Source organism: Rhodococcus sp. 14C212 (genome assembly GCF_011058195.1).
Classification (GTDB): domain Bacteria; phylum Actinomycetota; class Actinomycetes; order Mycobacteriales; family Mycobacteriaceae; genus Rhodococcus; species Rhodococcus aetherivorans.
In genome coordinates this window covers 1-57,671 of sequence record NZ_JAALEH010000033.1, presented here as the reverse complement: position 1 = coordinate 57,671, position 57,671 = coordinate 1, and the positions used below count along the sequence as shown (strand labels likewise).

The 57,671-nt window shown below is 71.9% G+C and carries 46 protein-coding genes (1 of these 46 running past the window's edge); 34 read left to right on the top strand and 12 right to left on the bottom strand.

Features of this window, described 5'->3' with window-relative positions; genetic code table 11:
* The 4 genes in view from mftD to G6038_RS16095 are tightly spaced (at most 37 nt apart) and all read left to right on the top strand, a layout consistent with a single transcriptional unit that may run on beyond the window.
* Window positions 1–449: the final stretch of a pre-mycofactocin synthase MftD gene (mftD, locus tag G6038_RS16110; RefSeq protein ID WP_165038839.1), read on the top strand. 727 nt of this gene lie to the left of the window's left edge; only the last 449 of its 1,176 coding nucleotides appear in the window; the start codon falls outside the window, past its left edge; its stop codon occupies window positions 447–449.
* A 16-nt stretch (window positions 450–465) separates the two neighbouring features.
* Window positions 466–2,364 carry a mycofactocin system FadH/OYE family oxidoreductase 1 gene (locus G6038_RS16105; protein ID WP_165038838.1) on the top strand — a complete coding sequence of 633 codons (1,899 nt, stop codon included), beginning with the start codon at window positions 466–468 and terminating at the stop codon, window positions 2,362–2,364.
* A gap of 37 nt (window positions 2,365–2,401) precedes the next feature.
* Window positions 2,402–3,214 (top strand): mycofactocin-coupled SDR family oxidoreductase, encoded by an 813-nt coding sequence (locus G6038_RS16100; protein WP_165038837.1) that lies wholly within the window; start codon window positions 2,402–2,404, stop codon window positions 3,212–3,214.
* On the top strand, window positions 3,211–5,181 hold the full coding sequence (locus G6038_RS16095; protein ID WP_165038836.1) for a mycofactocin system FadH/OYE family oxidoreductase 2: 1,971 nt from the start codon (window positions 3,211–3,213) through the stop codon (window positions 5,179–5,181). Before G6038_RS16100 ends, G6038_RS16095 begins: the two co-directional genes overlap by 4 nt.
* 59 nt (window positions 5,182–5,240) lie before the next feature.
* Here the strand turns inward: G6038_RS16095 and G6038_RS16090 are convergent, their stop codons facing one another.
* A complete protein-coding gene (locus G6038_RS16090; RefSeq protein ID WP_346772833.1) occupies window positions 5,241–5,648 on the bottom strand; it encodes a hypothetical protein in 408 nt (135 codons plus the stop codon).
* Window positions 5,649–5,723: 75 nt separating this feature from the next.
* Window positions 5,724–6,455: a hypothetical protein gene (locus G6038_RS16085; RefSeq protein WP_165038835.1), complete on the bottom strand. Its 732-nt coding sequence runs from the start codon at window positions 6,453–6,455 to the stop codon at window positions 5,724–5,726.
* A 135-nt stretch (window positions 6,456–6,590) separates the two neighbouring features.
* Here G6038_RS16085 and G6038_RS16080 point away from each other — a divergent pair, with 135 nt between their 5' ends.
* Window positions 6,591–8,159: an HD domain-containing phosphohydrolase gene (locus tag G6038_RS16080; RefSeq protein ID WP_165038834.1), complete on the top strand. Its 1,569-nt coding sequence runs from the start codon at window positions 6,591–6,593 to the stop codon at window positions 8,157–8,159.
* Window positions 8,160–8,279: 120 nt separating this feature from the next.
* On the opposite strand, the gene G6038_RS16075 is transcribed toward G6038_RS16080, so the two are convergent.
* The 3 genes from G6038_RS16075 to G6038_RS16065 are packed head-to-tail and all read right to left on the bottom strand — an operon-like array spanning window position 8,280 to window position 10,340.
* Window positions 8,280–9,296, bottom strand: coding sequence for a DUF1648 domain-containing protein (locus G6038_RS16075; RefSeq protein ID WP_165038833.1), 1,017 nt, complete (start codon window positions 9,294–9,296; stop codon window positions 8,280–8,282).
* Window positions 9,293–9,646, bottom strand: coding sequence for a GntR family transcriptional regulator (locus tag G6038_RS16070; protein WP_165038832.1), 354 nt, complete (start codon window positions 9,644–9,646; stop codon window positions 9,293–9,295). Before G6038_RS16070 ends, G6038_RS16075 begins: the two co-directional genes overlap by 4 nt.
* A 40-nt stretch (window positions 9,647–9,686) precedes the next feature.
* Complete coding sequence (locus G6038_RS16065) at window positions 9,687–10,340, bottom strand: TetR/AcrR family transcriptional regulator (RefSeq protein ID WP_240918523.1); 654 nt, start codon at window positions 10,338–10,340, stop codon at window positions 9,687–9,689.
* Between the two features lie 116 nt (window positions 10,341–10,456).
* Between G6038_RS16065 and G6038_RS16060 the strand changes: the two genes are divergently transcribed.
* Window positions 10,457–11,281, top strand: coding sequence for an alpha/beta hydrolase (locus tag G6038_RS16060; RefSeq protein WP_165038830.1), 825 nt, complete (start codon window positions 10,457–10,459; stop codon window positions 11,279–11,281).
* A gap of 16 nt (window positions 11,282–11,297) precedes the next feature.
* On the opposite strand, the gene G6038_RS16055 is transcribed toward G6038_RS16060, so the two are convergent.
* Window positions 11,298–12,296 carry a GNAT family N-acetyltransferase gene (locus G6038_RS16055; protein ID WP_165038829.1) on the bottom strand — a complete coding sequence of 333 codons (999 nt, stop codon included), beginning with the start codon at window positions 12,294–12,296 and terminating at the stop codon, window positions 11,298–11,300.
* Between the two features lie 41 nt (window positions 12,297–12,337).
* Between G6038_RS16055 and G6038_RS16050 the strand changes: the two genes are divergently transcribed.
* Together G6038_RS16050 and G6038_RS16045 are read left to right on the top strand one after the other, a co-directional pair.
* Entirely contained in the window at window positions 12,338–13,135 is a 798-nt protein-coding gene (locus tag G6038_RS16050) for a hypothetical protein (RefSeq protein WP_165038828.1), read from the top strand.
* Between the two features lie 97 nt (window positions 13,136–13,232).
* Window positions 13,233–13,661, top strand: a complete 429-nt coding sequence (locus G6038_RS16045) for a hypothetical protein (protein WP_165038827.1) — start codon at window positions 13,233–13,235, stop codon at window positions 13,659–13,661.
* 162 nt (window positions 13,662–13,823) lie between these two features.
* Here G6038_RS16045 and G6038_RS16040 read toward each other — a convergent pair whose 3' ends face one another.
* The 3 genes from G6038_RS16040 to G6038_RS16030 form a co-directional block, all read right to left on the bottom strand.
* A complete protein-coding gene (locus G6038_RS16040; RefSeq protein ID WP_165038826.1) occupies window positions 13,824–15,095 on the bottom strand; it encodes an RNA polymerase sigma factor in 1,272 nt (423 codons plus the stop codon).
* Window positions 15,092–15,436, bottom strand: a complete 345-nt coding sequence (locus G6038_RS16035; protein WP_165038825.1) for a YciI family protein — start codon at window positions 15,434–15,436, stop codon at window positions 15,092–15,094. The genes G6038_RS16040 and G6038_RS16035 overlap by 4 nt, the downstream gene beginning before the upstream one ends.
* Before the next feature lie 149 nt (window positions 15,437–15,585).
* Entirely contained in the window at window positions 15,586–16,692 is a 1,107-nt protein-coding gene (locus tag G6038_RS16030; protein ID WP_165038824.1) for a crosslink repair DNA glycosylase YcaQ family protein, read from the bottom strand.
* A 270-nt stretch (window positions 16,693–16,962) separates the two neighbouring features.
* Here G6038_RS16030 and G6038_RS16025 point away from each other — a divergent pair, with 270 nt between their 5' ends.
* Window positions 16,963–17,961 carry an endonuclease/exonuclease/phosphatase family protein gene (locus tag G6038_RS16025; RefSeq protein ID WP_165038823.1) on the top strand — a complete coding sequence of 333 codons (999 nt, stop codon included), beginning with the start codon at window positions 16,963–16,965 and terminating at the stop codon, window positions 17,959–17,961.
* Window positions 17,962–17,966: 5 nt separating this feature from the next.
* On the opposite strand, the gene G6038_RS16020 is transcribed toward G6038_RS16025, so the two are convergent.
* Window positions 17,967–18,509, bottom strand: a complete 543-nt coding sequence (locus G6038_RS16020) for a dihydrofolate reductase family protein (RefSeq protein WP_165038822.1) — start codon at window positions 18,507–18,509, stop codon at window positions 17,967–17,969.
* A 284-nt stretch (window positions 18,510–18,793) separates the two neighbouring features.
* Here G6038_RS16020 and mftE point away from each other — a divergent pair, with 284 nt between their 5' ends.
* From mftE to G6038_RS15970, 10 genes are all read left to right on the top strand, one after another.
* Window positions 18,794–19,480 carry a mycofactocin biosynthesis peptidyl-dipeptidase MftE gene (gene mftE, locus G6038_RS16015; RefSeq protein ID WP_165038844.1) on the top strand — a complete coding sequence of 229 codons (687 nt, stop codon included), beginning with the start codon at window positions 18,794–18,796 and terminating at the stop codon, window positions 19,478–19,480.
* Entirely contained in the window at window positions 19,477–20,865 is a 1,389-nt protein-coding gene (gene mftF, locus G6038_RS16010) for a mycofactocin biosynthesis glycosyltransferase MftF (protein WP_165038821.1), read from the top strand. Before mftE ends, mftF begins: the two co-directional genes overlap by 4 nt.
* Window positions 20,866–20,882: 17 nt before the next feature.
* Window positions 20,883–22,370, top strand: coding sequence for a mycofactocin system GMC family oxidoreductase MftG (mftG, locus tag G6038_RS16005; protein WP_165038820.1), 1,488 nt, complete (start codon window positions 20,883–20,885; stop codon window positions 22,368–22,370).
* A gap of 49 nt (window positions 22,371–22,419) precedes the next feature.
* Window positions 22,420–23,721 carry a helix-turn-helix domain-containing protein gene (locus G6038_RS16000; protein ID WP_165038819.1) on the top strand — a complete coding sequence of 434 codons (1,302 nt, stop codon included), beginning with the start codon at window positions 22,420–22,422 and terminating at the stop codon, window positions 23,719–23,721.
* A 101-nt stretch (window positions 23,722–23,822) separates the two neighbouring features.
* Window positions 23,823–25,346 (top strand): aldehyde dehydrogenase, encoded by a 1,524-nt coding sequence (adh, locus tag G6038_RS15995; RefSeq protein ID WP_165038818.1) that lies wholly within the window; start codon window positions 23,823–23,825, stop codon window positions 25,344–25,346.
* A 165-nt stretch (window positions 25,347–25,511) separates the two neighbouring features.
* Window positions 25,512–26,048 (top strand): DUF779 domain-containing protein, encoded by a 537-nt coding sequence (locus tag G6038_RS15990; protein WP_165038817.1) that lies wholly within the window; start codon window positions 25,512–25,514, stop codon window positions 26,046–26,048.
* 116 nt (window positions 26,049–26,164) lie between these two features.
* Window positions 26,165–27,625, top strand: coding sequence for an ethanolamine permease (eat, locus tag G6038_RS15985; RefSeq protein WP_165038816.1), 1,461 nt, complete (start codon window positions 26,165–26,167; stop codon window positions 27,623–27,625).
* Window positions 27,622–29,037 carry an ethanolamine ammonia-lyase subunit EutB gene (locus G6038_RS15980; RefSeq protein ID WP_165038815.1) on the top strand — a complete coding sequence of 472 codons (1,416 nt, stop codon included), beginning with the start codon at window positions 27,622–27,624 and terminating at the stop codon, window positions 29,035–29,037. The genes eat and G6038_RS15980 overlap by 4 nt, the downstream gene beginning before the upstream one ends.
* A complete protein-coding gene (gene eutC / locus G6038_RS15975; RefSeq protein WP_165038814.1) occupies window positions 29,034–29,798 on the top strand; it encodes an ethanolamine ammonia-lyase subunit EutC in 765 nt (254 codons plus the stop codon). Before G6038_RS15980 ends, eutC begins: the two co-directional genes overlap by 4 nt.
* Before the next feature lie 122 nt (window positions 29,799–29,920).
* Window positions 29,921–30,469 carry a hypothetical protein gene (locus G6038_RS15970; RefSeq protein WP_165038813.1) on the top strand — a complete coding sequence of 183 codons (549 nt, stop codon included), beginning with the start codon at window positions 29,921–29,923 and terminating at the stop codon, window positions 30,467–30,469.
* A 13-nt stretch (window positions 30,470–30,482) separates the two neighbouring features.
* Here the strand turns inward: G6038_RS15970 and G6038_RS15965 are convergent, their stop codons facing one another.
* Window positions 30,483–30,911 (bottom strand): protein-tyrosine phosphatase family protein, encoded by a 429-nt coding sequence (locus tag G6038_RS15965; protein ID WP_165038812.1) that lies wholly within the window; start codon window positions 30,909–30,911, stop codon window positions 30,483–30,485.
* A 294-nt stretch (window positions 30,912–31,205) separates the two neighbouring features.
* Between G6038_RS15965 and G6038_RS15960 the strand changes: the two genes are divergently transcribed.
* The 6 genes from G6038_RS15960 to G6038_RS15935 all read left to right on the top strand — a co-directional run bounded on the left by G6038_RS15960 (window position 31,206) and on the right by G6038_RS15935 (window position 39,169).
* A complete protein-coding gene (locus G6038_RS15960) occupies window positions 31,206–32,537 on the top strand; it encodes an MFS transporter (protein ID WP_165038843.1) in 1,332 nt (443 codons plus the stop codon).
* A 160-nt stretch (window positions 32,538–32,697) separates the two neighbouring features.
* Complete coding sequence (locus tag G6038_RS15955) at window positions 32,698–34,356, top strand: AMP-binding protein (RefSeq protein WP_165038811.1); 1,659 nt, start codon at window positions 32,698–32,700, stop codon at window positions 34,354–34,356.
* Window positions 34,353–35,999, top strand: coding sequence for a helix-turn-helix domain-containing protein (locus G6038_RS15950; RefSeq protein WP_165038810.1), 1,647 nt, complete (start codon window positions 34,353–34,355; stop codon window positions 35,997–35,999). Before G6038_RS15955 ends, G6038_RS15950 begins: the two co-directional genes overlap by 4 nt.
* Window positions 36,000–36,099: 100 nt before the next feature.
* The gene (locus G6038_RS15945; protein WP_165038809.1) at window positions 36,100–37,599 is read left to right on the top strand and encodes an aldehyde dehydrogenase family protein; all 1,500 of its coding nucleotides are present in this window, start codon (window positions 36,100–36,102) and stop codon (window positions 37,597–37,599) included.
* 33 nt (window positions 37,600–37,632) lie between these two features.
* On the top strand, window positions 37,633–38,745 hold the full coding sequence (locus tag G6038_RS15940; protein WP_100057576.1) for an NDMA-dependent alcohol dehydrogenase: 1,113 nt from the start codon (window positions 37,633–37,635) through the stop codon (window positions 38,743–38,745).
* A 157-nt stretch (window positions 38,746–38,902) separates the two neighbouring features.
* Window positions 38,903–39,169 carry a GlsB/YeaQ/YmgE family stress response membrane protein gene (locus tag G6038_RS15935; protein WP_165038808.1) on the top strand — a complete coding sequence of 89 codons (267 nt, stop codon included), beginning with the start codon at window positions 38,903–38,905 and terminating at the stop codon, window positions 39,167–39,169.
* 53 nt (window positions 39,170–39,222) lie between these two features.
* Here the strand turns inward: G6038_RS15935 and G6038_RS15930 are convergent, their stop codons facing one another.
* On the bottom strand, window positions 39,223–39,861 hold the full coding sequence (locus G6038_RS15930) for a TetR/AcrR family transcriptional regulator (RefSeq protein ID WP_165038807.1): 639 nt from the start codon (window positions 39,859–39,861) through the stop codon (window positions 39,223–39,225).
* Window positions 39,862–39,975: 114 nt separating this feature from the next.
* Here G6038_RS15930 and G6038_RS15925 point away from each other — a divergent pair, with 114 nt between their 5' ends.
* From G6038_RS15925 to G6038_RS15885, 9 genes are all read left to right on the top strand, one after another.
* Complete coding sequence (locus G6038_RS15925; protein ID WP_165038806.1) at window positions 39,976–41,583, top strand: carboxyl transferase domain-containing protein; 1,608 nt, start codon at window positions 39,976–39,978, stop codon at window positions 41,581–41,583.
* An 11-nt stretch (window positions 41,584–41,594) separates the two neighbouring features.
* Window positions 41,595–43,643: an acetyl/propionyl/methylcrotonyl-CoA carboxylase subunit alpha gene (locus G6038_RS15920; RefSeq protein ID WP_206024821.1), complete on the top strand. Its 2,049-nt coding sequence runs from the start codon at window positions 41,595–41,597 to the stop codon at window positions 43,641–43,643.
* Window positions 43,644–43,655: 12 nt separating this feature from the next.
* Window positions 43,656–44,816, top strand: a complete 1,161-nt coding sequence (locus tag G6038_RS15915) for an acyl-CoA dehydrogenase family protein (protein ID WP_165038805.1) — start codon at window positions 43,656–43,658, stop codon at window positions 44,814–44,816.
* Entirely contained in the window at window positions 44,813–45,307 is a 495-nt protein-coding gene (locus tag G6038_RS15910) for a MaoC family dehydratase (RefSeq protein WP_165038804.1), read from the top strand. The genes G6038_RS15915 and G6038_RS15910 overlap by 4 nt, the downstream gene beginning before the upstream one ends.
* Window positions 45,308–45,316: 9 nt before the next feature.
* Complete coding sequence (locus G6038_RS15905) at window positions 45,317–46,195, top strand: CoA ester lyase (protein WP_240918522.1); 879 nt, start codon at window positions 45,317–45,319, stop codon at window positions 46,193–46,195.
* A 139-nt stretch (window positions 46,196–46,334) separates the two neighbouring features.
* Window positions 46,335–47,177 (top strand): CoA ester lyase, encoded by an 843-nt coding sequence (locus G6038_RS15900; protein ID WP_165038803.1) that lies wholly within the window; start codon window positions 46,335–46,337, stop codon window positions 47,175–47,177.
* Window positions 47,174–49,138, top strand: a complete 1,965-nt coding sequence (locus G6038_RS15895) for an acetoacetate--CoA ligase (RefSeq protein ID WP_165038802.1) — start codon at window positions 47,174–47,176, stop codon at window positions 49,136–49,138. The genes G6038_RS15900 and G6038_RS15895 overlap by 4 nt, the downstream gene beginning before the upstream one ends.
* A gap of 77 nt (window positions 49,139–49,215) precedes the next feature.
* Window positions 49,216–49,563, top strand: coding sequence for a hypothetical protein (locus tag G6038_RS15890; protein ID WP_165038801.1), 348 nt, complete (start codon window positions 49,216–49,218; stop codon window positions 49,561–49,563).
* A gap of 289 nt (window positions 49,564–49,852) precedes the next feature.
* On the top strand, window positions 49,853–57,671 hold a 7,819-nt coding region (locus G6038_RS15885; protein ID WP_165038800.1), incomplete at its 3' end, for a non-ribosomal peptide synthetase.

The window sequence follows — 57,671 nt, the reverse complement described above, 5'->3', positions numbered from 1 at the left end:
TGCGGGAACAGTGGGGCGACGGGCCGTTCATGCTCAAGGGCGTCATGCGGGTCGACGACGCCAAGCGCGCCGTCGACGCGGGCGTCACCGCGATCTCGGTGTCCAACCACGGCGGCAACAACCTCGACGGCACGCCGGCCCCGATCCGGGCGCTGCCGGCGATCGCCGACGCGGTCGGCAAGGACATCGAGGTACTGCTCGACGGCGGCATCCGCCGCGGCAGCGACGTCGTCAAGGCCCTCGCCCTCGGCGCCAAGGCCGTGATGATCGGCCGCGCCTACCTGTGGGGCCTGGCCGCGAACGGGCAGGCGGGCGTGGAGAACGTCCTCGACATCTTCGCCGGCGGCATCGGGTCCGCGCTCATCGGCCTCGGCAAGACGTCGATCCACGAGCTGACCCCCGACGACGTCGTCGTCCCGCCGGGCTTCCGCCGCGACCTCGGAATCTGAGCGGTCCCACCTGCCGATGGGCACCCTCACCGAACCGATCACCCTGGCCGGACGCCACGCGCCGACCAGGGTGATCTTCGGGCCGCACGAAACCAATCTCGGTGTGGGAAGGACCTTTTCGTCCGAACACGTGGCGTACTACGAGCGCCGCGCGCGCGGTGGCGCGGGGGTGCTCGTGACCGAGGTCGCCTCCGTGCACCCGCACGACCAGCCCTACGAGCGGGCACCCCTGGCCGCGGAGTGCGGCCCCGGATGGGCCGCCGTCGTCGCCGCGTGCCGGCCGCACGGCACCCTGGTGCTGGCCGGCCTCGGCCACGCCGGGCTGCAGGGCTCGAGCGCGTGGACCCAGGCACCGCTGTGGGCCCCGTCGCGGGTGGCGGACCCCGCGGTCCGGGAACTGCCCATGGAGCTCGGCGACGACGAGATCGAAGCGCTGATCGAGGGATTCCGTGCCGCCGCCGCGGTCGCGGTCGCCGCCGATGCCGACGGGATCGAACTGGACGCCGGGCCGACCGCGCTGCTGCGCCAATTCCTCTCGGGCCTGACCAACCGGCGCACCGACCGCTACGGCGCCGACCGGTCGTTGCTGTTGCGGCGGGTGGTCGCGGCCGTGCGCGCCGAACTCGGTCCCGGTCGGATCCTGGCGCTGCGCCTGAGCTGCGACGAGGAGGCACCCTGGGCCGGCATCACCCCGGAGCACGCCGCCGGTCACGCCCGCGAGCTCGCGCCGGACCTGGATCTGCTCACCGTCGTGCGAGGCGGCCTCTACGCTCCCGGCGCGTACCGGCCCGACGCGCACACGCCGGCCGGGTTCAACGCCGGACTGTGCCGCGCCGTCCGCGACGCGGTGGCGGGCGCCGTCCCCGTCGTCCTGCAGGGCAGCGTCGTCGACCCCGCCGCCGCGCAGCGCGCCCTCGCCGAGGGGGTGGGCGATCTCGTCGAGATGACCCGCGCGCAGATCGCCGACCCGGACCTCGTCACCGCCGTGCGCGAGGGCCGCTCGCCCCGGCCGTGCGTGCGGTGCAATCAGGCCTGCCTGGTGCGCGATTTCCGCAATCCCCGGGTCGGCTGCATCGGCAACGCGGAGGCCGGGCACGAGACGCGCGCACCGCAGCCTCCGGCCGCCACCGCGCGGGACGTCCTCGTCGTCGGTGGGGGACCGGCCGGGCTCGAAGCCGCCCGGGTCCTCGCCGAGCGCGGTCACCGGGTCCGCCTCGTCGAGCGCGCCGGACGCGTCGGCGGGATGCTGCGCACCGCTGCGGTGGGCACGGGACGCGACACGCTCTCCGCGCTCGTCGACTGGCTCGAGGCCCGCTGCCGCACGCTCGGCGTGCGGATCGATACCCGCCGTGCCGTCACCGCCGGCGAGCTCGAGGACGCCGTGGCCGCGGGGGAGGCCGTCGTGCTCGCCACCGGCAGCCGGGACCGGCCGCCCGAGTACCCGGCCGAGGAGGGCCACTACGTCACCGCGGCCGGCCTGCTGGCCGGTGGCCCGATCCCCGTGCGGCCGGTCGTGGTGTGGGATCCCGTGGGCGGTCCCGTGGCGGTGGGTATCGCGGAACAGCTTGCCGCCCAGGGCTATACCGTCTCGTACGCCACGACCGACCCGATCGCCGGGTCGCGGCTCGCGCCGTCGGGCGACCTGGTCGCGGCGAACACCCGGCTGCAGCGGGCCGGGGTCACCCGGCACCTCGGGGTCACGGTGCGACGAGTCGGCGCACACGCGGTCGAACTCGAGCACCGGCTGACCGGGCGGCGCACCGACGTCGCCGGCGCGCTGCTCGTCGACTGCGCCCCGGGTCTGCCGGAGGACACCCTGTACCGGACCGGGCTGGCGCGGATCGGCGACTGCCTCGCGCCGCGAAGTGTCCACCAGGCGGTACGGGAGGGGCACACGCTCGGATCCGAACTGTAACCTGTTGCAGACTGCTACGGATCGGGAGGATCGACGAATGGGCGAGTTCGACGGCAAGGTCGTGTTCATCACCGGCATTGCGCGCGGTCAGGGACGCAACCACGCGATCCGGTTCGCGCGGGAGGGTGCGTCGATCATCGGCGTCGACATCGCCGGTCCCGTCTCGGAGTACAACTCCTACGCGCCGGTCACCGAAGCCGACTTCCACGAGACCGTCCAGCTCGTCGAGGCCGAGGGTGCGAAGATCCACGCGCGCATCGCCGACGTGCGCGACAGCGCCGCCCTGAAGTCCGTCGTCGACGAAGGCGTCGCCCAGTTCGGCCGCCTCGACGTCGTCGTCGCCAACGCGGGCATCTGCAACTGGAACCGCTTCTGGGAGATGCCCGACGAGCAGTTCGAGGAACTGATCGACATCAACCTCACCGGCGTCTTCAAGACCCTCAAGGCGGCCACACCCGCCATGATCGAGGCCGGCAACGGAGGGTCGATCATCGTCGTGAGTTCCGTCGCCGGGCTGAAGGCCATGCCCGGCCAGGCCAACTACGCCGCCGCGAAGTTCGGCCTCGTCGGCCTGACCCAGAGCGCCGCCAAGGAACTCGGCGAATACCGCATCCGGGTCAACTCCATCCACCCGTACGGCGTGAACACTCCGATGGGCACCGACCGGGGCGCGCTGACGCTGTTCGAGAAGTACCCGCACTGGCTGCCGAGCTTCGCCCCGATCCTCACCGAGAAGCCGATCGCCGACGTCGACGACATCACCGAGGCCGTGCTGTATCTCGCGAGCGACCGCGCCCGGACCGTCACCGGCAGCCAGATGGCCCTCGACCAGGGGAACTCGAAGGTGTGAGCGCACCCTGCTCCGCCGGACCGCACCCACGGCTGGCCGCCCCGCTGCGGCTCGGCCCGGTCACGCTGCGCAATCGGGTGGTGTTCTCCGCGCACCTGACCAACTTCGCCGAGGCCGGGCTGCCCACCGCGCAGCACGCCGCGTACTACGCGGCGCGGGCCGGCGGTGGAGCCGGGCTGATCGTCTCGGAGGAGCACACCGTGCACCCGACGGACCGGCCCTACGAGAAGCTGATCCGCGGGTACGACCCCGCGGTGGTGCCCGGGTACCGGCGGATCACCGACGCCGTGCACGCCCGCGGCGGGCGAATCTTCGCCCAGCTCAACCACAACGGCGCCCAGGGCTGCGGCATGTACACCGGCCTGCCGCTGTGGGCGCCCAGCGCCGTGCCCGACCCGCTGTTCCGGGAGGTGCCCAAGGCGCTCGAGGAGCACGAGATCCGTGAACTCGTCGACGGGTACGCCCGCGTCGCCGAGCACTGCCGTGCCGGCGGATTCGACGGGGTCGAACTGCAGTGCTCGCAGGCGTCGATCGTGCGGCAGTTCCTGTCCCCGGGCACCAACCTGCGCACCGACCGGTACGGCGGACCCCTCGGGAACCGGGCGCGGTTCCTGCTCGAGGTCGTCGGGTCGCTGCGCGCGGCGGTCGGGTCCGACCTGGTCGTGGGGGTCCGCCTCAGCGGGCACGACGGCACCGACGGCGGGATCACCCTCGACGACGCCGTCGCCGTCGCCGCCATGATCGAAGACAGCGGGCACGTCGACTACCTGAACACCTCGATCGGGGTGGCCACCGAGACCCTGCACCTGATCGAGGCGTCCATGGCCACGCCCCACGGCTACGCGTTGTTCGTGCCCGACGCGATCCGGCGGCGGGTGCGGCTGCCGGTCGTCGGCGTCGGACGCTTCACCACCCCCGCCCAGGCCGAGGCGGCCCTCGCCGAGGGGCGCTGCGACCTCGTCGGCGTCGTCCGTGGGCAGATCGCCGATCCCGACTTCGCCGCCAAGGCCCTCGCCGGCGACGACGAGGCCGTGCGTCCGTGCCTGGCCTGCAACCAGGAGTGCATCGGGCGGGTAGGGCTCGGCCGGTGGATCGGTTGCGTGGAGAACCCCCGCGCCGGCCGCGAGGCGCAGCTGCTACCCGATCCGGTGGTCCCCGGCCGGCGCGTGCTGGTCGTCGGCGGCGGCCCGGCCGGCCTGCGCGCCGCCGCGACCGCCGCGCAGCGCGGGCACCGGGTCACCCTGTGCGAGCGCACACCCGCCCTGGGTGGTCAGATCCGCACGGCCGCCACCGCTCCGGGCCGCGGCGAACTCGCCGGCATGGTGGACAGCCTCGAGGTCGAATGCCGCCGCGCGGGCGTCGAGATGCGTATGGGCGTGCACGTCGACGCCGCCTTCGTGCGGGAGCACCGACCGGACGCGGTCGTCGTCGCCACCGGGGCGCGCCCGCGGCGCCCGGACTGGGCCGGCGACACCGCGCTCGTCGTCGACGTCCGCGACGTGCTCGACGGCCGCGTGTCCCCGCGGGGCGACGTCCTCGTCGTCGACGACCTCGGCTTCCACCAGGCGACGTCGGTGGCCGCACTCCTCGCCGGCCGCGGCGCCGCGGTCACGGTCTGCACGGCCGGGATGATCGTCGGACAGGACCTCGGCCTGACCCTCGACATGGAGGGCTGGACCCGCAGGGCGCACGCCGAGGGCATCGGGCAGCTCACCGACACGCTCGTCACCGCCGTCACCGAGACCGGCGGCAGGCTCGACGTCGCGCTGTGGCACCACCCGACCGCCGTCGCGCACACCCGCACGGTGGACGCGGTGGTCGTGGCCACCCATCAGGACCCCGTGGACGAGCTTTGGGTAGCGCTGCGCGACAGTGCCTTCCACGTCGTGCGGATCGGCGACGCGGTCACGCCCCGGCGGGCGCACGCCGCGATCGTCGAGGGGGAGCGGGCGGCGGTGGGGCTGTAGCCCGGTGCGTCCTTCGGGCGGCAGGAGCAACCCGAAGGACGCACCGGCCGCGCAGCGGCCTATCGGCTCGCGCGCTTGGTGGTGTCGGCCCACGACTCCACCGCCGCGTACCCGTCGCCCACACCCTGGGTGAATGCGACCAGCGCCCCGTACATCCGGGAGCCCTCCACCGCCAGTTCCGTCTTCGCCACCCAGGCCGCGGCGCGGGCCATGACGTGGGCCGAGATGTCGGCACCGTCCTGGGTGCCGCGCGTGGCGTGCAGGAACGACTCGTCGGCGATCTGAAAGGTCTGCACCACGGCGCGCCAGTAGTACTCCGCATCCATCGCCGCGCGGACCTCGTAGTAGTCCGTGGCGTTCTGCCGCGCCACCGCCTCCTGCAGCGTCGTCGCCGCCGCGGAGATACTGCGCAGCGGAACGTACACGGGGTCCTCGGACGCCCCCCTCGTGGTTCGTCTACCCGTCACCGGCACGATGCTTTCAGACAATGGCACCCCCTCGATGGTCCACAAGATCATCGCACGCGCAAGTGCCGGCGCCGGTCAGCGGGTGAGCGCACCGCCCGGGCACGCCGGCGCGTGCCGCCGCGGATCGAACGGCTCGAACCAGGCATCGACGGTCGCGAACAGGGCGCGCTGGGGAATCCGGAAATCGCCGAGCCGCTCCTGTTCGGGCAGCGGCCCGTCGGCGCCGAGGTCGACTCCGCCCACCGTCGCGGCGAGGGTGTGGGCGGACCACAACCGGCGCGGTGCGGCGCGGAACCACTGTCCGTTCGGCACGTCGCCGGTGAGCCGGATCCGGCCGGCGCCCAGGACCGGGCCGGCGACGCGCGCCACGGCGGCCAGGACCGCGGGGTTGTGCCGCGCCCCGTCCGGCAGCAGCCGGCCGGCCACGGTTGCCACGACGGTGGCCGGCGACGAAGCCACCCGTACGTCCCAGACGACGTCGTCACCCGCCGTGATGTGCAACCGGGACGGGTCGGTCCACTCGGCGGCGACGTCGGTGCGCACCGTCCGGGTGAGGGCGACGCCGAGGTAGCGCGCGCATCCGTGCTCCGGCGCCACATCGCTGTAGACGGTCCAGCGGCCGTGCGGGTCGCGGTGCCAGACCGCGGTGAAGGCGGGGCCCACCGACCCGGCGGTGAACCGGCGCAGCGCCAGACAGTGCCCGCTGGCGAACGGCGCACCGATCACCGCGTACCCGGTGAACCGCTCGCCGGCGACCCGGGGCAGGGCGCGGGGCTCCTCGGCGGCTGCCTGCGGTGTGGTCTTCATGTCGTCCTCCTCGGCATACGAATTCGGTCCTTCCGATCGTGCGCCGCGTCGTGTCCGGAAGCATGGGGCCGATGCCTCATCTTCGGCATCCGCCGGAGGGGCGCCCCGGCTCCGGCAGCGGAGGACAATGGGGCCGTGCAGCGCAGGAGCGAGTCGTCTCCGGGCCCGCGGGACGGGCCGCGGCGCGCCGAGCTGCTCGCAGCGCTGTCCCTGGCGATCGATCTGGGCCTGGGGCAGCCGATGGAGCACATGCTGCGGTCCGCCGTGCTGGCCGGCCGGATCGCCGAGCGCATGGGCCTGGACGCACAGCAGCAGGCCGTCGTCTACTACACGAACCTCGTCGCCTGGATCGGATGCCACGCGGACTCGCACGAGTTGGCGCAGCTGTTCGGCGACGACATCGCCCTCCGCGCCGACACCTACCGGGTCGACATGACGGGGCTGCCGTTCCTGCGGATGCTGACGAGCCACGTCGGGCGCGGGCTCGACGGCCCGCGTCGCATGGTCCAGGTCGCCGCGTTCCTGCTGACCGCCCGCCGCCGCATGGCCGAACTGATCGGTTCGCACTGCGCCTCGGCGGGGACGCTGTCCGACCGGGTGGGGCTCGACCGCCAGGTCGGTGCGGCCCTGGCCTACGCGTTCGAACGGTGGGACGGCGCCGGGCTGCCCGCGGGTGTCCGCGGCGACGACATCCCGCTCGAGATGCACATCGTGCACCTTGCGGAGGTCTCCGAGGTCCATCTGCGGGCCGGCGGACCGGGGCGGGCCGTCGAGGTCGCGCGGGCGCGCAGCGGGACCCAGTTCTGTCCGCGGGTGGCGCGGGCGTTCCAGGAGGCAGCGGGCGAGCTCACCGACGGCCTGCTCGAGCAGGACGCGTGGGGGGCGGCGCTGGATCGGGCCCCTGACCGCGCGCGCGTCCTCGCCGGTGACGAACTCGACGCGCTGCTGCGTGCGATGGCGGACTTCGTCGACCTCAAAGTTCCCTGCCTCCTCGGGCATTCGCGGGCGGTGGCCGACCTGACCGCGGCCGCGGGCCGCCTGCGCGGCCTGCCGGCGACGGACGTCGAGGTGCTCTACCGGGCCGGGCTCGTGCACGGTCTCGGCCGGATGGGGGTGTCCAACCGGATCTGGGAGAAGCCCGGTCCGCTCACCGCCGCCGAATGGGAGCGGGTCCGGCTGTACCCCTACCTGACCGGGCGGATCCTCAGCCGCGTCACCGGCATGACGGACGTCGTCGCCGTCGCGACGACGCACCGCGAACGCCTCGACGGCTCCGGATATCCCAACGGCGTGCACGGCCGCGACCTGAGTGTCGCCGATCGCCTTCTCGCCGCCGCGGAGTCGTACCAGCGCTTCGGGGAACCCCGGCCGCATCGCGGTGCGCTCACCCCCGAACACGCGGCGGACCGCCTGCGGCAGGAGGCCCGCCGCGGCCGCCTCGACGCCGAGGCGGTCGAGGCGGTGCTGACGGCGGCCGGGCACCGGCGGGTGCGGCGCGCGCCCTGGCCGGCCGGGCTGACCGCCCGCGAGGTGGAGGTGCTGCGGCTCGTCGCCCGGGGCCGGTCCAACCGGCAGATCGCCGACGAGCTGTGCATCGCGGAAAAGACGGCCCGCAACCACGTCGAGCGCGTCTACGCCAAGCTCGGCGTGGACAACCGCACGCGGGCCGGCCTGGCCGCCGTCGATCTCGGACTGGCCTGGTGACCCGCAGGCACGCCGGGGGCGGCGGGGAGCGCCGCACCGCGGCCGGACCGGTCGTCGTCGAACCCGGTTCGCTCGCCGGGGTTCTCCAGGCCCGCCCGGGCATCCTGCACCTGCCGACGTTCAGCGGGCCGGGTCGGTCCTCGCGTCGCCCGTCCGTTCGACGAGACGGTTGACGAGCCCGGCGGCGGTCGCGGCGTCGTCGACCACGACCAGGGTGCGCGCGCCGTCGCGCCGGTGCAGCACCAGAGCGGGGCCGCCGCGCAGGACGAACCCTCGGGCACCGCGCAGCGGGCCCAGTACCGCCATGCGGTATCCGTAGCCACCGAAGTGCCTCAGCGGTGCCACATCGGTGACGGAGGCGGAGGCGATGGTGCCGAGCGGGGTGTGCAGGTGCGGCCACCCGAACAGGCCCGCGACAGTCACCCCGCGGACGTCGACGGTGACGCGGATCGAGCAGGTCAGCGCGACCAGCACGGCGAGCAGCACGGCCAGGCCCAGCAGGATCCACAGGCCTGTGAGCACGCCGAGGGCGGCGACGATACCGACCGCCGCGACGAGCACGATCGTCGTGACGTTGCCGGTGGCCACCGATCGGGTCCACACGACGAGTTCGTCTGCGCCGAGGGGGATTCGCGGGGCATCGGCGGCCGGGGCAGCGGCAGGTCCGCGCGACCACCGGGGCACCGCCGCGGCGGCGCCGGCCCCGAGGGCGACGCCGATGCCGAGTGCTGCGAGGAGAGCCGTTCCCGGCGGCGAGGCGGCGGCGGCGTCCGCGAGTCCCCGCTGAGAGCCGGTCGCCAGCACGGTCAGGGCGGTCACGAAAGCGACCGTCCCCGTGACGGTGGCGGCGACCGCGCGGGTGAGGGCGGGGTCGGTGTCGGCGGCCCGGGCGAGACCGAAACCGAGGGCGGCGAACAGGACGCCGAACGCCAGCAAGAGTGCGATCGTTGCTGGGAGGCCGGCGAATCCGTCTGCGGTGCCGTCGAGGTTCCAATGTGTTGCGATCGGATCCGGTAGCTGCGCATGCCAGCTCCGGAGCACGAGTGCGCCCGCAGCGGCGACGGCCAGGGGGGCGGCCGTGGAGCCGAGGAGGATGCGGCCGGTGGGACGCCGGACGGTGCCGGGATCGTCTGTCATGTGAACTCCGTTCGGATCAGGTCGACGAGGTCGTCGGCGCTCAGGCCGACGCGCTTGGCGTGCGCGACGACCTGAGCGACGGCGGAATGTAAAGCGGCATGACCGGTTTCGGCGCGATCGGTGACGACCGCGCCGCGCCCGCGGCGCAGCTCCACCAGGCCTTCGTTGCGCAGTTGCTGGTATCCCCGCAGGACGGTGTGGACGTTGAGGCCGAGCGATGCGGCCAGGTCGCGCGCGCCGGGGAGGCGCTCGCCCGCCCGGACCTCGCCCCGGGCGACCGCGCCGCGCACGGCCGCGGCCAGCTGCACGAACAACGGGTCCGGCGAGTTCGGGTCCAGTCTGATGAGCACGGGACAAGCATATTGTTCTATTTGAAATAGAACAAGTCGGTTATCGACGGTGCCCGGCCGGCGGGGTCACTGCCGACCCGGCGGCGATGGGGAAGGCGGATCCTGTCCCCGGGTCGCCGGCCTGCCAGCCCCGGTGGAGCACGTCGACGGCCTCGTGCAACAGGACGTCGCGGTCGCCGGGAACCGATGCGGGGATCTGGTGCAGTGTGGTCAGCCGGGCGATGCCGTAGACGGTGCCCCACGTGGCGGCGCACCGCCGCAGCACCTCGGCCTCCTCGACACCCTCGGGCTGGCAGGCCGCCACGGTGCCACGCAGCAGGCGCCAGTAGTCGGCGGCCGCCTGTTGCAGGCGCGGGTGATCGGCCTTGTCGACCGTGGGCCCGTAGGCCAGGTCGTGTACGTGCGGGCGCTCCCGGACGAACCGCACGTACGCGTCGGTGAGCGCGTGCAGCCGGCGCCGTGGATCGGATCCGGCCGCCTCGACGGCCGCGGCCGCCTCCGTCACGGCGCCCTGCAGCCCGGCGCCCGCCACGGCCGCGAGGAATCGGCGCTTGTTCCCGAAGTGCACGTAGGGCGCCTGGTGGCTCACGTCCAGTTGCTGCGCCACCCGGCGGAGGCTGAGGTGTTCGGCCGGCTGCTCCCGCAGCTGTTCGAGCGCGGCGCGGAGCAGCCGTTCGTCGAGCGTGTCGGTCATCCGTCCACCAGCTCCTCCCGGCGGTGCGCGACTCCGCCCATTGACAGTGTCAACCTCCCGCGGGACCATAGCAATTGACAGTGTCAACCCGAGTCGCACCGAAGGTGGTGGCGGTCATGACACGGATGCAGAAGATCTCGACCGAGGTGGGTCCACTCGCCGTCCGCGTGCACGGGGAGGGCCCGCCCGCGGTGCTCTGGCACAGCCTGTTCGTCGACGAAAGATCCTGGAGCAGAGTCGAAGACGCGCTGGGAGCCGACCGGCGCCTCGTCGTGGTCACCGGGCCCGGGCACGGGGCGAGCGGTGACCCCGGCCGGCACTACACCACCGGGGAATGCGCCGCGGCGGCCGTCGCCGTGCTCGACGCCCTCGGCATCGACGAACCCGTCGACTGGGTCGGTAACGCCTGGGGCGGCCACGTCGGCATCGTCTTCGCGACCGACACGGCGTCGAGGTGCCGGACGCTGGTGACGCTGGGGACGCCCGTCCAGGCGCTGAACCGGGCGGAGCGCGCCCGCACGCTGTTCCTCCTCGCCGCCTACCGTACGCTCGGCGCCGCCGGGTTCATCCGGTCCGGCGTGACGAACGTATTGCTCTCCGCCGCAATGAGGGAGCGCGATCCGGAGGCGGTCGCACTCGTCGAGGACTGTTTCGTCCACGCGGACCGGGCCGCGCTGCGCAACGCCGTCGTCTCCATCTCGCTGCACCGGCCCGACCTCACCGATCGGCTCCCACGGCTGTCGGTCCCGACCCTGTTCGTCACCGGCAGCGAGCACAAGGGCTGGACGCCCGAGCAGGCGCGCGCGGCGAGCCTGCTGCTCCCCGACGGGTCCTGCGCCGTCGTCGACGGCGCCGCGTACCTCGTCCCGCTCGAGGCGCCGGCCGAGACGACGGACCTGGTGCGGCGATTCTGGGCCGCCGCGGTACCGCGCCGCACGTGAGAGACCGTGCAGAACTTCAGAGTTCGCGTCGCATGGCCGCGCGGGGCCACCGGTCGAGGCCCCCGGCGGCCTCGTCGCGCCGGATCTGCCGCAGCCCCGGGCCGAGTTCGTCGTCGCGCAGGTACCGGAAGCCGAGCCGCCGGTAGTACGGCCCGTTCCACGGGACGTCGGCGAAGGTGGTCAGCGTCAGCGCGGGCAGTTCGCGGACACGCGCCCAGTCGGCGAGGTGGTCGATCAGGGCCCGGCCGAGCCCGCGGCGCGCGTGGTCCGGATGCACCGACACCTGCTCGATGTGGGCGGTGCCGTCGACGACGTCGGCGAGCAGGTAGGCCACCGGGCGGTCGTGGCCGTCGAGGCACACCCAGGCCCGCCCGCCGGTCACAAACTCGTGCAGCTCCGCGCGCGTGGGCGGCGGGTCGTCGGCGACGGCGTCCATTCCGAGGTCCGCGAACGCGCGGCCGGCCGCGCGCTCGATGTCCTGAAGAACCGGCAGCTCCGCCGCGTGCGCGGGACGGACGCGGGGCGCGTCGTCGCCGGGCAGCGCGAGGTCCTTGAAGAAGTACAGCGACGATGCGGAGTACGCGTACTTGCCGAACCGTTCGGGCAGCGGCTCGTATCCGGCCGCGGCGTACATGGCGAGAGCCTCGGGCTGCTCGGTGCCGGTCTCGAGCACCATCCGTCGCCGGCCCGCCTCGACGGCGGTGCGTTCGAGTTCGGCCAGGATCCGTCGGGCCACGCCCCGGCGGCGGGCGCCTTCCCGCACGTACATGCGCTTGATCTCGGCGTCGCCGTCGCGCAGCCCCGGGTGCGCCGAGTCGCGGGCCCGCCAGCCACCGATCCCCGCCGGCAAGCCGCCGTCGTGGGCGAGCAGGAAGACGCCGTGCGGCGGGGTGAACTCCTCCGGATGCAACGAGGTGTGGTCCGGTCCTCCGTAGCGACGGACGTACTCGAGCTGCACCTCGTCGATCAGGGACTGCACCTCGGCGTCGTCGATGGGACGCGGTTCGATCTGCACGGCCGGAGGGTACCGCGCGTTCGCGGCGCCATACTGGAAAGGTGGGTGCTGCCGCCGGAACGGACTGTGGTGATTTCGCGGCCGCCCCCTGGCTCTATCCCGGGACGGCCGCGCCGGGCAGTGGCCTGCTCCGAGAGGACGGCTATCACCGGGCACGCCCCCGGCCGGGAGCCGGCCTCGGCGCGGCACGGCTGGACGGACGCGACGACTCGACGCTCGACGAGGCGCTGCGCCGGGCCGGCGTCGCCGGCGTCGGCGACCGGCACCTCGTCGTCGCGGTGGGCTCCAACGCATGTCCGGCGGTCGTGCGGCGCAAGTTCACGGCCGGAAACGTCGACACCACCGTGCCGTTCCTGCGCGCGACGGTCGTGGGCATCGCCGTCGGGCACAGCGCCCACGTCAGCGTGGCCGGCTTCGTCGCGGCGACCGCGTTCCGGCGGCCGGGGACCCGCACCGCGGTGTTCGCGTCGCTGTTCGATCGGGACCAGCTCGCGTGCCTCGACGCGACGGAGCCGAACTACACGCGACGCACCGTGACCGCCGACGAGTGCCGGCTGGAGATCGACGGCGGGCAGCGGCCGGCGTCCTTCGGCGTGTACGTCTCGAAGTGGGGCGCCCTCGCACCGCCGGGGGCGCCGCCGCTGCCGCTGCAGTCCCAGGAGGCGCTGTTCGCGGCGCTCCTGCGCCACTGTGCCGGGTTCGCGGCGCTCGTCGGCCGGCGCCCGCACGAGTACCGGTCCGCCATGAAAGCACTTGCGGGTGAAGCGGACCTGCGCGTCGCCCTGCGACGGTCGTTCGCCGCGTCGGGCTGGGCCGCCCGCAGCGGCTTCGACGACTAGCGGCAGGAGCAACGACTTCTACGACAGCCGCGTCGACAACGGTGCGAACCCGGCGTTGACTGGAGAGATACATACTCCCCTGGCCATGGAGGCCGTCATGATCGTCATCTTCGGACTCGTCATTCTGCTCGCCGCCGTGATCATCGGTGTGGCCGGGGTGTTGGGCAACACCGGCGCCGCCCATGCACTGACCGACGACAGCTTCGTCGTGTTCGGGTACCACGTCACCGGTTCGACCGGGGCACTGTTCCTCTACGGCATCGTCGTCGGTGCGGTCGGAGCGGTCGGGCTCAGTCTCCTGCTCGCCGGTGCGCAGCGGACCTCGCGTCGAGGTCGGCTCGCTCGCCGCGAACTGAAAGAATCCCGCCTCGAGACCACCGCCGCAAGGCACGAGTACGACCGGCCCTCCGCACCGCAGCCCGGCAGCGCCGCGCCGCCGCCGCCCGGGGGCTCGCCGTCCAGCTCACCCGATTGGCGCCATCCGTTCGGCAATCGATCCGGTGGGTCGACCGCCGCCCCACACTGACCGTCCTCCCCGATCCCCGAAGCGATCGGGGTCCGACCGTCGGCACCAGCGCCGATTCGATGCGCGGGCTTGGGTGTTCGGCCGGCAGCGGGCCCGGGTCACTGCACCGGCGGTGCCGGTGCGGGCGGTGTCGGCGCCCGAATGGACGCGGGTTCGTCCCGGTCACGACCGGCCCGTCTCGTCCAGCCGCCGGCGCAGGTGCTCCCGTTCGGGTTCGGTTCCGGCCTGCTCGAGAGCCCGCCGGTAGGCGACGGCGGCCTCGTCGTCGCGGCCGAGCCGGTGCAGCAGTTCGCCGCGTGCGGTGGAATACGGGTGGTATCCGCGCAGCCGGGGCTCGTCCGCGAGCGCGTCGAGCAGCGCCAGGCCGGCCTCGGGGCCGTCGCGCATCGCCACCGCCACGGCGCGGTTCACCGCGACGACCGGCGACGGTGCCAGGGCGGACAGGACGTCGTAGAGCGCGACGATCTGCGGCCAGTCGGTGGCGGCGACGCCGGGGGCCTCGTCGTGCAGCGCCGCGATCGCGGCCTGCACGCCGTACGGGCCCGGCGGGCCGCCGGTCAGCGCCACGGGCACGAGGGCGGTGCCCTCGGCGATCAGGGCGCGGTCCCACCGTGCGCGATCCTGATCCGCGAGCAGAACGATCTCGCCGTCCGGGCCGGTCCGGGCGTCGCGTCGCGCATGGGTCAGCAGCATCAGGGCGAGCAGCCCGGTCACCTCCCGCTCGCCGGGCAGCAGTCGGCGCAGGATCCGGACCAGCCGGATCGCCTCCTCGGCGAGGTCGGGGCGCTGCAGGTCCGGTCCCGAGCTGGCCGCGTATCCCTCGGTGAAGACCGAGTAGAGCACCTGCAGCACGCCCGGCAGCCGCTCCGGCAGCTCGTCCGGGTCCGGCACCCGGAACGGGATGCGGGCCTGCCGGATCTTCTTCTTCGCCCGCACGATCCGCTGGGCCATCGTCGCGGTCGGGACGAGAAAGGCGCGCGCCACCTCGGGTGTCTCGAGCCCGGCCAGGCACCGCAGGGTCAGCGCCACCCGGTCCTCGGCCGGCAGCGCCGGGTGGGCACAGGTGAAGAACAACTGCAGGCGTTCGTCGGGCAGGTCGCTGCCGGTGTCCGGGGTGGGGGAGGGGGCGGCCCGTTCCGAATCCACCTGCAGAACGGCGAGCCGGGCGGCGTACACCTGATCCCGTCGGAGCCGGTCCACGGCCTTGCGCCGCGCCGTCGTCAGCAGCCAGGCCCCCGGCTTGGCCGGGACGCCCTGGACGGGCCAGTGCACCAGCGCCGCCTCGATCGCCTCGGCGGCGACGTCCTCGGCCAGATCGAGGTCGCCGAAGCGGTGGACGAGCGCGGCGAGCAGCCGGCCGCGCTCCTCCCGGAACACCGCTTCCACGGCGACGTCGACCCGGGCGCCGGCGCCCGGCCCGTCCGTCGCGGTCACTGCCCGAAGTCGGCGATCGGCCGCACCACCACGGATCCGCCGCCGCGCGCCCCGGGACAGCGGGCCGCCCAGTCCAGCGCGACGTCGAGGTCGGGCACGTCGACGACGTAGAAGCCTCCGAGGACCTCCCGCGTCTCGGCGAACGGCCCGTCGGTGGTGACGGCACGTGCCCCGTCGGGGCCGACCCGCACGGTCGTCGCGGTGGTCAGGTCCGCGAGCGACTCCGAGGCGACGACGATTCCGGCCTCCTGGATCTCCTTGTCGTAGACCATCCACTCCTCGACGCTGCACTGGTCGCCCGCGTCGGCCGATGCGGCGTTGATCAGCATCATGTACTTCATGGTGAGCACCTCTCGTTGGGTGAGTGTCCTGCGCGGCAGGGTTGCCGTACGACATGACGACGAACGGGACACGGTCGGATCGACAGGGATACCGGTTCATTCTCGGCGGCGCCTCCGACATAGGGCCGCGGTCGCATGTCGGAGGGTCGTCAATCGGCATACCCGACGGTCGCGCCGGCGCGCTTCCGGGCGTGGGACAGTCGCTGCGCCTCGGCCTCGAGTTCGTCCCGCGTCCGCACGGACAGCGGTTCGAACGGCTCGACCGACACCGCGAGCGTGTCCCGGGGCGCGGCCCTCGCCCGCCAGATCCCTCGTATCTCCCCGTCGACGAGGACGACACCGGGGCTGCCGATCGGGCGCCAGATCGCCTTCCGGCGCGCTCGGTCCGGCACCAGGAACTCCCTGTCCCGGGCCTGCAGCCACGGATCGCCGGGCGGCAGCAGACGGGTCGCTCGCACGTCGGCGGCTCCGTCGAGGTCAGGGACCGCCGAGGCCGGCACCAGGCCCTTCCCGGCCGGGCCGTTCACCGGAACCAGATCGTCGGGCAGGACCGCGCGAATCGTTGCGATGTCGGTGCCCAGGAAGGCTGCCAGCCCGGCCGGTGTGACCGGCGCCAGCACGTCGGCGTACCGGTGCAGGGCGGCTGCGGTGCCCTCGGCGCGCTCGGGCACCGCATCCGGTCCGATCCCTGCGGGCAGGACGTCGAGGTGGGTGCTGCGGCCCTGCGGGCAGACCCGCACGCGCGCCGCGAGGCCGACCTGCTGGAACAGCGCACCGGAGATATGTCGGGATCGGCACGAGGGGCAGTCGTAGGTGAGGTCGGCGGGAACCGCCGCGCTGACCGCCGCACTCAGCTCTCCCTTGGTCATCGGGCCGGTGAGCGCGGCGTGCACGGCCTCGGCCGCCTCGGTGAATGCGCGCAGGCCGCGCTGGGCGCCCTCGCGGATCTGCCCTGTCCCGATACGTGTGGTGGCGTCGGTGTCGTTCACCGGCCAGAGGGCCGCGGCGAGAAACGCGAGATCGCCGGGCCGGTGCAGGTGCGGCGCCCCGCGCCACGACCACACGAGTACGAGCGAATCCTGTTCTGTCGCGGCATCGTCCGATCGTGCGGCGAGCGCGTCGCGGGCCGACCCGTACGGGGTGTCCTGCACCCCGAGCGCGAGCACCCGGTCCCGTCCGGCCGCGGTCCGATCGAGACCCTGCGCCGCGGCACGGAAGGCGAGGATCCGACGTCGGTCGAGTGCCGTGACAGCCATCTCGGTACCCCGATTCCCTCGTCGCTGTGGTGAACTCTGCCGGCGTCCGCGGGCGCAACGCCTCCACACCGAGGATGCCGGTCCGCGCGACCGGCTGTGCGATGCGGCGTCCGGGCGGACCCGAACGCTGGAGCTGGGTTCCGGGACCGGTGTCCGCGGATCCGGAGCGGTTCCGGCGTGTCCGTACCTCCCGGTACCGGCCGTCGTGCCGGACAATGCGGAGGCGCTTCGGACACGTCGGCGGCGTGCTCCCGACACGAGGAGGAATCCATGAGCCCGGTGCGACCGGCTACCGTCGTCGCGATCGCCGCGACCGTGCTCGGGCTCACCGCGCTGGTGGCCTTCGCGGCCGACGCGGAGAGCAACGCCGTGATCGCCTGGGCGTCGCTGGGGCCGTACCTGCTGCTCGGGACGGTGGCGGGTGCGATCGCCGCCGCGCTCGCCCGGAGACCGGTATTGCTGGCGTCGACGCTCGTCGTCGTCGCGGCCGGCGCCTGGACCCTGGGACCGCTGTATGTGCCGGGCGTCCGGGGTGACGAGCCGGACGCCGCATCCGGTCCCACGATCCGCGTGATGCAGGCCAACCTCATGGTCGGGAAGGCCGACCCCGATGCGCTGGTCCGGACGGTGCGCGAGCGGCAGGTCGACGTCCTCACCGTTCAGGAGCTGACCGGCGACGCGGTGGCCGCGCTGCAGGTCGCGGGCCTCGGCGACGTGCTTGCGCACCGCTTCCTGGCCCCGACGCCGACCGGCGGTGCGGGCGCCGGGATCTACAGCAGGTTTCCCGTCTCGGCCGGCCGGAAGCTCGACGGGTTCGGGCCGACGAACCTGACCGCGACTCTGGACACCGGTCCCGGGCGCCCGCTGATCCTGTACGCGGTGCATCCCGCGCCGCCGTACCTGACACCCGCTCCGGCCTGGGCGGCCGAGCTGGAACGACTGGACGCGGAGCTCGAGTCGGTGGCCGGCACGGCGCCGGTCGTGGTCAGCGGGGACTTCAACGCGACGTACTCGCACACCCGCTTCCGCGACCTCCTCGACGCCGGGTACGTGCACGCCGCGGACCGGGTCGGTGGCGGGCTCGTGCCGACGTATCCGGCGGACCGCCGCTACCCGGCCCTCGTCGGGATCGATCACATCCTCACGCGGGGTGCCACGGCGACCTCCCTCGACCGGATCGAGCTCCCCGGCTCCGATCATCACGGTCTCGTCGCCGGGATCCGGCTCCCTCGGCCGTCCGGCGAGGAGGGTTCCGGAGAAGGCGGATAGCGTTCTCACCGCACGACCCGCAGCCGGATGTCGGTCGCAACGGGCCCCTGGGTGGTGACGAGGCGTTCCAGCGCGAGCGGGGTTCCGCCCGGGCGGTCGAACAGCCGGACGCCGTCGCCGAGCAGGACCGGCGCGATGCAGACGAAGATCTCGTCGAGCAGGCCGGCCTCGAGGCACTGCCGGGCGACGTCGGCGCCGAGCACGTTGACGTACTTCCCGCCCGCGGCCGTGGTGGCTGCGGCCACGCCCGCGTGGAGGTCACCGACGAACGTCACGCCCGGAACCGGTTCGGCCGGAGGGTGGTGGGTGAGCACGAACTGCGGACCGCTCCAGCCGCCATCGAACGCCTCGCCCTCGGCGGGTGTGCCCTTGTGCGGGTCGTCGCCGCGGAAGGTGCGATTGCCGACGAGGAGCGCACCGATCTCGCCGACCAGTTCGTCGATCGCCGGATCGGGTCCGAGGTACGGCACCATCCACGACATGTCGCCGCCCGGACCGGCGATGAACCCGTCCACCGACATGGTCGCCGAGTACAGCAGCTTGCTCATGGCCCACCTTCCGCTCGCGACGTCCCGATTCTGTCCGTACCGACCGCCGAACGGACGAAAACTCGTCGCGAGGCAGTCAGGTGCTGTCCACGCCGGCCCGCGACGCGATCGGCCTGCTGACCGGTCCGTACGCCGAGCGCATCGAGCGGTGCCAGGAACGCCTCGCCGGCCCGGACGAACGGGCCGCTCGGCGCGCCCACCGGCAGCGGGTGCCGGCCCGGGTCGAGCACGCTCCCGCCACCGCCGGCGGCCACCCGGACGGTGCCCCCCCTACCATCGGACCGGTGACCCGCGAACTCGCCACCGCCTACTGGCCCGACCTCGAACCGGGCCGCGCGACGGTCGCCGTTCCTGTCGGCGCGCTCGAGCAGCACGGGCCGCACCTTCCGCTCGACACCGACACCCGTATCGCCCGCGCGTTGACGGCCGCCCTGCCCGGTGTGCTCGTCGCGCCGGCCCTCGAGTACGGGTCCAGCGGCGAGCACGAGGGCTTCCCCGGCACCGTCTCGCTCGGCGCGGAGGCGATGGAGACCGTCCTCGTCGAATACGGTCGTTCGGTGTGCCGGTGGGCCGCGCGCCTGTTGTTCGTCAACTGGCACGGCGGAAATGTGCACCCGCTGACCAGGGCGGTGTCCCTGCTGCGCTACGAGGGCCGCGACGCGGCGTGGCTGCCGTTCGTCGTGCCCGGCGGCGACGCCCACGCCGGTGTCACCGAGACCAGCCTGCTGCTGCACCTCGATCCGCGCGTGGTGGACACCGCCCGCGCCGAGAAGGGCAACACCGGCACACTCACCGACCTGATGCCCCGGATGCGCGAGGGCGGTATCGTCGCCGTGTCCGCGAACGGCGTGCTGGGGGATCCGACGCCCGCGAGCGCGGCGCAGGGGGCACGATGGTTCGCCGAACTCGTCGATCGAGCAACGGCACAGGTAACCCGGTGGGAGCCGGATGGGAAAGGAAGACTCCGTTGACGAGCACGGCCCGACTGCCCGACGGATTCGGCGTCCGTATCGACCCGCGGGTGCGCGCCTACTCCGACGGCCGCGTGCTCATCGGGGGCTCGCCCACCCGCATGCTCAAGCTCGCTCCGGCGGCCGCGGCGATGATCGGCGACGGCTACGTGAAGGTCGTCGACTCGCAGACCGCCGTCGTGGCGCGGCGGCTGCTCGACTCCGGTGTCGGAAACCCCCGTCCCACGGCCCTGCCTGCCACGTCCGACGTCACCGTCGTGATTCCCGTCAAGAACAACACCGCCGGACTCGGGCGGTTGCTGGCCGCCGTCGAGGGACTGACGGTGATCGTCGTCGACGACGGCTCCGACGTCCCGGTGCCCGCCCCGGCCAGGGCGTCGGTCCGGGTGCTGCGGCACGAGCGATCCCGCGGTCCGGCCGCGGCACGCAATACCGGATTGCGCTCCGCCACAACGCCGTTCGTCGCATTCCTCGACTCGGACGTGGTGCCGCGGAAGGGATGGCTCGAGGTGATGCTCGGGCACTTCTCCGACCCTGCGGTGGCCCTGGTGGCCCCGCGCGTCGTCGCGCTCGAGCCCGACAAGGGCGCCCTGGGGCGCTACGAACACGCGCGCTCGTCGCTCGATCTCGGTCGCCGCGAGGCCGCCGTCAAGTCCGGCAGCCCGGTCTCGTACGTACCGAGCGCCGCGATCATCGTCCGCCGCGACGTGCTCACCGCGACCGGCGGCTTCGACGAGACCATGCACGTCGCCGAGGACGTGGACCTGTGCTGGCGACTGCAGGAGGCCGGCTGGCGGCTGCGCTACGAACCGGTGGCGCACGTGGCCCACGACCACCGCGTCGGATTCCGGAAGTGGTTCACCCGCAAGGCCTTCTACGGCACAGGTGCGGCGCCCCTCGCGAGCCGGCACCCCGGCTCGGTACCCACCATGTCGATGTCGGGGTCGATGCTGTTCGCGTGCGTGGCCGCCGCGAGCCGCACCCGCCTCGGCGTCGTCGGTTCGGTCGCGTCGCTGTCGGTGACGATGCTCCGGCTGCGGCGGATGTTCGCCGAACTCGACCAGCCGACCCGCATCGCGGCGGTGCTCACCGCGCAGGGGTTCGCCGGCGGGATGTGGCAGGTCGCCTCCGCGCTGTGCCGGCACTACTGGCCGGTCACGCTCGTCGCCGCCGTGGTCTCGCCGAGGGTGCGTCGCGCGGTCCTCGGCTTCGCCGTCGCCGAGGGGTTGTGGGACTGGTACGGCCACCGGGAGGAGGGCGGCCTCGACCCGCTGCGCTACGTGTTCTACAAGCGCTTCGACGATATCGCCTACGGCGCCGGCCTGTGGTGGGGCGCGGTCGTCGCCCGGGATCCGGCGGCGCTCGCGCCCCGCATCCGGGGCTGAGCCGGGCCTCCGCAGCCGTGGCCGATCCGGTGCACGCCGACGTGGTCGTGGTCGGCGGCGGCAGCTGCGGCTGCGTGCTGGCCGCGCGGCTCAGCGAGGACCCCGACCGGACGGTCCTGCTGCTCGAGGCCGGCCCCGGCTATCGCACGACCGCGGACACCCCGCCCGCGGTGCTCGACGCGACCGTCCTGCCGGTCGGTCCGGACAGCCCGTGGACCTGTGCCTACCCGGCCCGGCTGACCGAACGGCGTGCCTCCGTCGTGACCCGCGGCCGGTTGCTGGGCGGCTCCGGCGCAGTGAACGGCGCGTACTTCGTGCGGGCCCGCCCGCACGACTTCGAGGCCTGGCCGCCGTCCTGGTCGTTCGATCGGGTGTTGCCGCACTTCCGCGCCACCGAGACCGACGCCGACGCGGCGGACGCCGCGGAGACCGGGGTGAGCCGGCGATGGCACGGCGCGGCCGGTCCCGTGCCCGTCGCCCGTACACCCCGGGAGCGGCTGCACCCGGTCGGTGCCGCGTTCCACGACGCGGCGCTCGCCGCCGGACATCGCCGGGTGGACGACCTCAACGCGCCCGGACCGGACGGGGTGGGCCCCGTCCCGCTCAACATCCGCGCCGGGATGCGCGTCGGTCCCGCCCACGCGTACCTGTTGCCGGCGCTGGCCCGGCCGAACCTGACAGTGCGCACGGGAACGCGCGTGCGGCGGGTCGTGCTCTCGGGCGCGCGCGCAGTCGGCGTCGAGACCGAGGACGGCGCGACCGTCGGTGCCGGCCACGTCGTGCTCGCCGCCGGTGCGATCGGCTCCCCGCAGCTGCTCATGCTCTCCGGCATCGGCGACGGCGCCGAGCTCACCCGCCACGGCATCACCCCCCGGATCGAGATCCCCGGCGTGGGCAGGGGTTACACCGACCATCCGGAGATCGCCGTCCCCTACCGTTATCGCGCGCCGCTGCCCGGGCCCGCCCCCGTCCTGGAGGTCGTCCTGCACGCCGGCAACCTCGAGCTGCGCCCCTACACCGCACCGTTCGCCGCGTCCGTCCCCGGTAGCGGCGTCGCCGACCCGGTCCTGGGGGTGGTGCTCACGAGGCCCCGCAGCCGCGGCACGATCCGGCTCGACCCGGCCGACCCGTTCCGGCCGCCGCTGCTGGACTACCGCTACCTCGACGACCCGGCCGACCGTGCCGACCTGCGCGAGGGGGTGGCGCGCGCCGCGCACCTGCTCGCGGCCATGCCGGACGTCGTCGATCGCACCGGCCTCGACCCGGACGCGTTCGACCCCGGCGACGCGTGGCTCGAGCGGCACCTCGGGACGTCGCTGCACCTGTCCGGAAGCTGCCGGATGGGCGGCGACGACGCGGCCGTCGTCGACGAGCGGTGCCGGGTGCACGCCGCCGAGGGGCTGAGCGTCGTGGACACGTCCGTGTTCCCGCAGGTGCCCAGCCGTGGGCCGCACGCGACGGCCGTGATGCTGGCCGAACGGGTGGGCACCCGGGCGTGCTTGTGACTCGGGTTACAGTTGTCCGGAGGAGGAACCGGCAGATGAGCAGCAGCGCATGACCGACGAACGATCCGGCTCGGCCAACCCCTGGGTGGCGCTGCGGCCGGGCGACGACCCGTCGCAGCTGGCGCAACGTGCGTCCTCGGCGCACAGTTCGTTCCTCGACGCGGCCGACACGTCGGTCGTACCTGCCTCCGTCCGCTCGGTGGTCCGCGAATCCTGGCTACGCAGCCGCAGGAACGGCATCAGTCCCGACGCCGTCGAACAGCCGAGCCTGCTCACGGGCCTGGACCTCGAGCGGTACCGGGCCGGGCACCCGATGGCGCTGATCCGCCCCGTCGTGCGCAAGCTGCTGGTGGAGGACGCCGCCGACAGCGGGCTGCTCGTCGCGATCAGCGACGAACAGGGCCGGCTGCTCTGGGTCGAGGGTGATCACGCCGCCCGTGACCGGGCGCTGTCGATGAGCTTCGTCGAGGGTGCCGACTGGAGCGAGGAGCGGGTGGGCACCAACGCGCCCGGCACCGCTCTCGCTGTCGACCACTCCGTCCAGATCGTCGCCGCCGAGCACTTCAACCGCACCGTGCACGAATGGAGCTGCTCGGCCGCGCCGGTGCACGACCCGAGCACCGGCCGGATCCTCGGCGCCATCGACATCACCGGCGGGCTCCGCGTGGCCGCGCCGGAGGTGTTGCAGCTCGTGCGGGCCACGGTCGCCGCCGCCGAGTCGGAACTGCGGCTGCACCTGCTCAGCTCGCCCCGGCTGTTGTCGGCTGCACGGACGAGTCTCGACACGTTCGGGTCCGGCCGGCCCACTCTGCACCGCGACGGCGAACGGATCCCTCTGTCCCAGCGCCACGCCGAGATCCTGCTGCTGCTCGCCGAACATCCCGAGGGTCTGAGCTCGGACCGGCTTGCGGTGCTGCTCGACGAGGCCGAGCTCGACTCCGTCACCATCCGTGCCGAGATGTCGCGCCTGCGAAAGGTTTTCGGACCCGAGGGGCTCGGCTCGCGCCCATACCGGCTCCTGGGTGAACTCGTCACCGACGTCGCGGAGGTCCGCGGCGCACTCGATCGCGGCGATGTGGCGACGGCGGTGCGTCTGTATGCCGGACCGGTGCTGCCCGGATCGGCCGCGCCCGGCATCGAGGAGATCCGGGACGAGCTGCGCGCCCGGGTGCAGGCCGCGCTGCTCCGGGCCGGCGACGCCCAGTTGCTCGCGCGGTGGACCGCGTCGGTGCACGGGCGCGACGACATCGCCGCGTGGGAGGCGTACCTGACCACCCTCGATCCGCGTTCGACGCTGTTCGCCCAGGTCAAGGCCCGGATCGGGCTGCTGGACCGCCAGCTCGGGATCTGAGGCTCGGACCTACGCAACGTAGTTGCAACCCACCGGTTCGTAGTGTTCCGGATCACACGCCCCGCATGGGGAGTGCCAGACCATCCGAGGAGTGAACACCGATGACCGTGTACGCCCGTCCCGGCTCGCCCGACGCCCTGATGTCCTTCCAGTCCCGCTACGACAACTGGATCGGCGGCCAGTGGGTACCGCCTGTGAAGGGTCAGTACTTCGAGAACGTCACCCCGGTCACCGGTCAGCCGTTCACCGAGGTGGCCCGGTCCACCGAGGAAGACATCGAGCTGGCCCTCGACGCCGCCCACGCCGCCGCGCCGGCCTGGGGCAAGACGTCCGTCGCCGAGCGTTCCATCCTGCTCAACAAGATCGCCGACCGTATCGAGGAGAACCTCGAGTCGATCGCCCTCGCCGAGACCTGGGACAACGGCAAGCCGATCCGCGAGACCCTCAATGCCGACATCCCGCTCGCGATCGACCACTTCCGCTACTTCGCGGGCGCGATCCGTGCGCAGGAGGGCTCGATCTCCGAGATCGACGCCGAGACCGTCGCCTACCACTTCCACGAGCCGCTCGGCGTCGTCGGCCAGATCATCCCGTGGAACTTCCCGATCCTGATGGCCGTGTGGAAGCTCGCCCCCGCACTGGCCGCCGGCAACGCCGTCGTCCTCAAGCCGGCCGAGCAGACGCCCGCGTCGATCCTGCACCTGATCTCCGTCATCGGCGACCTGCTGCCCCCGGGCGTGGTGAACATCGTCAACGGCTTCGGCGTCGAGGCCGGCAAGCCGCTGGCCTCGAGCCCGCGCATCCGCAAGATCGCGTTCACCGGCGAGACCACCACCGGCCGCCTGATCATGCAGTACGCCTCGCAGAACCTGATCCCCGTCACCCTCGAGCTCGGCGGCAAGAGCCCGAACATCTTCTTCTCCGACGTGCTCTCGTCCAACGACGACTACCAGGACAAGGCGCTCGAGGGCTTCACCATGTTCGCCCTCAACCAGGGCGAGGTGTGCACCTGCCCGTCGCGCGCCCTGATCCAGCAGGACATCTTCGACGACTTCCTGTCGCTGGCCGCGGTGCGGACGAAGGCCGTGCGCCAGGGCGACCCGCTCGACACCGACACGATGATCGGTGCCCAGGCGTCGAACGACCAGCTCGAGAAGATCCTGTCCTACATCGAGATCGGCAAGAGCGAAGGCGCGCAGGTGATCACCGGCGGCGAGCGCGCCGATCTCGGTGGCGACCTGTCCGGCGGCTTCTACGTCCAGCCGACGGTGTTCAGCGGCCACAACAAGATGCGCATCTTCCAGGAGGAGATCTTCGGACCGGTGGTGTCCGTGACGTCCTTCCAGGACTTCGACGACGCCATCTCCATCGCCAACGACACCCTCTACGGCCTCGGCGCCGGCGTCTGGTCCCGTGACGGCGGGGTCGCCTACCGGGCCGGTCGCGCCATCCAGGCCGGCCGGGTGTGGACCAACACCTACCACCAGTACCCGGCGCACGCGGCGTTCGGTGGCTACAAGCAGTCCGGCATCGGCCGCGAGAACCACCACATGATGCTCGACCACTACCAGCAGACGAAGAACCTCCTGGTGTCCTACGCGCCGAAGGCCCAGGGCTTCTTCTGATCCGAAGACCCGGCGCCTGTCACGTCATCCCCCCTGCGACGTGGCAGGCGCCGTTCCCATTCCGCCCTGCCCCGAGTCGAGCGAATGTATCGCCCACTCGATCAGTCGAGGTGAGCGATACATTCGCTCGGGGGAGGCGCACGCCGACAACCGGAAAGGCACCGCATGTCCGTCCCGCTCCGCCTCGTCGCCACCGCCGATGCGGTTGCTCTCCTGCGCCGTCTCGCCGAGCGGCACGGGCCGCTGATGATGCACCAGTCCGGCGGCTGCTGCGACGGGTCGGCACCGATGTGCTACCCGGACGGCGACTTCGTCGTCGGCGACCTGGACGTGCTGCTGGGGGTGCTGGACCTGCGTCTGCAGGTGGGGGCGACGGCCGGTGACCTGCCCGCGGGCGCCGACGCCGTCCCGGTGTGGATCTCGGGGTCCCAGTTCGAGGCGTGGAAGCACACGCAGCTCGTTCTCGACGTGGTGCCCGGCCGCGGCTCCGGGTTCAGCCTCGAATCACCCGAGGGGCTGCGCTTCCTCAGCCGCGGCCGCGCCTTCGCCGCCGAGGAGAACGACGCTCTCGCCCGCGACACACCGCTGCTCGGCAAGCGGTGGGCCGCCGGCGCCCGTCCGGAGCCGGCCGCCGAGCCGACCGTCGTGGCCGAGGCCGCCGACGCGTGCCCGGTGCCGACGCCCCGGGGCGCCTCCTCGTAACACTTCCGTGACCGCGTACTGACGCGGTGTGTACCTGCCGCTCGTACCGTGAGTACGCGCGGTGTCCTCGACGTGCCCGCTCGACACGTCGCCATCCTCCGTCGAGAAGAGAGATCATGTCGTTGACCGACCCGCCCAGGACCGGGGCCGGGACCCCGGCCCACCACGACGGCGCGGACTTCCACGCCGAGAGTCGTGCGTATCTCGAAAAGCGCACTCTGAGAAAGGGTTCGGCAGGCTGGGTGCTGCTCGCGGGCCTCGGCGTCAGCTACGTGATCTCCGGTGACTATGCCGGCTGGAACAACGGCCTGGCCGAGGGGGGATTCGGTGGACTGCTCGTCGCCTCGGTGGTCATCGCGGCCATGTACTTCGCGATGGTGCTCGGCATGGCCGAGCTGTCCTCCGCGCTGCCCGCCGCCGGCGGCGGCTACACCTTCGCGCGCCGCGCCCTCGGACCGTGGGGTGGATTCGCCACTGGCACAGCAATTCTCATCGAGTACTCGATCGCCCCGGCCGCGATCGCCACGTTCATCGGCGGGTACGTCGAGTCGCTGAACCTGTTCGGCATCACCGACGGATGGTGGATCTATCTCGCCGTGTACGCGGTGTTCATCGGCATCCACCTCACCGGCGCCGGCGAAGCCCTCAAGGCGATGTTCGTGATCACCGCGATCGCGCTCGTCGGGCTCGTGGTGTTCGCCGTCTCCGCCGTCGGGCTGTTCGAGACCGCGAACCTGACCGACATCGCCGTCGACGAGACCGCCGCCGGAGCGTCGTCGTTCCTTCCCTTCGGTCTGTTCGGCATCTGGGCGGCCGTGCCGTTCGCGATCTGGTTCTTCCTCGCCGTCGAGGGGGTGCCGCTGGCCGCCGAGGAGGCGACCGAGCCGGAGAAGAACGTGCCCAAGGGCATCATCGTGTCCATGCTGGTGCTGCTCGTCACCGGTGCGACCGTGCTGTTCCTGGCCACCGGCGCCCTCGGCGCCGAGGCCCTGTCCACCTCCGGCAACCCGCTCGTCGAGGCGCTCGGCGACAGCGGCGCCGCGAAGGTGGTCAACTACATCGGTCTCGCCGGTCTGATCGCGAGCTTCTTCTCGATCATGTACGCGTACTCGCGGCAGACGTTCGCGCTCTCCCGTGCCGGCTACCTCCCCACGAGCCTGTCGCTGACCAACAAGCGCAAGGCACCCGTGCTGGCGCTGATCGTCCCCGGCGTGATCGGGTTCGCGCTCTCGCTCACCGGCGAGGGAGCGATGCTGCTCAACATGGCGGTCTTCGGCGCCGCGGTGAGCTATGTGCTGATGATGGTCAGCCACATCGTGCTGCGCCGGCGCGAACCGCACATGCCGCGGCCCTACCGCACCCCCGGCGGCGTCGTCACCACCTCCTTCGCGCTGGTCGTCGCCGCGGCCGCCGTCGTGGCCACCTTCCTGGTCGATCCCGTCGCCGCGCTGTGGACCCTCGGTGCCTTCGCCGCGTTCATGGCCTACTTCGGGCTCTACAGCCGGCACCGGCTGGTGGCGAACTCGCCCGACGAGGAGTTCGCCGCGCTCGCCGAGGCGGAGGCCGAGCTGAAGTGAGCGTCTACACCCAGCATCTCGCCGGCACCACCTACACCTTCGACGGCCTCGTCGACCTGCTCGCCAAGGCCACCCCGCGCCGCTCCGGCGACGAACTCGCCGGGTGCGCGGCCGAATCCGACGCCGAGCGCGCGGCCGCGCAGTGGGTGCTCGCCGACGTGCCGCTCGACGTGTTCCTCGCCGAGCCGGTGGTGCCGTACGAGACCGACGAGGTCACCCGGCTGATCCTCGACGATCACGACCGCGACGCCTACCGGGCCGTGCAGCACCTGACGGTCGGGGGACTGCGCGACCTGCTTCTCGACACCGTCACGAGAACCGATGCGGCCGCGGCGTTCGCCGCCGTGTCGCCCGGCCTGACCCCCGAAATGGTCGCCGCCGTCAGCAAGCTCATGCGCAACCAGGATCTGATCGCGGTGGCCCGCGCGATCGAGGTCACCTCGGCGTTCCGCACCACCGTCGGACTGCCCGGCCGGCTCGGCACCCGGCTGCAGCCCAACCACCCCACCGACGATCCACGCGGCATCGCCGCCGCGACCCTCGACGGGCTGCTGATGGGCTGCGGCGACGCCGTCATCGGCATCAACCCGGCCACGGACTCGCCACAGGCCACCGCCGACCTGCTGAACCTGCTCGACGAGATGCGGCTGCGCTTCGACATCCCGGTGCAGTCGTGCGTCCTGTCCCACGTGACGACCACGCTCGGCCTCATCGAGGCAGGTGCCCCGGTGGACCTGGTGTTCCAGTCCATTGCCGGCACCGAGGGGGCGAACGCCGGCTTCGGCGTGAACCTGGCTCTGCTGCGGGAGGCGAACGAGGCCGGTCGCGCCCTGGGGCGTGGCACCGTCGGCGACAACGTCATGTACCTCGAGACGGGGCAGGGCTCGGCGCTGTCGGCGGGCGCCCACCTCGGCACGGGCGGACGCCCCGTCGACCAGCAGACCCTCGAGACCCGCGCGTACGCCGTCGCCCGGGCGCTCGACCCGCTGCTGATCAACACGGTGGTCGGGTTCATCGGCCCGGAATATCTCTACGACGGCAAGCAGATCGTCCGGGCGGGACTCGAGGACCACTTCTGCGGCAAGCTGCTGGGCCTGCCGATGGGCGTGGACGTCTGCTACACCAACCACGCCGAGGCCGACCAGGACGACATGGACACCCTCCTGACCCTGCTCGGGGTGGCCGGCGCCGCGTTCGTCATCGCGGTGCCCGGAGCCGACGACGTCATGCTCGGCTACCAGAGCCTGTCGTTCCACGACGCGCTGTACGTGCGTCGCGCGCTCGGCCTGCGGGCCGCCCCCGAGTTCGAGCGGTGGCTCTCCGGCCTCGGCATGGTGGACGGAGCCGGGCACATCCTGCCGGTGGACGCGGCGGCCTCCCCGCTGCGCGCCCTCGCGGGAGGTGCGGCGTGAGCGGGTCCGTCGACCGTGATTTCTGGGCGCCGCTGCGGTCGGCGACCCAGGCCCGCATCGGGCTCGGCCGGGCCGGCGACGGCCTGCCGACCGCTCGGGTGCTCGAGTTCCGGGCCGCGCACGCCGCGGCCCGCGACGCGGTGCACCAGCCCCTCGACGTACCGGCGCTGGCCACCGACGTCGAACGCCTCGGACTCGGCGCGCCGATCGTCGTCACGAGCCGGGTGAGCGATCGCGGCGAGTACCTGCGCCGCCCGGACCTGGGCCGCCTGCCCGAGGATCTGTCCGCGGTCCCCGGCACCGGCGCCGACGTCGGGGTGGTCCTCGCCGACGGGCTCTCGCCGCGGGCCCTGGCGGAGCACGGTGTCGCGCTGCTCGAGGCCGTCGTGGCGGCGCTGCCGCGACACCTGTCCGTGGCGCCGCCGGTGATCGCGACGTCGGCGCGGGTCGCGCTGGGCGACCACATCGGCGCCGCCCTGGGGGTGCGCACGCTGCTGGTCCTGATCGGGGAGCGGCCCGGGTTGTCGGTCGCCGACAGCCTCGGGGTGTACCTGACCCACGAGCCGCGGCCCGGTCGTGCCGACGCCGAGCGGAACTGCGTGTCCAACATCCACCCGCCGGAGGGGCTCGGGTATGCCGCGGCCGCGCGCGTCGTCGCGGGGCTGGTCGACGGTGCGCGCCGGCTCGGGCGTTCCGGTGTGGACCTGAAGGACACCACGCGGACGGACCGGCTCGATTCCGCGACGGTGGGAGAGTTGTAGGGGGCGAGAGTGCGACGTACCCGCGTGGGCGGTTGACATCGCGACCGGAAGCGCCAAATCATGTACTCCGCCCGACCGGGTGACACGTACCGCCCGCGACCGGGCGACGAGGAGAAGACACGATGGCGTTCGCTGGCAATGTCGACGAGCTGGCTCTGCTGCAGACGGTGCGGTTGAAGGAGACCGTCACCGCCGAGGTGATCGCGGCGCATCTGGGGGTGTCCGTCGCGTCCGGGCGGGCGGCGTACGACGCGCTCGTCACTCAGGGCAAGGCGAAGGAGACCGGCAACGGCATCTCCCTGACCGACGCGGGTGCCGCGGAACTGACCGATCAGCTCGACGCGGAGCGCGTCTCGATCGACGAGGATTCTCTCGCGGAGCTGTTCGAGCAGTTCGGGCCGCTCGACGAAGAGCTCACCGCGCTGCTCGCCGAGCCGGAGTCCGACAACTTCCTCGACGAACTGATCGAGCTGGATCGCAAGGCGCAGAATCTCTTCGACGACGTGTCGGCGTTCGTTCCGCGCCTGTCGCGGTATCAGGACCTGTTCGCCGAGGCGCTCGGGAAGATCAAGTCCGGCGCCCTGGCGTGGGCTACGGCGCCGAACATCGACTCGTACAGGACCGTGTGGAGCGAGATGCGCGCCGAACTCGCCGGCGCCGCCGGCCGCTGACCGGCGCCGCCGGTCAGCGGAACGCGGCGACGAAGCGCCGCTGCCAAGGCGTTTCCACCGATCGGCGCGAATAGTGCTCGCGCACATAGGCAACGGCCTCGCCGGCCGGTACGCCGTCGAGAATCGCGAGGCAGGCCAGGGCGGTGCCCGTGCGCCCCTGGCCGCCGCCGCAGGCGACCTCGACGCGGTCGGTCACGCACCGCTGCCACGCCTCGTGCAGTATCCGGCGAGCAGCGCCGGTGTCGGAGGGGAGTCGGAAGTCGGGCCACCGGATCCACCGGGCCTCCCACGGGACCGGCGGCGGCGTCCGGCCCGCGAGGTACACCCCGAGGGCGGGCTGCGGTCCGGCCGGGAGGGGACGTCGCATGCCCCGGCCCCGGACGTACCGGCCCGACGGCAGTGCCAGGATCCCCGGGGCGCTCGGGTCCCAGGTCGTCGCCATGAACGGAGCGTAGACGGCGCGAAAGCTGTTCGGTCACCGGGTGTCCCGGGATCGGCACGGTTCCCGCGCGGACGACCACGCGTGGTGCGGGTGCGCGGTGTCCCACGACGATCAAGTCCTTCGTTCGGCGAACTACGTGATACGGCTCACAGCCACCCCCCTTTCGGGGGTAGTGGGGGAGTGAGGCGGATCACTACCTTTCCTTCCATCCCGCGGCGCAGGCCCGCCGCGGCTCGGACGGAAATACGGAGGACAGACGTGACCACAGTGTCGACACCGGGGGCCGAACCCCCCGTGGTACCGGCGGGGCAGAAGCCCGCCGCGCCGACCGCCCCCGCACCGGGCGGACCCGGCATCCGACGCGTCGCCATCGCCAGCTGCATCGGCACCACCATCGAGTTCTACGACTTCTTCATCTACGGAACCGCCGCAGCCCTGGTCTTCCCGACGGTGTTCTTCCCGGCGCTCGGCGCCACCGCCGGCACGGTCGCCTCGTTCGCGACCTTCGCCGTCGCCTTCATCGCCCGCCCGGTCGGCGCCATGCTGTTCGGGCACTTCGGCGACCGCATCGGCCGCAAGAAGACCCTCGTCTCCACGTTGCTGCTGATGGGCATCTCGACCCTGCTCATCGGGCTGCTGCCGGGGGCCGAGACGATCGGCGTCGCCGCCCCGATCATCCTCGTGCTGCTGCGCTTCGCGCAGGGCTTCGCCGTCGGCGGGGAGTGGGCCGGCGCGACGCTGCTCACCGCCGAGTACGCACCACCGGGCAAACGCGGCCTGTACGCGATGTTCCCGCAGCTCGGCCCCGCCATCGCCTTCGCCCTGTCGAGCGCCACCTTCCTGTTCACCGGCCTGGCCCTCGGCGACACCAACGAGGCCTTCCTCAACTACGGCTGGCGCATCCCGTTCCTGTTCAGCATCGTTCTCGTGGCCATCGGTCTCTACATGCGCCTCGCCATCGAGGAGACCCCCGTGTTCCGGGCCGAGAGCGAGGCCCGTGCCGCCGCCCCGGCCGAGAAGCGCACCCTGCCGTTCCTCGACGCCCTGCGCTACCAGACCAAGGAGATCCTCCTCTCGGCCGGCGCACTGGCGATCATGTTCGCCTTCTTCTACATGGGCACCGCGTACCTGACCAGCTACGCGACCAAGACCCTCGGCTTCTCCCGGCCGTTCGTCCTCACCGTCGGCATCGTCGCCTCGTTCGTCTTCGGCGCCGCGATCGTGCTCTCCGCGCTCTACTCCGACCGGGTCGGCCGCCGGCGCGTCATCATGATCTCCTGCGGCTTCTCCGTCGTGTGGGCGCTGGCGCTGTTCCCGCTGCTCGATACCGGATCGCCGGTCGCGTTCGTCGTCGGCATGATGGTCACCCTGGCCATCTTCGGCATCGCCTACGGACCGTGTGGCGCGCTGCTGCCGGAGATGTTCCACACCCGGTACCGGTACACCGGTGCGGGACTCGGCTACAACCTCGCCGGCGTCCTGGGCGGTGCGATTCCGCCCATGCTGGCCGCGCCCCTCGCGGCGTCCTACGGCGGCGTCGCCATCGGCATCATGCTCTCCGTGCTCGGCGTGCTGAGCTTCGTGTGCACCAAGGCTCTCGTCGAGACCCGCGACCGAGCGCTCTGACCCATCGGCGCCCTCCCCGACACCCCGGGGAGGGCGCCTCGTGCTGCCACCGCCAACTGTCCAGAATTCGAACACCTGCGGCGCCGGATCGACGAGCATGGTGGACGAGTCCTCGAGATCCCCTCGCTCGCCCCGGGCCGCGCACACTGCAGGAGCACCCATGACCGGCTTCACCACACCCGAACTGCCCAGCTACACCTCGGGGGCGTGGAACACCCCGCTGCTGGGGGACACGATCGGCGACAACTTCGACCGCACCGTCGCCTGCCACGGCGACCGCGACGCGCTCGTCGACCGCGCCGCCGGCCGGCGCTGGACCTACACCGAACTGGCCGCGGAGGTCGACGCCCTCGCGCTCGGTCTGCTGCGCGCAGGCATCGGCAAGGGCGACCGGGTGGGCATCTGGGCGCCGAACCGCGCGGAGTGGGTGTTCGTCCAGTACGCGACCGCCAAGATCGGCGCGATCCTGGTCAACATCAACCCCGCCTACCGCTCGCACGAACTGCAGTACGTGCTCACCCAGGCCGGGATCCGGATGCTGATATCCGCGCCGAATTTCAAGACGTCCGACTACGCCGCGATGATCGCCGAGGTGCGCGGCGACTGCCCGGACCTCGAGCACGTGGTGCTGCTCGGATACCCCGAATGGGACGAACTCGCCGAGTCCGGACGCGCCGCACTCGCCGACGACCGCACCCCGCTCGACGCCGCCCAGCGCGACCTGTCGGCCGACGATCCGATCAACATCCAGTACACCTCCGGCACCACCGGATTCCCCAAGGGCGCCACCCTCAGCCACCACAACATCCTCAACAACGGATTCTTCGTCGGCGAGCTGTGCCACTACACCGAGAACGACAAGGTGTGCATCCCGGTGCCCTTCTACCACTGCTTCGGCATGGTCATGGGCAACCTGGCCTGCACCAGCCACGGCGCGACGATGGTCATCCCGGGACCCGCCTTCGACCCGGCCCAGACCCTGGCCGCCGTCGCCGAGGAGCGCTGCACCTCCCTGTACGGGGTGCCGACGATGTTCATCGCCGAACTCGCCGACCCCGCATTCGAGACCCACGACCTGTCGAGCCTGCGGACCGGCATCATGGCCGGCTCCCCGTGCCCGGTCGAGGTGATGAAGCAGGTCATCGAGCGGATGGGCATGACCGAGGTCTCCATCTGCTACGGCATGACCGAGACCTCGCCGGTGTCCCTGCAGACCCGCAGCGACGACACCATCGACCAGCGCGTGTCCACCGTCGGCCGCGTCGGCCCGCACCTCGAGGTCAAGATCGTCGACCCGGCCACGGGCCTGACCGTGCCGCGCGGCGAACCGGGCGAGCTGTGCACCCGCGGCTACTCGGTGATGCTCGGCTACTGGAACCAGCCCGACAAGACCGCCGAGGCCATCGACAAGGCCCGGTGGATGCACACCGGCGACATCGGCGTCATGGACGCCGACGGGTACGTCTCGGTCACCGGCCGCATCAAGGACATGGTCATCCGTGGTGGCGAGAACATCTACCCGCGGGAGATCGAGGAATTCCTCTACACCCACCCGGACATCCTCGACGCCCAGGTCGTCGGCGTGCCCGACGAGAAGTACGGGGAGGAACTCATGGTGTGGATCCGGCTGCGGGAGGGGGCGGCGCCGCTCGACGCGCAGTCGCTGCGCGAGTACTGCACGGGTAAGCTCGCGCACTACAAGATTCCCCGCTACGTGCATCTCGTCGACGAGTTCCCGATGACGGTCACCGGCAAGATTCGCAAGATCGAGATGCGCGAGCTGTCCACGGCCCTGCTCGGGGAGGCCGAGCGGGGGTGAACGGTCTGCGGCCGGAGATTGCGCTGTCCTGGAAACGCTCGCAGCTGAGCGGGATAGACCCGGGACGGCTCCCCGAGCCGACCCTGCTGGGCCCCTCGGACGCGGCCGGGCGGCTGCTCGAAGCCGCCCGGCCGGTGCTCGACGAGCTGCGCACGCAGCTCGCCGGCACCGGCTGCTGCATCCTCCTCGTGGACCGGGACTGCCGGATCGTGGCCCGGCTGTTCGACGCGGCACCCATGCAGCACGCCATGGAGGAGATCGGCGTGGTCCCCGGCGCGACCCTGAGCGAGGACACCTACGGCACCAACGCTCTCGGCACCCCGTTCGAGGTGCGGCAGAGCCTGGTGGTGCACGGCGAGGAGCACTACCTCGAGTTCCTCAAGGACTTCAGCTGCTACGGGCACCCGCTCGTGCATCCCGTCACCCGCCGCATCGAAGGCATCCTCGACATCACTGCCGCCGGCAAGACCGCCAATCCGCTGTTCGTGCCGTTTCTCGCCCGCGCGGCCCGCGACATCGAGGCGCGGTTGCTCGAGGGGGCCCGCGAATCGGACCGGCGGGTGGTCGACGCGTTCCAGCGGGCCGCGCAGCAGCGCGGCGTCGCGGTCGCAGCCATGGGCGAGGACATCATGCTCACCAACAAGGCCGCCGTGGAACTGCTCGTGCCCGCCGACCACGCGGCGCTGCGCGCGATCGCGGTCGACCTGCCGGCGGGGGAGTCCCGCACGATGGACTTCGCGCTGTCCGCGGGCGGGCACACCCGGTTGCGGATCGACCGCATCCCGGGCATCGGTAGCGGGGCGCTGTTCCTGCTCGACGCCACCGGCGCGCGGGAACCCGTGCCCCGCAGCGACGTCGCGCAGGACGCGACGACGCGGCTGCGGCAGCGGCTCGGACGGCTGCGCGAGCGCACCGGTGGCGTGGCGATCCTCGGTGAGCCCGGGAGTGGGCGAACCTGGGCCGCAAAGGAACTCGTCCGCGACACCGTCGCCTTCCTCGATGCCGCCCGGATCGTGGGCGAGGGTGAACGCGAGTGGTCGGCCGGGCTGCTGTCGGTCGCCGCCGCTGCGGCGGACGGCGGCGTCGTGGTCGTCGAACACGTGCACTTGGCGTCGGATCCGGTGCTGGCGCTGCTCTCGTCGATGCTCTCCGACCCGGCCGCGGCCCGCCTCGTGCTCACCGCGGACCCCCTGGACGACGTCCGCCCGCCGGTGCGAGAACTGTTGGCGCGCTGCCCCGGTCAGGTCCGGGTACCCGCGCTGCGGCAACGGATCCGGGAACTCGGCGACCTGGCCTCCGCGCTGGCCCGGGAACTCGACCGGCCGGACCTGCGCCTGGGTCCCAGTGCCCTGACGGCGCTGTCGGAACGCTCCTGGCCCGGCAACCTCGCCGAGTTGCGGGCGGTGCTGGCCGCCATCCCGGAGCGGGAGTCGCCGCTGCCGGTGCGGGTGGAGGATCTTCCGGTCGAGTACCGCGCGACGAGCCGGGTCTCACGCCTGGGCGGGCGCGAGCGCGCCGAGCGGGAGGCCATCATCGAGGCGCTGCGCGAGAGCGGCGGCAACAAGGTGCACGCCGCGGCGCGGCTCGGTATCAGCCGCACCACGCTCTACAGCAGGATCCGCGCACTCGGCATCGCCGGCTGACCGTTGTATGCGTATGTGCGCACTGTCCAATCCTTGAACAGTTCCCGCAGGCCTGCCCGAAGCAGTATGACCCGTGTCACACTACTTCAGGAGGTTGGGCATGACAGCTGTTGCCGAGCACACCGTCGCTCCGCGGGTCCGGGAGTTTCTCTCCGGGACCAGGCAGCTCTACATCGGCGGCGAATGGGTCGACGCCGCCTCGGGCCGCGTCTTCGCGACCTACGATCCCGCGACCGGGGGCAAGCTCACCGACGTCGCCCACGGCGCTGCCGAGGACGTCGACCGGGCCGTGCGGGCCGCCCGCAAGGCGTTCGACGAGGGCCCCTGGCCGACGATGAAGGCCGCCGAGCGCGAGCGCATGATCTGGCGGGTCGGTGATCTGCTCACCGAACGCGCCGAGGAGTTCGGCCAGCTCGAGGCCCTCGACAACGGCAAGTCCGCCGTGATCGCCGCCGCCGTGGACACGGCATGGTCGGCGGACATCTTCCGCTACTACGCCGGGTGGGCCACCAAGATCGAGGGCAGCACGGTCAACGTCACGATGCCGTTCGTGCCCGGCGGGGAGTTCCACGCCTACACGCTGCGCGAGCCGGTGGGCGTGTGCGGGCTCATCGTGCCCTGGAACTTCCCGCTGCTGATGGCCGCGTTCAAGCTCGCGCCGGCCCTGGCCGCCGGGAACACGGTCATCCTCAAGCCCGCAGAGCAGACGCCGCTCACGGCGCTGCTGCTCGCCGAGATCTTCGAAGAGGCCGGCTTCCCGCCCGGCGTGGTGAACATCGTGCCCGGCTTCGGCGACGCCGGCGCCGCGCTCGCCGCCCACGACGACGTCGACAAGATCGCCTTCACCGGGTCCACCGAGGTGGGCAAGAAGGTCGTCGACGCCGCCAAGAGGAATCTGAAGAAGGTCTCTCTCGAACTCGGCGGCAAGAGCCCGAACATCGTCTTCGCCGACGCGGACTTCGACGCGGCCGTGCAGGGCTCGCTCGATGCGTGGCTGTTCAACCACGGTCAGTGCTGCGTCGCCGGCACCCGGTTGTTCGTCGAGCGTCCCATCTTCGAGAAGTTCACCGAGGCCGTCGCGGAGGCGGCGAGCAGGGTGAAGATCGGCCCCGGTCTCGATCCGGCCACCCAGCTCGGCCCGCTGGTCTCCCAGGAGCAGCTGGACCGGGTGACCGGCTACCTGCGTCAGGGCCTGACCGACGGGGCGCGCGCCCTCACCGGCGGAAAGCGCTGGGGCGACAAGGGCTTCTTCGTCGAACCGACCGTGCTGGTCGACGTGCAGCCCGACTTCAGCGTGGTGCGCGAGGAGATCTTCGGCCCCGTCGTCGCCGCCATGCCGTTCGACGCCGACGAGGGCATCACCGCCGCGGCCAACGACTCGATCTACGGGCTGGCCGCCGGCATCTGGACCCGGGACCTGTCGAAGGCGCACCGCACCGCGCGGCGGCTCAAGGCCGGTTCGGTGTGGATCAACCAGTACAACGGCTTCGACACCGCGATGCCGTTCGGCGGGTTCAAGCAGTCCGGGTGGGGACGCGAGCTCGGCGCGGGAGCGCTGGACCTCTACACCCAGACCAAGGCCGTGAACATCGCCCTCTGACCCAGTCACCCGCCACACCCAAGGAGAACAACGATGAAGACCAAAGCCGCAGTCCTGCTCGAGACCGGCAAGCCGTTCGAGATCATGGAACTCGACCTCGACGGCCCGGGCCCCGGTGAGGTGCTGATCAAGTACACCGCGGCGGGCCTGTGCCACTCGGACCTGCACCTGACCGACGGGGACCTGCCCCCGCGCTTCCCGATCGTCGGCGGCCACGAGGGTTCCGGCATCATCGAGGAGGTCGGGCCCGGCGTCACCAAGGTCAAGCCCGGGGACCACGTCGTGTGCAGCTTCATCCCGAACTGCGGGACCTGCCGGTACTGCTCGACGGGCCGGCAGAACCTGTGCGACATGGGGGCCACCATCCTCGAGGGCTGCATGCCGGACGGCTCGTTCCGGTTCCATTCGGGAAGCACCGACTTCGGCGCGATGTGCATGCTCGGCACGTTCGCCGAGCGCGCCACCATCTCGCAGCACTCGGTGGTCAAGGTCGACGACTGGCTCCCGCTCGAGACCGCCGTGCTCGTCGGCTGCGGTGTGCCGTCCGGTTGGGGCACCGCGGTGTACGCCGGGGACGTCCGCGCCGGCGACATCGTCGTGATCTACGGCATCGGCGGCCTCGGCGTCAATGCCGTCCAGGGTGCCGTGCACGCGGGCGCCAAGTACGTCGTGGTCGTCGATCCGGTGGAGTTCAAGCGCGACACCGCCCTGAAGTTCGGTGCCACGCACGCCTTCGCCAGTGCCGCCGAGGCGGCCGAGAAGGTAAACGAGCTGAGCTGGGGCCAGGGCGCCGACGCCGCCCTGATCCTCGTCGGCACCGTCGACGAGGAGGTCGTCTCGGCGGCCACCTCGATCGTGGGCAAGGGCGGCACCGTCGTCATCACCGGCCTGGCCAATCCGGAGAAGCTGACCGTGCACGTGTCCGGAACGGAACTGACCCTGTTCCAGAAGACCATCAAGGGCTCGCTGTTCGGTTCGGCGAACCCGCAGTACGACATCGTGCGGCTGCTGCGGCTCTACGATGCCGGTCAGCTGAAGCTCGACGAGCTGGTCACCCACCGCTACAGCCTGGAGGAGGTCAACCAGGGCTACCAGGACCTGCGGGACGGCAAGAACATCCGCGGCGTCATCATCCACGACGCCTGATCGTGGGGTGCGCCCCGGCCGGCCGGGCCGGGGCGCACCTCCAGGACCGCGCAACTTTTTGCAGAAGATTCACCGGAATTCACCCGAAGCGCGCATATTCCGCGCACTCTGTGGCATACCGTCCCCACGGTTCTATGTTCCGAGAGAGGAGCCCGTGATGGGAGAAATCATCGGCACGATCATCTTCGGCGCGGTCATCGGTGTGCTCGCACGGCTGGTGATACCGGGGAAGCAGGCGATGGGGTGGCTCATCACCATCGTCATCGGCATCATCGGTGCCCTGATCGGCTACTGGATCTGGGGCCTGATCAGCGACCAGGGCGACACCGAAGGTATCGACTGGATCCGCTGGATCATCAGCATCGCCGTGGCGGCGGTGCTGACGCTGGCCTACACCTCCATGACGAGGGACAAGGTCCGGTAACGGCGGCGGAACGGGGCCCCGTCCGGAGATCCGGACGGGGCCCTCGTGCCTGTTCAGGTTCCGGAGCCCCCGGGGCCCGGCCGTTCGGTGCCGAGCGCGGCCAGGGTCATACGCCGCAGAATCGCCCGGGTCGCCGCGGGGGAGGACCGGTCGGCGCTGTGCGGCGTCGAGTTGATGAGCCCGAACGCCGCGTGGGCCATGGTACGAGCGTCGGACTCCCCCAGGGCGGGGTCGAGCCGGCGCAGCACGCCCACCCACAGCTCGACGTACCGCCGCTGGGTCTGGCGCACCTCCCTGCGGGCGTCCTCCGGGAGGGACTGCAGCTCCCGGTCCTGGACGCGGATCAGGTCCGGCTCTCCGAGCGCGAAGTCGAGGTGGAAGTCCACGAGCCGGCCGAGTGCGCGCCGGGGCTCGTCGGTGTGGTCGATCACGTCGGTGCCGCCGGCCAGCAGGCGGCGGCTGATGTCGACCAGGAGCTCGACGAGCAGCGCGTCCTTGTTCGGGAAGTGCCGGTAGACGGCGGGACCGCTGATGCCCACCGCCGCGCCGAGATCCTCGAGGCGCACGCCGTTGAAGCCGCGCTCGGCGACGAGCCGTGCCGCGGCCTGCAGCAGCTGCCGCCGCCGGTCGGCCTTGGCCCGGCCGCGCGGGGTGAGCAGCTGCTCATCGGTGTCCGGCTTCAGGTCGGTCATCGCCCGCACCGTTCCTTCCTGATGTGGTCTGGACAACTCAGTTAATCACAGCTAACCTTATTTTCAGTTATCGAGTATTAACTCAGGCGCTCACCCCATGGCGAGGACGGTACTGTGACAACCCCCCCAACGACCGCTCCGCGGACCTACCGCGACCAGCATGTCCAGCTGGTCGCCGAGCTGCGCGACAAGCTCGCGACCGCCTCCCTCGGCGGCAGCGAGAAGGCGCGGGATCGACACGTCGCCCGCGGCAAGCTGCTGCCCCGCGACCGCGTCGACGCCCTGCTCGACCCCGGTAGCGCGTTTCTCGAGATCGCGCCGCTGGCCGCGAACGGCATGTACGACGACGAGTGCCCGGGCGCGGGCATCATCGCCGGGATCGGCCGGGTGTCCGGCCGCGAGTGCGTGATCGTCGCGAACGATGCCACCGTCAAGGGCGGCACCTACTACCCGATCACGGTCAAGAAGCACCTGCGGGCGCAGGAGATCGCGCTGCAGAACCAGCTGCCCTGCCTCTACCTGGTCGACTCCGGCGGGGCGTTCCTGCCGCGGCAGGACGAGGTGTTCCCCGACCGCGAGCACTTCGGCCGCATCTTCTACAACCAGGCCACCATGAGCGCCAAGGGGATCCCGCAGATCGCCGCGGTGCTGGGCTCGTGCACCGCCGGCGGCGCCTACGTGCCGGCGATGAGCGACGAGGCCGTCATCGTCCGCAACCAGGGCACCATCTTCCTCGGCGGCCCGCCGTTGGTGAAGGCCGCCACCGGCGAGGTCGTCACCGCGGAGGAACTCGGCGGCGGGGACCTGCACTCGAAGGTCTCCGGTGTCACCGACCATCTCGCCGAGGACGACCGCGACGCGCTGAACCGGGTGCGCGACATCGTCGCCACGTTCGGGCCCCGCACCCCGCGGCCGTGGGACGTGGCGCCGACCTTCGCGCCCGCCGCGGATCCGGCCGAGCTGTACGACGTGGTGCCCACCGACCCGCGCACCCCCTACGACGTGCACGAGGTCATCGAGCGCATCGTCGACGGCGATCCGGCCGGTCCCGGCTCGAGCTTCTCCGAGTTCAAGGCCGAATACGGCAAGACCCTGGTCACCGGCTTCGCCCGGATCCACGGCCACCCGGTCGGCATCGTCGCCAACAACGGCGTGCTGTTCGGTGAATCCGCCCAGAAGGGCGCCCATTTCATCGAGCTGTGCGACAAGCGCTCGATCCCGCTGCTGTTCCTGCAGAACATCTCCGGGTTCATGGTCGGGCGGGACTACGAGGCCGGCGGCATCGCCAAGCACGGCGCCAAGATGGTCACCGCCGTCGCGTGCGCGCGGGTGCCGAAGCTGACCGTCGTCGTCGGCGGCTCCTACGGCGCCGGCAACTACTCGATGTGCGGGCGGGCGTACTCGCCGCGCTTCCTGTGGATGTGGCCCAACGCCCGCATCTCGGTGATGGGCGGCGAGCAGGCCGCCTCCGTCCTGGCGACGGTGCGTTCGGAACAGCTCGACGCGTCCGGCAGCCCGTGGACCGCCGAGCAGGAGGAGGCGTTCAAGGCGCCGATCCGCGCGCAGTACGAGCACCAGGGCAACCCCTACTACTCGACCGCGCGGCTGTGGGACGACGGCATCATCGATCCCGCCGACACGCGGGAAGTTCTCGGCCTGGCCCTGTCGGCGTGCGCGAACGCACCCCTCGAGCCGGTCTCCTACGGCGTCTTCCGGATGTGAGGCACATGAGCATGTTCGATACCACCGGCCGAGCTGGGATGTTCCATACCGTTATGGTCGCCAACCGCGGGGAGATCGCGGTCCGGGTGATCCGCACCCTGCGGCGGATGGGGATCCGCTCCGTCGCCGTGTACAGCGACGCCGACGCCGGCGCCCGGCACGTGCGCGAGGCCGACACCGCGGTGCGGATCGGCCCCGCCGCCGCGCGCGAGAGCTACCTCGACATCGCCAAGGTGATCGACGCGGCCCGGCGCACCGGTGCGCAGGCGATCCACCCCGGTTACGGCTTCCTGTCCGAGAACTCGGGCTTCGCGCAGGCCTGCGCCGACGCCGGGATCGTGTTCCTCGGCCCGCCCGCCAAGGCCATCGAGGTGATGGGCGACAAGATCACCGCGAAGAACGCCGTCGCCGCGTTCGACGTCCCGGTCGTGCCGGGCATCTCCCGGCCCGGCCTGACCGACGACGAGTTGATCGCCGCGGCAGGCGACATCGGGTACCCGGTGCTGATCAAGCCGTCCGCCGGCGGCGGTGGCAAGGGCATGCGCCTGGTCACCGAATTCGGTCAGCTCGCCGAGGCGCTCGCCTCCGCGCGGCGCGAGGCCGCCTCGGCGTTCGGCGACGACACCCTCTTCCTGGAGCGCTTCGTGCAGCGCCCACGGCACATCGAGGTGCAGATCCTCGCCGACACCCACGGCAACGTCGTTCATCTCGGCGAGCGTGAGTGCAGCCTGCAGCGCCGCCACCAGAAGGTGATCGAGGAGGCCCCGTCGCCGCTGCTCGACGAGGTCACCCGTGCCCGGATCGGGCAGGCCGCGTGCAACACCGCCCGCAGCGTTGACTACACCGGCGCCGGCACGGTCGAGTTCATCGTCTCCGCGGACGCGCCGGACGAGTTCTTCTTCATGGAGATGAACACCCGCCTGCAGGTCGAGCACCCCGTCACCGAACTGGTCACCGGACTGGACCTGGTGGAGTGGCAGGTGCGCGTCGCCGCGGGCGAGGCGCTCGGTTTCGAACAGGACGAGATCACCCTGACCGGGCACGCGATCGAGGCCCGCGTCTACGCCGAGGACCCCGCCCGTGGGTTCCTGCCCACCGGCGGCACCGTCGTGGGGCTCGACGAACCAGGCGGGGCGAGCGCAGCGGGGATCCGCGTCGACTCCGGCCTCGAGGTGGGCACGGTCGTGGGCAGCGACTACGACCCGATGCTGTCGAAGGTGATCGCGCACGGACCCGACCGCGCTGCCGCGCTGCGCCGGCTCGACCGCGCCCTGGCCGAGACCGCGGTCCTCGGAGTGGTCACCAACATCGACTTCGCCCGCTTCCTGCTCGCCGATCCCGACGTGCAGGCCGGCAACCTCGACACCGGGCTGCTCGATCGCCGCCTCGGCGACTACGCCGCCCCGGACACCCCCGATGCGGTGCTCGTCGCCGCGGCCGCGCACCGCTGGCTGCGACGCTGGCCCGCCGTGTCGAGCCAGGACCCGGTCGATCCGTGGGACCGGCCCACCGGCTGGCGGGTCGGGGGATCCGCGCCGACCACCGTGCGGCTGCAGACGCCCACCCGCACCGACCACGTGCACCTGACCGGCACCCCGCAGGCCGCCACCGCGCGGATCGAGGACGGCCCGGACCGGGTGCTGACCGCCCGGCTCGAGGGGGATCGCCTCGCCGTCACGCTCGACGGGGTGCGCTCGGAGTTCCGCGTCGCCGAGGGCGACGGGCAGCTGTGGCTCGCCGGCGACGGCGGCACCTGGCCGGTGCGCGAGGCCCGCGAGGCGAACATCCGCGGCGCCGACGCCCACGCCGGTGAGGCCGAGCTGACCAGCCCGATGCCCGGCACCGTCATCGCCGTGTCCGTCGAGCAGGGCGCTGCCGTCACCGCCGGCGCCACCGTCGTCGTCGTCGAGGCGATGAAGATGGAACACGCCCTGAGCACGCCGATCGACGGCACCGTCGAACTTCTCGTCGCCCCCGGGGATCAGGTCAAGGTCGACCAGCTCCTTGCCCGCGTCGTCCCCACCGACACCACCGACACCACCGACACCACCGACAGCTAGGACACAGCAGCGATGACCGACTACCTCTCCACCGGCCAGCTTCCCGACGACTACCGGGACCTGAAGGACACCGTCGCCGACTTCGCGCAGAGCGTCGTCGCGCCCGTCGCCGCCGAGCACGACGCCAACCACACCTTCCCGTACGAGGTCGTCAAGGGCATGGCCGATCTCGGCCTGTTCGGGCTGCCCTTCCCCGAGGAGTACGGCGGGCAGGGTGGCGACTACTTCGCGCTGTGCCTCGCCCTCGAGGAACTCGGCAAGGTCGACCAGTCCGTGGCCATCACCCTCGAGGCCGGCGTCTCGCTCGGCGCCATGCCGATCTACCGCTTCGGCACCGAGGAGCAGAAGCGCACGTGGCTGCCGCAGCTCGCGGCCGGCCGGGCCCTGGGCGCGTTCGGCCTGACCGAGCCCGGCGCGGGCAGCGACGCCGGTGGCACCAAGACCACCGCCAAGCTCGACGGCGACCAGTGGATCATCAACGGCAGCAAGCAGTTCATCACCAACTCCGGCACCGACATCACCGAGATCGTCACCGTCACCGCCGTCACCGGCGAGCGGGACGGCAAGAAGGAGATCTCCACGATCGTCGTGCCCACCGACACCCCGGGCTTCGTTGCCGAGCCCGCCTACAACAAGGTCGGCTGGAACGCCTCGGACACCCACCCGCTGAGCTTCACCGATGTGCGAGTCCCTGCGGAGAACCTGCTCGGGGAGCGGGGGCGCGGCTACGCGAACTTCCTGCGCATCCTCGACGAGGGCCGCATCGCGATCGCCGCCCTGTCCACCGGTGCCGCGCAGGGCTGCGTCGACGAGTCCGTCAAGTACGCGAAGGAGCGCGAGGCCTTCGGCCGTCCCATCGGCCGGAACCAGGCGATCGCCTTCAAGATCGCCCGGATGGAGGCTCGGGCGCACGCCGCCCGCGCCGCCTACTACGACGCCGCGGCCCTCATGCTGGCCGGCAAGCCGTTCAAGAAGCAGGCTGCCATCGCCAAGCTGGTCGCGTCGGAGGCGGCGATGGACAACGCGCGCGACGCGACGCAGATCCACGGCGGCTACGGCTTCATGAACGAGTACGCGGTGGCCCGGCACTACCGGGACAGCAAGATCCTCGAGATCGGTGAGGGCACCACCGAGGTCCAGCTCATGCTGGTGGCGCGGGAGCTCGGCCTGTGAGCGCCCCACGGCGGGTCACCCAGCGAGGACTGTGGTTCGAGGAGTTCGAGGCCGGCACGGTCTACGAGCACCGCCCCGGCCGTACCGTCACCGAGGCCGACAATGTCGCGTTCACCACGATGACGATGAACACCCAGGCGCTGCACCTCGACGCCGCCTACAGCGAGGGCACCGAATTCGGTGAGCGCCTGGTGAATTCGATGTTCACCCTGTCCACCCTCGTCGGATTGTCGGTGGCGCAGCTGACGCAGGGCACGATCGTCGCCAACCTGGGGTTCTCGGAGATCAAGTTCCCCGCGCCGGTCCGCCACGGCGACACCCTGTACGCCGAGACCCTGGTCACCGACAAGCGCGAGTCCAAGTCCCGGCCGGGGCAGGGGATCGTCACGCTCGAGCACACGGCCCGCAACCAGCACGGCGACGTCGTCGCGGTCGCGGTGCGCCAGACACTCGTGCAGTGCCGGCCCGCCGACGACACGCAGAAGGGATAGGGGAGAAGCATGGGTTCCGTCGACTCCATGGGTGGTCCGGCGTGGTTGTTCTGTCCGGCCGATCGTCCGGAGCGGTTCGGTAAGGCGGCCGCGACGGCGGATGTGGTGATCCTCGATCTCGAGGACGGGGTGGCGCCGGGGGACAAGGACTACGCGCGCCGGTGCCTGCAGGACACCCTGCTCGATCCGGCCCGGACGGTGGTGCGGCTCAACCCGGTCGGCACGGCCGACCACCTCGCCGATCTCGCGTCCCTCGCCAAGACCCCCTACACCCGCGTGATGCTGGCCAAGTGCGAGTCGGCGCAGCAGGTGACGTCGCTGGCGCCCCGGGAGGTGATCGCGCTGATCGAGTCCCCGCTGGGGGCGTTGAAGGTCGACGAGATCGCCCTGGCCGCGGGCACGGTGGGTCTGATGTGGGGTGCGGAGGATCTCGTGGTCGGACTGGGTGGGCAGTCGTCCCGCCGGGGCGACGGGACGTATCGGGACGTGGCGCGGCACGTGCGGTCGCAGGCGTTGCTGGCGGCGAAGGCGTACGGGCGGTTCGCCTTGGACTCGGTGTATCTGAACATCAAGGATCACGACGGGTTGCGGGCGGAGGCGCTGGACGCGGTGGCGGTCGGGTTCGATGCGAAGGTGGCGATCCATCCCGGTCAGGTGGCGGTGATCCGGTCCGCGTACGCGCCGAGCGCGGAGGATGTGGCGTGGGCGCGGCGGGTGCTGGCGGCGGTGCCGGAGGAGCGGGGGGTGTTCCAGTTCGAGGGCCGGATGGTGGACGCGCCGGTGCTGCGGCACGCGGAGCAGATCCTGCACCGTTCCGTGCAGTCGGAGGCAGCGGCCGGGCAGTCGGAGGCAGCGGCCGGGCAGTCGGAGGCCGCGGCCGGCGCCTGACGGATCCGCGCTCTTCCTGGTCGTCCGCGCGGAATTCCCGCGCGGACGACCACCCGTCCCGCGCTCGGGTCACGATTGCCCTGACAGCGCGGTGCCCGGACCGCATCATCGAAGAGATCACCCGATGGAGGAGGTCTCTATGTACAGCGTCGGCGGCGCGGCGTGGTTGTTCTGTCCGGCCGATCGTCCGGAGCGGTTCGGCAAGGCGGCCGCGACGGCGGATGTGGTGATCCTCGATCTCGAGGACGGGGTGGCGCCGGGGGACAAGGACTACGCGCGCCGGTGCCTGCAGGACACCCTGCTCGATCCGGCCCGGACGGTGGTGCGGCTCAACCCGGTCGGCACCGACGATCACGAGGCAGACCTGAAGGCGCTGGCGGCCACCGACTACGTGCGGGTGATGCCGGCCAAGTGCGAGTCGGCGCAGCAGGTGACGTCGCTGGCGCCGCGGGAGGTGATCGCGCTGATCGAGTCCCCGCTGGGGGCGTTGAAGGTCGACGAGATCGCCCTGGCCGCGGGCACGGTGGGTCTGATGTGGGGTGCGGAGGATCTCGTGGTCGGACTGGGTGGGCAGTCGTCCCGCCGGGGCGACGGGACGTATCGGGACGTGGCGCGGCACGTGCGGTCGCAGGCGTTGCTGGCGGCGAAGGCGTACGGGCGGTTCGCCTTGGACTCGGTGTATCTGAACATCAAGGATCACGACGGGTTGCGGGCGGAGGCGCTGGACGCGGTGGCGGTCGGGTTCGATGCGAAGGTGGCGATCCATCCCGGTCAGGTGGCGGTGATCCGGTCCGCGTACGCGCCGAGCCCGGAGGATGTGGCGTGGGCGCGGCGGGTGCTGGCGGCGGTGCCGGAGGAGCGGGGGGTGTTCCAGTTCGAGGGCCGGATGGTGGACGCGCCGGTGCTGCGGCACGCGGAGCAGATCCTGCACCGCTCCGTCGAGGCCCGCTCGGGCGATCACCGAGGGGGCGCGACGGCATGACCGACACGCCGGTGCCACCGCAGTGGACCCCGACCGAACAGGACGTCGCGGACGCCCGCATCACCGCCTTCACCCGTTGGGTCGAGCAGCGCCACGGCCTCACCCTTCCCGACTACCACGCCCTGTGGCGGTGGTCCGTCGATGATCTCGGGCGGTTCTGGCAGGACGTGTGGGACTGGTTCGACGTGCGGTCGCGCACCGATCCGGGACCGGCACTGGCCGACGCCTCGATGCCCGGGGCGGTCTGGTTCCCCGGGGCGCGACTGAACTACGTGGAGCAGGCCCTGCGGCACGCGCGCGACGATCGCCCGGCGATCGTGTACGTCGGCGAGGACGGGGAGCGCACCGAGCTGAGCTGGGCCGAACTGCGCAGACAGGCGGCTGCGCTGGCCGCCACGCTGCGCGAGCACGGCGTCGGCGTCGGTGATCGCGTCGTCGGCTACCTGCCGAACATCCCGGAGGCCGTTGTCGCGCTGCTCGCCACCGCGAGCATCGGCGCAGTGTGGGCTGCCTGCGGCCAGGACTACTCGGCTCCCGCGGCCCTGGACCGGCTCGGGCAACTCGACCCCGCTGCCCTGATCACCGCCGACGGGTACCGGTTCGCCGGCCGTACCCATCCCCGGGCCGAGGCGGTCGCCCGGCTGCGGGAGGGGTTGCCGTCGCTGGCGCTGACCGTCGTGGTGCCCCGGCTCGGTGGTCCGCGGAAGGACCTCGAGGGCGCGCTGACCTGGGAGGCGGCGACCGTCGGGGACCATCCCCTCGACCCCGAGCCGGTGCCGTTCGACCATCCGCTGTGGGTCGTGTTCTCCTCCGGGACCACCGGCCTGCCGAAGGGCATCGTGCACGGGCACGGCGGGGTGGTGCTCGAGCATCTCAAGGCGGTCTCGCTGCACACCGACCTCGGGCCCGACGACACCTTCTTCTGGTACACCAGCCCGAGCTGGATGATGTGGAACTTCCAGGCGGCCGGGCTGCTCGTCGGGGCCACGATCGTCTGCTACGACGGCAGCCCGTCGCACCCGCAGGCCGACCGGTTGTGGCGGATCGCCGCGGAGGAACGGGTCACCGTCCTCGGCACGAGTCCCGGCTACGTGCTGGCCTGTATCAAGGCGGACGTCGTGCCCCGGCGGGACCACGACCTGTCCGCGTTGCGGGCCGTCGGGGTCACCGGGTCCACGCTGCCCGCGTCCTCGTCGCGGTGGCTGGCGGAGAACGTCGGTGAACACGTGCCGGTGATGTCCATCACCGGCGGCACCGACGTGGTGTCGGCCTTCGTCGGCGCGGTGCGCACCGTCCCGATCCGGCCCGGCGAGCTGTCGGTGCCGTACCTCGGCGTCGCGCTCGACGCGTACGACGAACACGGCCGCCCGGTCCGTGGCGACGTCGGAGAACTCGTCGTGACTGCCCCGATGCCGTCGATGCCGGTCCGTTTCTGGAACGACCCGGACGGGCACCGCTACCGCGAGGCGTACTTCTCCGTCTATCCCGGGGTGTGGCGGCACGGCGACTGGATCACGATCACCGGGCGCGGGACGGTCGAGATGCACGGGCGCTCCGACTCGACGCTCAACCGGCACGGCGTCCGGATGGGCAGCGCCGACATCTATCAGGCCGTCGAGAAACTCCCGGAGATCGTCGAGGCGCTCGTGATCGGTGCCGAGCAGCCGGACGGCGGCTACTGGATGCCGCTGTTCGTGGTGCTCGCCGACGGCGTCGAGCTCGACGACGAGCTGCGGGAGAAGATCCGCGCGGTCATCCGGGAGCAGGCCTCTCCGCGGCACGTCCCCGACGACATCGTCGCCGCCCCCGGTGTGCCGCACACCCGCACCGGCAAGAAGCTCGAGGTGCCGATCAAGCGGCTCTTCCAGGGCGCCGACGCGGCGCGCACGGTGGATCGCAGCGCGGTCGACGCGCCGGAGCTGCTCGACTGGTACGCGGGGCAACGGAAGGAGGCGCGGTGACCCGTGTCACCGAACAGGGCATCCGGTGGGGTGAACCTGATTGGACATCCGTCCTGCTCGGGTGATGCGATGACCGCATGACGCTCGCCATCGACATCTTCCTCATCCTGCACTTCATCGGCCTCGCCGGGATCATCGGCTCCTGGCTCGCCGTGATCAGGGAGCCGCGCGTGGTGGCCGGCATGCTGCACGGCGCGATCCTGCAGGTGGTGACCGGTCTCGCACTGGTCGGGCTCAACGAGGCGGACGGCGCCGACCTGAACCACATGAAGATCGGCATCAAGCTCGTCGTCGCCGTCGTCATCCTCGTGCTCGCGATCCTCGGGATGAAGAGGGAACGGCAGAAGCCGGGCTCGACCGCCGCCCTCGCACACGCGGCCGGGGCTCTCGGCGTCCTCAACGTGGTCATCGCCGTGCTGTGGTGAGGCCTCCGACACCCCCGGCGGCGAAGATGAAGCCGACCTTACCGACCCTGTAGATTGGTCCGGTGCGCAAGTCACGCGGCCGGAAGGCGACCGGCGAGTAACCTGCTCGGGCAGCTCCGCGCCGACAGGTGGGGGGATCGTTGTCCCGGCGGGTCTCGCGGCGTTCGCGCCGTAGTCCGCCGTGTAACGCTCCTCCCCTGAACTGCAGATATACCTGAGCACGGTGCTCGCCCGGGCCACCGGGCGCGACGGTCGGGCCTGCGTCCGACGGTGAGAGAGAGGTTGGGGTTTGGACTCGCTGGGTGTCGGCGGATCGGGTGCGACGCACACGAACGCGGCGAACGTGCCGGACGGTGCCTTCCCCCTCTCCCCGGCGCAGCTCGGGATGTGGTTCGCGCAACATGTCGATCCTTCCGTGCCCGCCAACATCGCCCAGTACGTCGAGCTGGCGGGCGACCTCGACCGTGACCTCCTGCTCGGGGCCAGCGCCCGCGCCGCCCTCGAGATGGGCTCCGGCTTCCTCCGCTTCCTCGAGGTCGACGCGCAGCCGTACCAGCTCGTCGATCCGAACCTCGACGCCTCCATCGGATACGTGGACCTGCGGGACGAGGACGATCCGCGTGAGGCCGCGATGGAATGGATGCGCGCCGACCGCAGCACCCCGGTCGACGTGCTCAAGGACCGGCTCATCTCGGCCACCGTCCTGCAGATCGGCGAGCGCCGCTACTTCTGGTACAACCGCGTCCACCACCTCGCCCTCGACGGTTTCGGTGCCGCCACCTTCATGACGCGCATCGCGGAGCTCTACACCGCCGCCGTCGAAGGCGCCGAGCCCAGCCCCAACAAGGCCTCGGACGTGCGCACCGTGTACGAGGCCGAGATCGCTTACCGGAACTCACCCCGGTTCCACACCGACCGCGAGTACTGGTCGACGGCCATCGAGGGCATCGAGGAACCCACCACCCTGGCCGGGCGCACCGCCCCGCCGGCCCCCGTCAGCCGGATCGACAGCGCCGCCCTCGGCGACCGCGTCGAGCGGCTCGTCGAGAACTTCACCGAACGCGAGAACACGAGCCTCGCGACCGCGGTGATCGCCGCCTTCGCCGCCTACATGGCCCAGATGACCGGCCGCACCGACGTCGTGCTCAGCCTGCCCGTCGCCGCGCGGACCACCGCGGTGCTGCGCCGGTCCGGCAGCATGGTCTCCAACGTGGTGCCGTTGCGGCTCGACGTGGACTCCGGCACCACCGTGCGGCAGCTCGTGGAGGCGGCCACCGCCGCGGTCTCCGGTGCGCTGCGGCACCAGCGGTACCGCCACGAGGACATCGTCCGCGACGCCGGCAGCGCGGCCGGCGGCCGCTCGACGTTCTTCGGGCCGTGGATCAACATCATGCTGTTCGACAACGAGGTCCGCCTCGGCGACATGGTCGGACGGATCAACATCCTGTCCACCGGTCTCATCGAGGACCTCGGCGTCAACGTCTACAAGAGCGGCGGCACGCACACCCACATCGACTTCGAGTCCAACCCCAACCTGTACGGCGCGCAGGAGTCCCGTGCGCACCACTCCCGGTTCGTGGAGTTCTTCGACCGGTTCGTCGCCTCCGATCCCGACCGGCGCGTCTGGGACCTGCCCCTCGGAACGGGCACCGAGACCGCCCAGGTGCTCACCGAGTGGAACCGCACCGAGCACCCCCTCGACCACCGCACGCTGCTGGCGGCGTTCGAGGAACAGGTGGCGCGCACACCGGACGCCCCAGCCCTCGTGTACGAGGGCGAGAGCCTGACGTACGCCGAGTTCGACGCCCGCGCGAACGCCCTCGCGCGGCTGCTCGTCGCCCGCGGCGTGGGACCCGAGTCCCTGGTCGGGCTGTCGGTGCGGCGCTCCCTGGAACTGCTCGTCGGCATGTACGCGATCGTCAAGGCCGGCGGCGCCTGGGTGCCGATCGACCCGGACCATCCCGCGGACCGGACCGCCTACATCCTCGAGACGGCCCGGCCCGTCTGCGTGGTCACGACCGCGCGCGACGAGGTGGACCTGCCTGCCGGCCTCGACGTCGTCGAGATCGACCGCCTCGACCCCACCGGCCTGGACACGCGCCCGCTCTCCGACGCCGACCGGCTCGCGCCGGTGCGCCTCGACACCACGGCCTACGTCATCTTCACCTCCGGCTCCACGGGGCGGCCCAAGGGCGTCGCCGTCACCCACCGGGCGATCGACAACCAGATCCGGTGGATGAACGACCAGTACGCGCTGTCGGCGTCCGACGTGTACCTGCAGAAGACCGCGACGACGTTCGACGTGTCGCTGTGGGGCTTCTTCATGCCGCTGCGCGTCGGTGCGACCCTGGTCGTCGCCACCCCGGACGGCCACCGCGACCCGATGTACGTGGCCGACAGGATCGCCGAGCACGGCGTCACCGTCACCGACTTCGTCCCGTCGATGCTCACCGTGTTCGTCGCCAACGCCCGCCCCGCCTCGTGCGACACGCTCCGGCACGTGTTCGTGATCGGCGAGGCCCTGCCGGCCGAGACGGCCGCCGCGTTCGCCCAGTTGTGCACCGCGCAGCTGCACAACCTCTACGGACCCACCGAGGCTGCGGTCTCGATCACCTACCACCGCGCCGGCCCCGCGGACGTGACCACCGTCCCGATCGGCGTGCCGCAGTGGAACAGCCGCGCCTACGTCCTCGACCACCGGCTGCGCCCCGTGCCTCCCGGCCGGCCCGGCGAGCTGTATCTCGCCGGTGTCCAGCTCGCGCGCGGTTACCTGCGCCGGCCCGACCTCACCGCCGACCGGTTCCTCGCCGATCCGTTCGGTGCGCCCGGCGACCGGATGTACCGCACCGGCGACCTCGTGCTGTGGCGCCTCGGCGCGGACGGTGGCGGATATCTCGACTACATCGGCCGCACCGACTTCCAGGTCAAGTTCCGCGGCCAGCGGATCGAGCTGGGCGAGATCGAGACGGTCCTGCTCGCGGCCCCGGAGGTGTCGCAGGCCGTCGTGCTCGTGGTGCCCACGGCGACGGGCGACCAGCTCGTCGGCTACCTCGTCGCCGCCCCCGGGCACGCGCTCGACACCGAGGAGCTGACCGAGGCGCTCGGGCGGGCGCTCCCGTCGTACATGGTGCCGGCGTCGCTGATGGTGCTCGAGGCGTTCCCGCTCAACACCAGCGGCAAGCTCGACCGCAAGGCCCTGCCCGAGCCGGTGTTCAACAGCGCCCGCATGTTCCGGGCCCCGCGCACCGCTGCCGAACGGATCGTGGCCGAGACGTTCTCCGAGGTGCTCGGGGTCGCCGAGGTCGGGCTCGACGACGACTTCTTCGAACTCGGCGGCAACTCGCTCGTCGCCACCCAGCTCGTGTCCCGGATCGGCTCCGCGCTCGACACCCAGGTGCCGGTGCGGGTGCTGTTCGAGTCGTCCACCGTCGTGGGTCTCGCGGCCCGGGTCGCGAAGCAGTCCGGGTCGGGAGCCCGTCGGCCGCTCGTCGCCGGCTTGCGGCCGGACGTGCTGCCGCTCTCGACGGCGCAGCAGCGGATCTGGTTCCTCAACCGGTTCGACGTCGGCACCGCCGCCTACAACCTGCCCTTCACGGTGCGGCTGACCGGTCCGCTCGATCCCGCGGCCCTCGACGCCGCCTTCGGCGACGTCGTCGCCCGGCACGAGACGCTGCGCACCGTCTACCCGGCGGTCGACGGCGAACCGCAGCAGGTGATCCTGCCGGTCGAGCACGTTGACAGCCGCGTGCCCGTGCTCGACATCGCCGCGTCCGATCTGCACGCCGGGGTCGTGGCGCTGGCCGAGCGCGGGTTCGACGTCACCGTCGACCTGCCGTTCCGGATCGCGCTGTATCGCCTGGCGGACGACGAGTTCGTCCTGGCGATGGTGTTGCACCACATCGCCGCGGACGGATCGTCCTTCGAGCCGCTCGTGCGCGACATCGTGGCCGCGTACGCGGCGCGGGCCGCCGGCTCCGAACCCGGCTGGTCCCCGCTGCCGGTTCAGTACGCCGACTACGCGTTGTGGCAGCGCGACGTGCTCGGTCTCGAGTCCGACCCGGACTCGATCTCCGCGCAACAGATCGCATACTGGACCCGCGAACTCGAGGGCATCCCCGATCAGCTCGACCTGCCGGCGGACCGGCCCCGCCCGGCCGTCGCCTCCTACCGGGGCGGCAAGCGCCGCTTCGGGATCTCGCCCGAGACCCACCGGGGGCTGGTCGAGGTGGCCCGCTCGCACCAGGCGTCGCTGTTCATGGTGATGCACTCCGCGTACGCCGTGCTCCTGTCGAGGCTGAGCGGATCCGACGACATCACCGTCGGCAGCGTCGTCGCCGGCCGCGGGGATCGTCTCCTCGACGATCTGATCGGCATGTTCGTCAACACGCTGGTGCTGCGCACCCGGGTCGATCCGGGGGCGCGCTTCGAGGAACTCCTCGACCGGGTCCGCGACTCCGACCTGAGTGCCTTCTCCAACGCGGACGTCCCGTTCGAGCGGCTGGTGGAGGTCCTCAAGCCGCCCCGTTCCACCGCCCGTCACCCGCTGTTCCAGGCCGCGATCGCCGTGGAATCCCCAGGCGCGCGCGATATCTCGTTCTCCGGTGTGCGCGCCACCGCGGCCGAGCTCGACGTACCGATTGCGAAGTTCGACCTGCAGCTGTGGCTCGTCGAGCGCACCGACGACGAGGGCCGCCCGGCCGGTGTCGACGCCGTGTTCGAGTACGCGACCGACCTGTTCGACGCCGACACCGTCGACGTCTTCGGGCAGCGTTTCGTGCGGATCCTCGAGACGATCGTCGCCGACGCCGCCACGCCCGTCGGTGACATCGACATTCTTGCGCCCGAGGAGTCGGCACGGCTCGCCTCGGTCCGTGGCCCCGGCCTCCACCGCGCCGAGCGGCCGCTCGTCGAGCTGCTCACCGCCGGTGTGGATCTCGCTCCCGACACGGTTGCCGTCCGGTGCGGCGACTCCGCACTGACCTACCGCGAGCTCGACGAGTGGTCCAACCGCCTCGCGCGCGTCCTCATCGACAGTGGCGTCGGTCCCGAAACAATTGTGGCCCTGGCATTCCCGCGCTCGGCGGAGATGGTGCACTGCGTGTGGGCCGTCGCCAAGACCGGCGCCGCGTACGTGCCGATCGATCCTGCGCACCCGATCGAACGCATCCGGCACATCGTCGGGGACTCCGGCGCCGTGCTCGGCCTGACCACCGCCGGGCACCTGCCGGAGCTGCCCGCGGACTTCGACTGGAACGCCCTGGACGACGCCGAGACCGTCGCGGCGATCGCGCGGGCGTCCGCCGCGCCCGTCCGCGACGCGGACCGGCTCGCCCCCCTGCGCCTGGACCACGTCGCGTACATGATCTACACCTCGGGCTCGACGGGGCTGCCGAAGGGCGTCGCCGTGACCCACCACGGGATCGCCGCACTGGTCCAGGAGAGCGTCGAACTCTACGGCGTCACCGACCGGTCCCGGGTGCTGCACGTGTGCGCGCCCAGCTTCGACCCGTCGGTGCTCGAGTGGCTGATGGCCGGCTCCTCCGGAGCCGAGCTCGTGGTGACACCCGCGAACGTGCTGGGCGGCACCGAACTGCACGACCTGATCAAGGCGCACGGGGTGACCCACGCCGTCATCACTCCCGCCGTGCTCGGTTCGGTCGACCCCCGCGACCTCGACACGTTGCGCGTCCTCAACGTCGGCGGCGACGTCTCCACCGGCGACCTGGTCGCCCGCTGGTCTCCGGGCCGCCGCTACTTCAACGCGTACGGTCCCACCGAAACCACGATCGTCACCACCCGCGGCGAACTGCGCCCGGGGGAGCCCATCACCATCGGTACGCCCGTCGCCGGGGTCGGTGCCCTGGTGCTCGACGCGCGGCTGCACCCCGTCCCGGTCGGCGTGTCCGGCGAGCTGTACCTGATCGGGGACGCCCTCGCCCGTGGCTACCACCGGCGGCCGGCGCTGACCGCGGACCGCTTCGTCGCCTCCCCGTTCGGCGCGCCGGGCGAGCGCATGTACCGCACCGGAGACGTCGTGCGGTGGGACGACGAGGGCCGGCTGGTGTACGCCGGACGGACAGACTTCCAGGTCAAGGTCCGCGGTTACCGCATCGAGCTCGGTGAGATCGACGCCGCCTTCCTGTCCCACCCCGCCGTCGACTTCGCCACCACGATCGGGCACGAGATGCCCTCGGGCCAGACCACTCTCGTCACCTACGTCCACGGTGACCCCGGGCTCGACAGCGACGTGCTCACCGAGTACGTCGCCGGATTCCTGCCCTCCTACATGGTCCCGTCGGTGTGCGTCGTCCTCGACGTCGTTCCCCTCACCCCGAACGGGAAGGTGGACCGCAAGGCACTGCCCGAGCCGGTGTTCGAGGCGCGGAGCTTCCGCGCCCCCACCACACCGATCGAGGAGATCGTCGCGGGCACGTTCGAGGACGTCCTCGGTATCGACCGCGTCGGACTGGACGACGACTTCTTCGAACTCGGCGGCAACTCCCTCGTCGCGACACAGCTCGTGTCCCGGCTCGGCGCGGCCCTCGACACCCAGGTGCCCGTGCGCCTGCTGTTCGAGGCGTCGACCGTCGTCGCGCTGGCCGCGCGGGTCGAACACCGGGCCGGCGCCGGCCGCCGCATCCCGCTCGTGGCCCGGCCGCGTCCCGACCGGATCCCGCTGTCCCTGGCCCAGCAGCGCATGTGGTTCCTCAACCGCTTCGAGCCCGAGTCGGCCACCTACAACCTGCCCTTCGCCCTGCGGCTGTCCGGTGAGCTCGACATCACCGCGCTGCAGGTCGCGATCATGGACGTCATCGACCGGCACGAGTCGCTTCGCACCGTGTACCCGGAAGGGCCGGACGGACCGATGCAGGTCGTCACGGACGCCGCCACGGCGGTGCCCAACCTGACGCCCACGTTGATCACGAACGAGAATCTGCAGCAGGAGATCTCGGCACTCGCGTCCACCGGGTTCGACGTGACCAGCGAGGTGCCCATCCGGGCCCACCTGTTCGAGATCGGTCCGACCGAGCACGTGCTGGCGATCGTCATGCACCACATCTCCGCCGACGGCTGGTCGATGGGGCCCGTCGCGCGCGACGTCATGGCCGCCTACGCCGCGCGTATCGAGTGGGAGCGCCCCGCGTGGCCGCCGCTGCCGGTGCAGTACGCGGACTACACGCTGTGGCAGCACGAACTGCTCGGGTCCGAGGGCGACCCGGAGTCGCTGATCGCCGATCAGCTCGCGTACTGGCGCAACACCCTTGCCGGGCTGCCCGACCAGCTCGACCTGCCGTCGGACCGGCCCCGGCCGGCACGGCAGTCGTTCCGCGGCGGGACCGAGCGGTTCGTCGTGTCTTCCGAGATCCACTCCGCGCTCGACGAGGTCGCGCGCCGACAGGGCACCACCCTGTTCATGGTGGTGCACGCGGCGCTGTCGGTGCTGCTGGCGCGGTTGTCGGGCACCGACGACATCGCCATCGGCACCCCGGTGGCCGGCCGCGGCGAGCAGGAACTCGACAACCTGGTCGGCATGTTCGTCAACACCCTGGTGCTGCGCACCCAGGTGGACCCGAACCGGCCGTTCACCGAGCAGCTCGCCCGGGCCCGCGAGGCGGCGCTCGGGGCGTTCGCGCACGCGGACGTGCCGTTCGAGCGGCTGGTGGAGGTGCTCAATCCCGCCCGGTCGACGGCGCGGCACCCGCTGTTCCAGGTCATGCTGGCCTTCCAGAATCTCGGGTCGACCCACGTGGAGCTGCCCCGTCTCGTCCTGGAGACGCAGGCCATCGATACCTCGGTGGCGAAGTTCGACCTGCAGCTGACGCTGTCCGAGTCGTCGGACGACGACGGCCGCGCCGACGGGCTCGTCGCCGAGATCACCTATGCGACGGATCTGTTCGATGCGTCGACGGTGGCGGGGTTCGCGGCGCGGTTCGTGCGGGTGCTCGAGGAGGTGGTGGCGGATCCGTCGGTGGCGGTGGGGGATCTGGAGATCCTCGAGCCGGTGGAGCGGTCGCGGGTGCTCGAGGTGTGGAACGACACGGCGCGGGCGGTGCCGTCGGCGACGTTGGTGGAGTTGTTCGGGGAGCGGGTGCGCCGGTCGCCGGAGG

What these genes read in the sequence shown, in the direction of transcription:
- G6038_RS16105 (WP_165038838.1), top strand. Translation starts at nt 466, where the DNA reads ATGGGCACCCTCACCGAACCGATCACCCTGGCCGGACGCCACGCGCCG.
- G6038_RS16100 (WP_165038837.1), top strand. Translation starts at nt 2,402, where the DNA reads ATGGGCGAGTTCGACGGCAAGGTCGTGTTCATCACCGGCATTGCGCGC.
- G6038_RS16085 (WP_165038835.1), bottom strand. Translation starts at nt 6,455, where the DNA reads ATGAAGACCACACCGCAGGCAGCCGCCGAGGAGCCCCGCGCCCTGCCC.
- G6038_RS16075 (WP_165038833.1), bottom strand. Translation starts at nt 9,296, where the DNA reads ATGACAGACGATCCCGGCACCGTCCGGCGTCCCACCGGCCGCATCCTC.
- G6038_RS16065 (WP_240918523.1), bottom strand. Translation starts at nt 10,340, where the DNA reads ATGACCGACACGCTCGACGAACGGCTGCTCCGCGCCGCGCTCGAACAG.
- G6038_RS16060 (WP_165038830.1), top strand. Translation starts at nt 10,457, where the DNA reads ATGACACGGATGCAGAAGATCTCGACCGAGGTGGGTCCACTCGCCGTC.
- G6038_RS16045 (WP_165038827.1), top strand. Translation starts at nt 13,233, where the DNA reads ATGATCGTCATCTTCGGACTCGTCATTCTGCTCGCCGCCGTGATCATC.
- G6038_RS16035 (WP_165038825.1), bottom strand. Translation starts at nt 15,436, where the DNA reads ATGAAGTACATGATGCTGATCAACGCCGCATCGGCCGACGCGGGCGAC.
- G6038_RS16030 (WP_165038824.1), bottom strand. Translation starts at nt 16,692, where the DNA reads ATGGCTGTCACGGCACTCGACCGACGTCGGATCCTCGCCTTCCGTGCC.
- G6038_RS16025 (WP_165038823.1), top strand. Translation starts at nt 16,963, where the DNA reads ATGAGCCCGGTGCGACCGGCTACCGTCGTCGCGATCGCCGCGACCGTG.
- G6038_RS16020 (WP_165038822.1), bottom strand. Translation starts at nt 18,509, where the DNA reads ATGAGCAAGCTGCTGTACTCGGCGACCATGTCGGTGGACGGGTTCATC.
- G6038_RS16000 (WP_165038819.1), top strand. Translation starts at nt 22,420, where the DNA reads ATGACCGACGAACGATCCGGCTCGGCCAACCCCTGGGTGGCGCTGCGG.
- adh (WP_165038818.1), top strand. Translation starts at nt 23,823, where the DNA reads ATGACCGTGTACGCCCGTCCCGGCTCGCCCGACGCCCTGATGTCCTTC.
- G6038_RS15990 (WP_165038817.1), top strand. Translation starts at nt 25,512, where the DNA reads ATGTCCGTCCCGCTCCGCCTCGTCGCCACCGCCGATGCGGTTGCTCTC.
- eat (WP_165038816.1), top strand. Translation starts at nt 26,165, where the DNA reads ATGTCGTTGACCGACCCGCCCAGGACCGGGGCCGGGACCCCGGCCCAC.
- G6038_RS15970 (WP_165038813.1), top strand. Translation starts at nt 29,921, where the DNA reads ATGGCGTTCGCTGGCAATGTCGACGAGCTGGCTCTGCTGCAGACGGTG.
- G6038_RS15965 (WP_165038812.1), bottom strand. Translation starts at nt 30,911, where the DNA reads ATGGCGACGACCTGGGACCCGAGCGCCCCGGGGATCCTGGCACTGCCG.
- G6038_RS15955 (WP_165038811.1), top strand. Translation starts at nt 32,698, where the DNA reads ATGACCGGCTTCACCACACCCGAACTGCCCAGCTACACCTCGGGGGCG.
- G6038_RS15945 (WP_165038809.1), top strand. Translation starts at nt 36,100, where the DNA reads ATGACAGCTGTTGCCGAGCACACCGTCGCTCCGCGGGTCCGGGAGTTT.
- G6038_RS15940 (WP_100057576.1), top strand. Translation starts at nt 37,633, where the DNA reads ATGAAGACCAAAGCCGCAGTCCTGCTCGAGACCGGCAAGCCGTTCGAG.
- G6038_RS15935 (WP_165038808.1), top strand. Translation starts at nt 38,903, where the DNA reads ATGGGAGAAATCATCGGCACGATCATCTTCGGCGCGGTCATCGGTGTG.
- G6038_RS15930 (WP_165038807.1), bottom strand. Translation starts at nt 39,861, where the DNA reads ATGACCGACCTGAAGCCGGACACCGATGAGCAGCTGCTCACCCCGCGC.
- G6038_RS15920 (WP_206024821.1), top strand. Translation starts at nt 41,595, where the DNA reads ATGTTCGATACCACCGGCCGAGCTGGGATGTTCCATACCGTTATGGTC.
- G6038_RS15915 (WP_165038805.1), top strand. Translation starts at nt 43,656, where the DNA reads ATGACCGACTACCTCTCCACCGGCCAGCTTCCCGACGACTACCGGGAC.
- G6038_RS15905 (WP_240918522.1), top strand. Translation starts at nt 45,317, where the DNA reads ATGGGTTCCGTCGACTCCATGGGTGGTCCGGCGTGGTTGTTCTGTCCG.
- G6038_RS15900 (WP_165038803.1), top strand. Translation starts at nt 46,335, where the DNA reads ATGTACAGCGTCGGCGGCGCGGCGTGGTTGTTCTGTCCGGCCGATCGT.
- G6038_RS15895 (WP_165038802.1), top strand. Translation starts at nt 47,174, where the DNA reads ATGACCGACACGCCGGTGCCACCGCAGTGGACCCCGACCGAACAGGAC.
- G6038_RS15890 (WP_165038801.1), top strand. Translation starts at nt 49,216, where the DNA reads ATGACGCTCGCCATCGACATCTTCCTCATCCTGCACTTCATCGGCCTC.